The 57,671-nt window shown below is 67.5% G+C and carries 48 protein-coding genes (3 of these 48 only partly in view); 33 read left to right on the plus strand and 15 right to left on the minus strand.

The genetic code is table 11. The annotated features are described in order from the left end of the window. On the plus strand, nt 1-2,173 hold the 3' portion of the coding sequence (locus tag BMZ21_RS09990) for an efflux RND transporter permease subunit (RefSeq protein WP_091832795.1). Its footprint begins 902 nt before the window's first position; 2,173 of the gene's 3,075 nt are visible here — the last part of the coding sequence; the start codon falls outside the window, past its left edge; its stop codon occupies nt 2,171-2,173. A 146-nt stretch (nt 2,174-2,319) separates the two neighbouring features. After that, the gene (locus BMZ21_RS09995; RefSeq protein ID WP_091832798.1) at nt 2,320-3,303 is read left to right on the plus strand and encodes a tripartite tricarboxylate transporter substrate-binding protein; all 984 of its coding nucleotides are present in this window, start codon (nt 2,320-2,322) and stop codon (nt 3,301-3,303) included. Nucleotides 3,304-3,465: 162 nt separating this feature from the next. Here BMZ21_RS09995 and pbpC read toward each other — a convergent pair whose 3' ends face one another. Both pbpC and BMZ21_RS10005 read right to left on the minus strand, forming a co-directional pair. Next, nucleotides 3,466-5,655: a penicillin-binding protein 1C gene (pbpC, locus tag BMZ21_RS10000; RefSeq protein WP_091834270.1), complete on the minus strand. Its 2,190-nt coding sequence runs from the start codon at nt 5,653-5,655 to the stop codon at nt 3,466-3,468. A 76-nt stretch (nt 5,656-5,731) separates the two neighbouring features. Further along, nucleotides 5,732-10,978, minus strand: coding sequence for an alpha-2-macroglobulin family protein (locus BMZ21_RS10005; protein ID WP_091832801.1), 5,247 nt, complete (start codon nt 10,976-10,978; stop codon nt 5,732-5,734). A gap of 215 nt (nt 10,979-11,193) precedes the next feature. Between BMZ21_RS10005 and BMZ21_RS10010 the strand changes: the two genes are divergently transcribed. The 10 genes from BMZ21_RS10010 (at nt 11,194) to BMZ21_RS10055 (ending at nt 23,481) form a co-directional block, all read left to right on the plus strand. Beyond that, a complete protein-coding gene (locus BMZ21_RS10010) occupies nt 11,194-12,570 on the plus strand; it encodes a S1 family peptidase (RefSeq protein WP_091832804.1) in 1,377 nt (458 codons plus the stop codon). Between the two features lie 147 nt (nt 12,571-12,717). Beyond that, on the plus strand, nt 12,718-13,716 hold the full coding sequence (locus BMZ21_RS10015) for a tripartite tricarboxylate transporter substrate binding protein (RefSeq protein WP_091832807.1): 999 nt from the start codon (nt 12,718-12,720) through the stop codon (nt 13,714-13,716). Between the two features lie 111 nt (nt 13,717-13,827). Then, nucleotides 13,828-14,301 (plus strand): tripartite tricarboxylate transporter TctB family protein, encoded by a 474-nt coding sequence (locus BMZ21_RS10020; protein ID WP_091832810.1) that lies wholly within the window; start codon nt 13,828-13,830, stop codon nt 14,299-14,301. Between the two features lie 10 nt (nt 14,302-14,311). Further along, nucleotides 14,312-15,808: a tripartite tricarboxylate transporter permease gene (locus BMZ21_RS10025; RefSeq protein ID WP_091832813.1), complete on the plus strand. Its 1,497-nt coding sequence runs from the start codon at nt 14,312-14,314 to the stop codon at nt 15,806-15,808. 61 nt (nt 15,809-15,869) lie between these two features. Further along, the gene (locus BMZ21_RS10030; protein ID WP_091832816.1) at nt 15,870-18,059 is read left to right on the plus strand and encodes a primosomal protein N'; all 2,190 of its coding nucleotides are present in this window, start codon (nt 15,870-15,872) and stop codon (nt 18,057-18,059) included. A 257-nt stretch (nt 18,060-18,316) separates the two neighbouring features. Continuing rightward, nucleotides 18,317-18,889 (plus strand): F0F1 ATP synthase subunit delta, encoded by a 573-nt coding sequence (locus tag BMZ21_RS10035; RefSeq protein ID WP_091832821.1) that lies wholly within the window; start codon nt 18,317-18,319, stop codon nt 18,887-18,889. Beyond that, the gene (atpA, locus tag BMZ21_RS10040) at nt 18,889-20,421 is read left to right on the plus strand and encodes a F0F1 ATP synthase subunit alpha (protein WP_091832824.1); all 1,533 of its coding nucleotides are present in this window, start codon (nt 18,889-18,891) and stop codon (nt 20,419-20,421) included. Before BMZ21_RS10035 ends, atpA begins: the two co-directional genes overlap by 1 nt. A 98-nt stretch (nt 20,422-20,519) precedes the next feature. Continuing rightward, complete coding sequence (locus BMZ21_RS10045; protein ID WP_091832827.1) at nt 20,520-21,389, plus strand: F0F1 ATP synthase subunit gamma; 870 nt, start codon at nt 20,520-20,522, stop codon at nt 21,387-21,389. A gap of 65 nt (nt 21,390-21,454) precedes the next feature. Beyond that, nucleotides 21,455-22,915, plus strand: coding sequence for a F0F1 ATP synthase subunit beta (gene atpD / locus BMZ21_RS10050; RefSeq protein WP_091832830.1), 1,461 nt, complete (start codon nt 21,455-21,457; stop codon nt 22,913-22,915). A 152-nt stretch (nt 22,916-23,067) separates the two neighbouring features. Continuing rightward, on the plus strand, nt 23,068-23,481 hold the full coding sequence (locus BMZ21_RS10055; protein WP_091832833.1) for a F0F1 ATP synthase subunit epsilon: 414 nt from the start codon (nt 23,068-23,070) through the stop codon (nt 23,479-23,481). Between the two features lie 77 nt (nt 23,482-23,558). On the opposite strand, the gene BMZ21_RS10060 is transcribed toward BMZ21_RS10055, so the two are convergent. Beyond that, complete coding sequence (locus BMZ21_RS10060; protein WP_091832836.1) at nt 23,559-24,065, minus strand: RNA pyrophosphohydrolase; 507 nt, start codon at nt 24,063-24,065, stop codon at nt 23,559-23,561. Nucleotides 24,066-24,104: 39 nt separating this feature from the next. Further along, entirely contained in the window at nt 24,105-24,980 is an 876-nt protein-coding gene (locus BMZ21_RS10065) for an HpcH/HpaI aldolase/citrate lyase family protein (RefSeq protein ID WP_091832840.1), read from the minus strand. 101 nt (nt 24,981-25,081) lie between these two features. Between BMZ21_RS10065 and BMZ21_RS31060 the strand changes: the two genes are divergently transcribed. From BMZ21_RS31060 to creD, 8 genes are all read left to right on the plus strand, one after another. After that, entirely contained in the window at nt 25,082-26,794 is a 1,713-nt protein-coding gene (locus BMZ21_RS31060) for a serine/threonine dehydratase (RefSeq protein ID WP_342029028.1), read from the plus strand. Then, nucleotides 26,791-27,522 (plus strand): aspartate/glutamate racemase family protein, encoded by a 732-nt coding sequence (locus BMZ21_RS10075; protein WP_091832846.1) that lies wholly within the window; start codon nt 26,791-26,793, stop codon nt 27,520-27,522. Before BMZ21_RS31060 ends, BMZ21_RS10075 begins: the two co-directional genes overlap by 4 nt. A 74-nt stretch (nt 27,523-27,596) precedes the next feature. Further along, complete coding sequence (locus BMZ21_RS10080) at nt 27,597-28,658, plus strand: MaoC family dehydratase (RefSeq protein ID WP_091832850.1); 1,062 nt, start codon at nt 27,597-27,599, stop codon at nt 28,656-28,658. Between the two features lie 178 nt (nt 28,659-28,836). After that, complete coding sequence (sdhC, locus tag BMZ21_RS10085; RefSeq protein ID WP_091832853.1) at nt 28,837-29,229, plus strand: succinate dehydrogenase, cytochrome b556 subunit; 393 nt, start codon at nt 28,837-28,839, stop codon at nt 29,227-29,229. 12 nt (nt 29,230-29,241) lie between these two features. Next, nucleotides 29,242-29,634 (plus strand): succinate dehydrogenase, hydrophobic membrane anchor protein, encoded by a 393-nt coding sequence (sdhD, locus tag BMZ21_RS10090; RefSeq protein ID WP_244543789.1) that lies wholly within the window; start codon nt 29,242-29,244, stop codon nt 29,632-29,634. A 2-nt stretch (nt 29,635-29,636) separates the two neighbouring features. Then, on the plus strand, nt 29,637-31,469 hold the full coding sequence (gene sdhA, locus BMZ21_RS10095) for a succinate dehydrogenase flavoprotein subunit (RefSeq protein WP_091832857.1): 1,833 nt from the start codon (nt 29,637-29,639) through the stop codon (nt 31,467-31,469). A 14-nt stretch (nt 31,470-31,483) separates the two neighbouring features. Next, nucleotides 31,484-32,269: a succinate dehydrogenase iron-sulfur subunit gene (locus tag BMZ21_RS10100; protein ID WP_091832860.1), complete on the plus strand. Its 786-nt coding sequence runs from the start codon at nt 31,484-31,486 to the stop codon at nt 32,267-32,269. Nucleotides 32,270-32,542: 273 nt separating this feature from the next. Continuing rightward, nucleotides 32,543-33,961: a cell envelope integrity protein CreD gene (gene creD / locus BMZ21_RS10105; RefSeq protein WP_091832864.1), complete on the plus strand. Its 1,419-nt coding sequence runs from the start codon at nt 32,543-32,545 to the stop codon at nt 33,959-33,961. A 3-nt stretch (nt 33,962-33,964) separates the two neighbouring features. On the opposite strand, the gene BMZ21_RS10110 is transcribed toward creD, so the two are convergent. Both BMZ21_RS10110 and BMZ21_RS10115 read right to left on the minus strand, forming a co-directional pair. Beyond that, a complete protein-coding gene (locus tag BMZ21_RS10110) occupies nt 33,965-35,209 on the minus strand; it encodes an NAD(P)/FAD-dependent oxidoreductase (RefSeq protein ID WP_244543790.1) in 1,245 nt (414 codons plus the stop codon). After that, entirely contained in the window at nt 35,206-35,997 is a 792-nt protein-coding gene (locus BMZ21_RS10115; protein WP_091832870.1) for a glutamine amidotransferase, read from the minus strand. The genes BMZ21_RS10110 and BMZ21_RS10115 overlap by 4 nt, the downstream gene beginning before the upstream one ends. Nucleotides 35,998-36,248: 251 nt before the next feature. On the opposite strand from BMZ21_RS10115, the gene BMZ21_RS10120 reads away from it, so the two are divergent. The 4 genes from BMZ21_RS10120 (at nt 36,249) to BMZ21_RS10135 (ending at nt 43,084) form a co-directional block, all read left to right on the plus strand. Next, on the plus strand, nt 36,249-36,890 hold the full coding sequence (locus BMZ21_RS10120; protein ID WP_167561596.1) for a TetR/AcrR family transcriptional regulator: 642 nt from the start codon (nt 36,249-36,251) through the stop codon (nt 36,888-36,890). Between the two features lie 11 nt (nt 36,891-36,901). After that, nucleotides 36,902-38,086 carry an efflux RND transporter periplasmic adaptor subunit gene (locus BMZ21_RS10125; protein WP_091832875.1) on the plus strand — a complete coding sequence of 395 codons (1,185 nt, stop codon included), beginning with the start codon at nt 36,902-36,904 and terminating at the stop codon, nt 38,084-38,086. A 16-nt stretch (nt 38,087-38,102) separates the two neighbouring features. Next, on the plus strand, nt 38,103-41,327 hold the full coding sequence (locus BMZ21_RS10130; protein WP_091832878.1) for an efflux RND transporter permease subunit: 3,225 nt from the start codon (nt 38,103-38,105) through the stop codon (nt 41,325-41,327). A gap of 200 nt (nt 41,328-41,527) precedes the next feature. Next, a complete protein-coding gene (locus BMZ21_RS10135; RefSeq protein ID WP_143079684.1) occupies nt 41,528-43,084 on the plus strand; it encodes a hypothetical protein in 1,557 nt (518 codons plus the stop codon). 13 nt (nt 43,085-43,097) lie between these two features. Here BMZ21_RS10135 and BMZ21_RS10140 read toward each other — a convergent pair whose 3' ends face one another. After that, nucleotides 43,098-43,610, minus strand: coding sequence for a winged helix-turn-helix transcriptional regulator (locus BMZ21_RS10140; protein ID WP_091832884.1), 513 nt, complete (start codon nt 43,608-43,610; stop codon nt 43,098-43,100). 110 nt (nt 43,611-43,720) lie between these two features. Here BMZ21_RS10140 and BMZ21_RS10145 point away from each other — a divergent pair, with 110 nt between their 5' ends. Beyond that, nucleotides 43,721-44,281 (plus strand): dihydrofolate reductase family protein, encoded by a 561-nt coding sequence (locus tag BMZ21_RS10145; protein ID WP_091832887.1) that lies wholly within the window; start codon nt 43,721-43,723, stop codon nt 44,279-44,281. Between the two features lie 34 nt (nt 44,282-44,315). Here BMZ21_RS10145 and BMZ21_RS10150 read toward each other — a convergent pair whose 3' ends face one another. Beyond that, nucleotides 44,316-45,230, minus strand: a complete 915-nt coding sequence (locus BMZ21_RS10150) for a DMT family transporter (protein ID WP_167561597.1) — start codon at nt 45,228-45,230, stop codon at nt 44,316-44,318. Nucleotides 45,231-45,400: 170 nt separating this feature from the next. Between BMZ21_RS10150 and BMZ21_RS10155 the strand changes: the two genes are divergently transcribed. Then, the gene (locus BMZ21_RS10155; RefSeq protein ID WP_091832893.1) at nt 45,401-46,267 is read left to right on the plus strand and encodes a LysR family transcriptional regulator; all 867 of its coding nucleotides are present in this window, start codon (nt 45,401-45,403) and stop codon (nt 46,265-46,267) included. A 6-nt stretch (nt 46,268-46,273) separates the two neighbouring features. On the opposite strand, the gene hppD is transcribed toward BMZ21_RS10155, so the two are convergent. Next, complete coding sequence (hppD, locus tag BMZ21_RS10160) at nt 46,274-47,407, minus strand: 4-hydroxyphenylpyruvate dioxygenase (RefSeq protein WP_091832896.1); 1,134 nt, start codon at nt 47,405-47,407, stop codon at nt 46,274-46,276. A 126-nt stretch (nt 47,408-47,533) separates the two neighbouring features. Here hppD and BMZ21_RS10165 point away from each other — a divergent pair, with 126 nt between their 5' ends. The 7 genes from BMZ21_RS10165 (at nt 47,534) to BMZ21_RS10195 (ending at nt 53,053) form a co-directional block, all read left to right on the plus strand. After that, on the plus strand, nt 47,534-48,004 hold the full coding sequence (locus BMZ21_RS10165) for an Lrp/AsnC family transcriptional regulator (protein ID WP_091832899.1): 471 nt from the start codon (nt 47,534-47,536) through the stop codon (nt 48,002-48,004). A 43-nt stretch (nt 48,005-48,047) separates the two neighbouring features. Beyond that, on the plus strand, nt 48,048-48,629 hold the full coding sequence (locus BMZ21_RS10170) for a cob(I)yrinic acid a,c-diamide adenosyltransferase (protein ID WP_091832903.1): 582 nt from the start codon (nt 48,048-48,050) through the stop codon (nt 48,627-48,629). Nucleotides 48,630-48,747: 118 nt separating this feature from the next. Then, nucleotides 48,748-49,449, plus strand: a complete 702-nt coding sequence (locus tag BMZ21_RS10175) for a rhomboid family intramembrane serine protease (protein WP_091832906.1) — start codon at nt 48,748-48,750, stop codon at nt 49,447-49,449. A gap of 135 nt (nt 49,450-49,584) precedes the next feature. Further along, nucleotides 49,585-50,331, plus strand: coding sequence for an electron transfer flavoprotein subunit beta/FixA family protein (locus BMZ21_RS10180; RefSeq protein ID WP_091832909.1), 747 nt, complete (start codon nt 49,585-49,587; stop codon nt 50,329-50,331). Continuing rightward, the gene (locus BMZ21_RS10185) at nt 50,331-51,278 is read left to right on the plus strand and encodes an electron transfer flavoprotein subunit alpha/FixB family protein (protein ID WP_091832912.1); all 948 of its coding nucleotides are present in this window, start codon (nt 50,331-50,333) and stop codon (nt 51,276-51,278) included. Before BMZ21_RS10180 ends, BMZ21_RS10185 begins: the two co-directional genes overlap by 1 nt. Nucleotides 51,279-51,352: 74 nt before the next feature. Further along, complete coding sequence (locus BMZ21_RS10190; protein ID WP_091832915.1) at nt 51,353-52,234, plus strand: 3-hydroxybutyryl-CoA dehydrogenase; 882 nt, start codon at nt 51,353-51,355, stop codon at nt 52,232-52,234. Nucleotides 52,235-52,495: 261 nt separating this feature from the next. Next, nucleotides 52,496-53,053 carry an HNH endonuclease gene (locus BMZ21_RS10195; RefSeq protein ID WP_091834276.1) on the plus strand — a complete coding sequence of 186 codons (558 nt, stop codon included), beginning with the start codon at nt 52,496-52,498 and terminating at the stop codon, nt 53,051-53,053. A gap of 12 nt (nt 53,054-53,065) precedes the next feature. Here the strand turns inward: BMZ21_RS10195 and BMZ21_RS10200 are convergent, their stop codons facing one another. Beyond that, the gene (locus tag BMZ21_RS10200; protein WP_091832918.1) at nt 53,066-53,932 is read right to left on the minus strand and encodes an ABC transporter permease; all 867 of its coding nucleotides are present in this window, start codon (nt 53,930-53,932) and stop codon (nt 53,066-53,068) included. Continuing rightward, nucleotides 53,929-54,873 carry an ABC transporter permease gene (locus tag BMZ21_RS10205; RefSeq protein ID WP_091832922.1) on the minus strand — a complete coding sequence of 315 codons (945 nt, stop codon included), beginning with the start codon at nt 54,871-54,873 and terminating at the stop codon, nt 53,929-53,931. The genes BMZ21_RS10200 and BMZ21_RS10205 overlap by 4 nt, the downstream gene beginning before the upstream one ends. Next, entirely contained in the window at nt 54,870-56,000 is a 1,131-nt protein-coding gene (locus BMZ21_RS10210) for an NAD(P)/FAD-dependent oxidoreductase (protein ID WP_091832925.1), read from the minus strand. Before BMZ21_RS10210 ends, BMZ21_RS10205 begins: the two co-directional genes overlap by 4 nt. Beyond that, entirely contained in the window at nt 55,997-57,397 is a 1,401-nt protein-coding gene (locus BMZ21_RS10215) for an FAD/NAD(P)-dependent oxidoreductase (RefSeq protein ID WP_091832928.1), read from the minus strand. The genes BMZ21_RS10210 and BMZ21_RS10215 overlap by 4 nt, the downstream gene beginning before the upstream one ends. Further along, nucleotides 57,394-57,671, minus strand: partial view of a (2Fe-2S)-binding protein gene (locus tag BMZ21_RS10220; protein ID WP_091832930.1) — the 3' portion only. It continues 19 nt past the right edge of the window; only the last 278 of its 297 coding nucleotides appear in the window; the start codon falls outside the window, past its right edge; it ends in the stop codon at nt 57,394-57,396. The genes BMZ21_RS10215 and BMZ21_RS10220 overlap by 4 nt, the downstream gene beginning before the upstream one ends. Further along, nucleotide 57,671: a 1-nt sliver of an NAD(P)/FAD-dependent oxidoreductase gene (locus tag BMZ21_RS10225; protein WP_091832933.1), read on the minus strand. Its footprint extends 1,118 nt past the window's final position; a 1-nt sliver of its 1,119-nt coding sequence is all that appears in the window; its start codon lies beyond the right edge, outside the window; its stop codon straddles the right edge of the window (only 1 of its three bases is visible, at nt 57,671). Before BMZ21_RS10225 ends, BMZ21_RS10220 begins: the two co-directional genes overlap by 20 nt.

A 57,671-nucleotide genomic window follows, 5' to 3' on the forward strand; every position in this document is an offset into this window, starting at 1 on the left:
GGCGCTGCCGGGCATTCGCGAGGACCTGCCCGACGGCATGTCGATCGCGACCTCCTACGACACCTCGATCTTCATCGACCGCTCGATCAAGGCGGTCTATTCGACGATCGGCGAGGCGGTCGTCCTCGTCGTGCTGATCATCTTCCTGTTCCTGCGCTCGCTCAGGGCGACGCTGATCCCGCTCGTCACCATTCCCGTGTCGCTGATCGGCGCCTTCGCGCTGATGTATGCGATGGGCTTCACGGTCAACACGCTGACCCTGCTGTCGATGGTGCTCGCCATCGGCCTCGTCGTCGACGACGCGATCGTCGTGCTCGAGAACGTCCACCGTCATATCGAGGAGGGGGTTGAGCCGACCGAGGCCGCGATCAAGGGCATCAACGAGATCGCCTTCGCCGTCGTCGCGATGACGCTGACGCTGGTCGCGGTCTACGCGCCGATGGCGTTCTCGACCGGCCGCACCGGCAAGCTTTTCGTCGAGTTCGCGCTGACGCTCGCCGGCGCCGTGCTCGTCTCCGGCTTCGTCGCGCTGACGCTGACCCCGATGATGTGCGCCAAGTTGCTCCGCCACGAGAACAAGCACAACTTCCTCTACAACGCCCTGGAACGCTTCTTCGAGGCGCTGTCGAGCGGCTATCGCCGTTCGCTGCGCTTTGCGCTGAGGATCCGGCCGCTGATCGTGCTGCTGGCGCTCGGCGTCGCCGGCGGCAGCTATTTCTTCTTCACCAACCTCCGCTCCGAGCTGGCGCCGGTCGAGGATCGCGGCACCATCACTGCGATCGGCGTCGCGCCCGAAGGCGCCACCATGGCCTTCACCGCCGATTATGCCCGGCGGGTCGAGGACTATTTCAGCAAGATCCAGGAGGTCGACAGCTACCTCGTCATCGTCGGCTTCCCCGACGTGACGCGGGCGATCGCCTTTGCGCGCCTGAAGCCCTGGGAAGAGCGCCAGCGCAAGCAGCAGAATCTCGTCGCCGAGATCAACAAGGGGCTGTCGCAGATCCCCGGCATCCGCCTGTTCGCGACCAATCCGCCCTCGCTCGGGCAGGGTGGCGCCAACAGCAAGCCGGTCGAGTTCGTGCTGCGCTCTTCCGACAGTTATGCCGAGATCAAGGCGAACGTCGATCGCCTGATTGCCGAGGTGCAGGGCAATCCGGCGCTAACCAACATCGAAAGCAACCTCATCCTCGACAAGCCGCAGATCAAGGTCTCGATCGACCGCCAGCGCGCCGCCGATCTCGGCGTCGGCGTCGATGTGATCGGGCGCACCATGGAGACGCTGCTCGGCGGGCGCCAGGTCACGCGCTTCAACATGAACAGCAAGCAGTACGACGTGATGCTGCAGGTCGCGGGCGAGGATCGCAACACGCCGCAGGCCCTGCAGTCGATCTACCTGATCGGCCGTGGCGGCCAGGTCGTGCAGCTCTCCAGCCTGGTCCAGGTCGAGGAGAACGTCGCCCCCAAGGAACTGATCCGCTTCAACCAGCTACGCTCGGCGACGATCACGGCGGTGCCGGGCGCGGGCTATTCGCTTGGCGATGCGCTGAGCGTGCTGGAGCAAGGCGCAGCGAAGGTCCTCCCGGCCTCGTTCCAGACCGACTATTCCGGGCAGAGCCGCGAGTTCAAGCAGTCGGGTTCCTCGATCCTGCTGGTCTTCCTGCTGGCGCTCGGCTTCATCTATCTGGTGCTGGCGGCCCAGTTCGAGAGCTTCGTCGATCCGGTCGTGATCATGGTCTCGGTGCCCCTCTCGCTCACCGGTGCGCTCGCGGCGCTCTATTTCTCTGGTGGCACGCTCAACGTCTACAGCCAGATCGGCCTGATCACGCTGGTCGGGCTGATCACCAAGCACGGTATCCTGATCCTCGAATTCACTAACCAGCTGCGCGAGGAGGGCCGCGAGCTCGTCGACGCCCTGGTCGAGGCGGCGGAGCTGCGTCTGCGCCCGATCCTGATGACGACCGGCGCGATGGTGCTCGGCGCCGTGCCGCTGGCCTTGGCGGAAGGCGCCGGCGCCGAGAGCCGCTCGCAGATCGGCTGGGTCATCGTCGGCGGCATGACCTTCGGCACGCTGCTCACACTCTATGTCGTGCCGGTCGCCTACAGCTACATGGCGCGCGGCAAGCACGGCTCGCGCCATGCGGCTGCCGAGGCGCATCCACAGCCGGCGGAATGATCGGCGATCCGGGTAGAGGATATCCGGATAGCCCTTAGCGGAAACGTCTATTCGCTTTCACCGCCGCCCGACGCTAACCGTCGCGGCGGCGGTGCCCAATGAGCGAGAACTCAGGCGACCGCCCGTGACATCAACGGGAGGAACGCATGAGGATCGGTTTCTGGCTCAAGGCGGTGCTCGCCGCCTGCATGGCGACTTCTATTCCCACCGCGCAGGCGCAGACCTTCCCGAGCAAGCCGGTCACCATGCTGATCCCGTTCGCGGCCGGCGGGCCGACCGACGTGGTCGGGCGCCTGGTCGGCGAGCATATGAGCCGCACGCTCGGCCAGCCGGTGATCATCGAGAACGCGGTCGGCGCCGCCGGCACGCTCGCCGGGCAGCGCCTGATGGCCTCGCCCGCCGACGGCCATGTCATCCTGATTGGTCATACCGGCACGCATGCCGCCGCCGTCTCGCTCAACCCGAACCTGAAATACCGGCCGGTCGAAGACTTCGCCCCGGTCGGGCTGGTCAACACCAACCCGATCTTCCTGACCGTCCGCAAGACCCATCCGAGCGGCACACTCGCCGAGTTCGTCGCCTGGGTGAAGGCGAACGAGAAGGCGGCGAGCAACGCCCATGCCGGCGTGGGCTCGGTCAGCCACACCACCTGCCTGCTCTTCAACACGGTCGTCGGGGTGAAACCCAATGGCGTGCCCTATCGCGGCACCGGCCCGGCGATGAACGATCTCGTCGCCGGCCAGGTCGACTATCTCTGCGACCAGGCGGTGAACGTCGCCCCGCAGCATCGCGCCGGCACGATCAAGACGCTGGCCGTCGCCTCGGCTGCCCGTGCGACGGCGCTGCCGGATGTGCCGACCAGCACGGAAGCCGGCGTGCCCGGCTTCAAGGTCGAGGTCTGGAACGCGATGTTCGCGCCCAAGGACACGCCTGCGCCGGTCGTCGCCAAGCTGAACGGAGCGCTGAAGGCGGCGCTTGCCGATGCGACGGTCAAGGCCAAGCTCAACGAACTCGGCGCCGAGATCCCCTCGGCTGAATTGCAGGAGCCGGCTGGGCTACGTTCCTTCGTCGGCGCCGAGATCGAGCGTTGGGCGCCGATCATCAAGGCGAGCGGCGTCAAGATCGAGTGACGCTGAGCTTCGTTCCAAGGATCGAAAAACCTTGTCATCCCGGACGGAGCGCAGCGGAGATCCGGGATCCATTCCTGAGCCTATCCGAAAGGGGTTCCGGAATGGGTCCCGGGTCTCCCTCCGGTCGCCCGGGACGACTCGTTTCTCCTGAGCAACCTCAGTTTATTGCAGCCTGACCGATACGCTCTCGCTGGCGCCGGCGGCATCGATCACCGAGATGCGCACGAAGCCCTTGCCGGGCGGCTGCCAGGCGGCCTCGCGGCGCTTCACCGCCGCCATCACCGGCGCGCCGTCGACCAGCCAGGTGAACGGCGCGACGCCGCCGGAGACCTTGAGGTTGAGCTGCGGCGCACCGTCGACCGCCGAGGCGGAAAGATCGATCTTCGCACCCTCGGGCGGGAAGGCGAGCTTGAGGCCCGGCGTCGCCAGCGCGGCTACCGTCTTCGGCACGTCCTGGCGCAAATGCCGCAGCGGAGGCGGCAGGGTCGCGCTGCTGGCCGAGATTGTCCCCGGCGGCTGTTCGAAGGGCCGCGGATCGAGGCCGATGCGGGCGAAGGCGTCGAACAGGATCGGAGCCGCGACGACGCGCCCGACGAGGCCGGGCACCGCGCCATTGTCGGGCCGGCCGACCCAGACGCCGATGGTGTGCTTGCGGTCGAAGCCGACCGCCCAGGCGTCGCGATAGCCGTAGGAGGTGCCGGTCTTGTAGGCGATCCGGCCGGGCGGGGCGTTGAGCGGCGGCGGCGCACCGAGCAGCGTATCGGCGACATACCAGGCGGCGACCGGTTCGACGAGACGCAAGGGCGGCTCGATCACGCCGCTCGCCGACTTTACATGCAGCGGCACGACTTCGCCGCCGCGGGCGAGGCCGACATAGAGCCGGGTCAGGTCGGAGAGGGTGATGCCGAGGCCGCCGAGGCCGATGGCGAGGCCGGGTGCGCCGCCATCCCTGGGCATGGCGATGGCGGCGCCGGTATCCTTCAGGCGCGACAGGAAGCGCTGCGGACCGACTGCCGATAGCAGTTCCACCGCCGGCAGGTTGAGCGAGAGCTGCAGCGCCTTGCGGGCGCTGACCATGCCCTGGAAGCCGAGGTCGAAATTCTCGGGAACATAGAGGCCGTAGCGGGTCGGCCGGTCCTCCAGCATGGTCTCAGGATGGGCGAGGCCGTTGTCGAAGGCGAGCGCATAGATAAAGGGCTTCAGCGCAGAGCCGGGGGAGCGCAGCGCCTGCGTCAGGTCGAGCGAGCCGGCGCGCCCGGCGTCGAAATAATCGACGCCGCCGACCGAGGCGCGGATATCGCCGGTCTCGTTATCGGCGACCAGGATGGCGATCGAGAGCTGCGGGCCCTGGCCGATCGCGCGCTCGCGGGCGAGCTGCTCCAGGCTCGCCTGCCAGCGGGCATCGATGGTGAGGCGCTGGCTGCGCTGCTCCGGGGCCTCGGCGACGACCTGTTCGGCCGTGTGCGGTGCGAGGTTCGGGAAGGGCTTTCGCGCGGTCGGCACCGGCTCTTCGCGTGCGGCGGCAACCTCGTCAGAGGTCGCGAGCCCGGCCGCCTCGACGCGGGCTAACACACGCTCGCGGGCCTTGCGCGCGGCTTCCGGGAAACGGTCGGGCCGGCGCGTCTCCGGCGATTGCGGCAGGGCGACCAGCAATGCGGCTTCCGCGGTCGAGAGCCGCTTTGGCTCCTTGCCGAAATAGGCGAAGCTCGCGGCGCGCACGCCCTCGAGATTGCCGCCGAAGGGAGCGAGCGTCAGGTAGAGGTCGAGAATCTGCGTCTTGCTGAAGCGCTGCTCCAGCTCGATCGCGCGCACCGCCTGCCTGAGTTTGGCTGCGAGCGAGCGCTCTTGGCGCGGTTCGAGCAGGCGGGCGACCTGCATGGTCAGAGTCGAGCCGCCGGAGACGATGCGGCCATTCGCCAGCATCTGCCCCGCGGCGCGCAAGGCGCCGAGCGGATCGATGCCGGCATGCTGATCGAAGCGCTTGTCCTCGAAGGCCTTGAGCATGGAAAGGTAGCGCGGATCGACGTCATCGGCGCCGACCGGCAGCTTCCAGCGCCCGTCCGCGGTGACGAAGGGGCGCAGCAGCTTGCCCTCGCGGTCGAGCACCACGGTCGAGCGGTCGCGGGCGGCGGTAAAATCGATCGGGGGCAGGGTGGAGGCGTACCAGAAGAGGGAGGCGGCGGTGGCCGCGGCCAGCGCACCGACGCCGAGGCCGGCATAGGCAAGCCGGCGCGGCCAGACGCTCTTCCCTTCTCCCCTCGGGGGAGAAGGTGTCTGCGGAGCAGACGGATGAGGGCCGCGCGACTGGGTGAGGCAGTTGTCAGCTTGCGCCTGACTTCCCTCATCCGTCAGCGCTCCGCGCTGCCACCTTCTCCCACGAGGGGAGAAGGAAGAGGCGTTTCGCTCGTCCGGCCCCGGCTTCACGAGATCACCTCGCCGACGAGATCTCGATCGTGCCGAAGCCTGTCCGGCCGAAGCGGTCTGGCCGGTACATGTCCTCGATCACTGCCGCCGGCGCGACATAGCGGCCGGGCGAGACGGCCCGGGCGATATAGGCGACCGTGTAGCCCAGCGGGTCGTTCTTGCCGCCGCTGCGTTCGAAAGCCGCGACGAAGCGGTCGTCACGCGCTTCGGTATGCACCGGCGAGACCTCCTGCTTCAGCCAGTTGAGACCCTCGACCGAGGCGCCTTCGGTCAGCTTGGCGTTCTCGATCTCGAGGCCGGCCGGAACCGGGTCGACCAGCAGCAGCCGGCCATAGCGCGCCGCCGGCTCGGTCACCTTGAGCGCAACGACATAGCGCTCGTTCTGGCGCAGGCGCGCAGGATCGACCCGCTCGCCCTTCATGGTGAAGAGCGTGCGCTCCAGTCCGAAGCCCTGGTTGAGCGCCGGCTCCGGTGTCGCCGGGATGCCCGAGACGGTGATCACGGCATTAGCGGAGGCGGTGCCGGGATTGCCGATCACCACGGGCTTGGCCTCCAGCGAGGCCTGCGGGATCGTGCGGTAGAAGGCGCCCTTGCGCTCGGTGCCGTCGACGGTCAGCGACAGACCCTCGGCGTCCTTGGCCATCGCCGCGGCCGCCATCGCCATCCACATGTTCTCCTGCGTCGAGGTGTAGCGCGCATTCTGGCGCGCGCTCTGCACGACGTCGGCAGCGCGGGAGAGATCGGCACGCTCGCCATTGCTCTCGGCGATCAAGGTCAGGATGCCGGCGCCGTCGCGCAGCCGCGAGCCGTAATCGGGGCGCGAGAGGCCGTCATCGCTCGCCTGCTGCAGCGTTCCCAGTGCGCTGGTGAAGGCGGCCCGGCCGCGGGTGCGATCGCCGAGCAGGGAGAGCGCGGCGCCGATCTGGGCGCGGGCGAGGGGGGAGCCGAAATCGCCGAGCTTGTTGTCGGCGAGATAGCGCAGATCGCCCATCACCGGGCGGCCGTTGCGGGCGAGCACGTAGAGGGCATAGGCGATGCCGGCCGCCTCCTCCTTGTTGATCTCGCTGGTGTTGACGACCTGGTTGCGCAGGCGGTCGAGCGCCATGTTGAAGGCGGTCTGCGGCACCGCGAACTGGCGCTCGCGGGCGCGGGTCAGGAAGTCGGTGACGAAGGCGTCGAGCCAGAGATCCTCGCCGCCAACACCCCAGAGGCCGAAGGAGCCGTTATTGCCCTGCCGGGCGAGCACGCGTTCGATTGCGGCGGTCACGCGCTCGTCGGCATTGCCGTCGAGCGCCAGCTGCTCCATCGAGGCGAGCCGGTTCACGACGAGCAGCGGCAGCGCCCGGCTGATCGTCTGCTCGGTGCAGCCATAGGGGTAGCGGTCCAGCGCCTTCAGCACCGCCGCGACGTCGAGCGCCGCGACCGGCGAGACCGAGACGGAGACCGCGCCGGAATCGGGCACTAGATCGGCCATCAAGTCGGAAGAGACGGTGAGTGAGCCGCCGCCCGGAATCGGGCGCACGATCCGGCGCGCGATCGTCTGAGTCGAGGGCTGCACGCGCACGGCGAGGTTCTGCACCGTGCCGATGCCGTTGGGACCGGTGACCTTGACGTCGAACGAGGCCCGCCCAAGCCCGGCGGCGGTCACGGGAATTGTCAGCGAGCTCTTGGCGCCGGCCGCCATGGTCATGCTGCGGCGGGTCGCATCGGCGGCGACGACGACCGGGCCCTTGACGTCGAGATCGACGAGATAGGAGCCGGCCGGCCCCTCGACATTGTCGATCTGCAGGTGGAAGCGCGACTGGTCGCCGAGCGCCAGGAAGCGCGGCAGCGTCGCCTGCGCCACGATCTGGTCGCGCACGAAGACGTCGGCGCTGGCCTGGCCGGTGCGGCCGGCACTCCAGGCCACGGCCATGACGCGGACTGAGCCGTTGAAGGCCGGCAGTTCGAAGTCGACCTTGGCGGTGCCGTCCGGGCCGAGCTTGACCACGCCGGAATAGCGCGCAAGCGGCTCTTGCGTCGGCGCCTCGCCATTGAGCTGCGGGGCGGCGTCGCCGCCGGAGCGGATCGCGCCACGCGCGCCCTGCATGCCATCGATCAGATAGCCGTAAAGATCGCGCAATTCATGGCCGAGCTGGCGCTGGCCGAAGAAGTACTTGCTCGGATCGGGGCTCTCGAAGCGGGTCAGGTTGAGGATGCCGATATCGACCGCAGCGACGGTGATGAAGGCGTCCTCGCCTGCTTTCGCGCCGGTGACCTTGACGGGGAGCGACAAGGTCGAGAGCGGGCGCACCAGGTTGGGCGCCCCGAGGTCGATCGCGAGGTTGCGTTCGTCCTTGCCGACGCTGAACCAGGCGAGGCCGATGGCGCGGCCGGGCATGCGCTGCGCAGCGGTATCCATCGGGCGATGGGCGAGCACGACGAGATAGGCGCTGGCACCCCAGTCCGACTTGGCGGGGATGGTCACGGTCGTGCCGTTGGCGGGCACGTCGACGGTGCGGATCTCGGCGACGCGGTCGCTCATCACTGCGAGCGTCGCCTTGCCGGCGAAGCGCGGAGTGAGACGCACCTGCATGCTCTCGCCATTGGCGTAGGACGGCTTGTCGAGGGCGACGTCGAGCACATCGGGCTGGTCGGCGGTCTTGTCGGTCTCGTAGCCGACAGTGAAGGAGACGCTCGTCTCGGTCGCCTCGGCGCCGTCGGCGCTGACGTCGAGCCGGTAATTGCCCCATTGCACCGGCGCGGCGATGCGCGCCGGCGTGGCCTCGGCGACGGCGATCTCGCCATCGGCAACGCGGCGGGTCGTCTTCACGCCCTCATAGTTCCAGCGGCCGTCCTGGTAGAACCACTGATAGTTGCGGCTGACCTTGGAGAGCGTCCATTTGACGCCCTGGCGGGCGATGCGGCGCCCGTCGCCCTGGGCCATGATCACGTCGAAGGTCGCGGTCTGGCCGTTGCCGAGCTCGCCCTCCTTGAAGGCCTTGCGCACGCCGATGGCGGCGCCCTTCGGCACGATCGGCAGCGTGAGCGAGCGGGCGATGGCGCGCCCGCCGGGCTCGCCGACACGCACCGTCAATTCGACCTCGAGCGGGCGGTTGGTCTCGGGCTGGGCGACGGGATTGGCGATCGTGACCTTGCCGTCGGCGCCGGTCTTGGCGGCGTCCTCGAACTCGCTCTGCTGCGGCTCGAAGGCCTCGTCGGTCAGGCCGACCTCGTAGCCGGAGAAGCCGGGGATCGCGGTCTGCGCTGCCGAGCGCACGGTCATCGAGCCGGTGACGTCGAGATCGGAGCCGGGCGCGCCGTACAGATAGCGGGCGTTGACGTCGATCTCGGCCGGCTCGCCGGCCTGCAGCACCTGCTTCTTCGGTGCGAGGGTCAATTCCAGCCGCTCGGGGACATAATCCTCGACCAGGAAGGAGACCTCGCCGATCGCGGCGCCCTTCGGGTCGGAATAGGCCTGGACGCGCCAGGTGCCGGTCTGGGCACCGGAGATCAGCGGGATCGAATGGGCTCGCCCGCCGGCGCCCTGGTCCTCGACCTGGCGGCGGCGGTACTCGACGCCGTCCGGCCGCCTGACGACGAGCGTCAGCGGCAGGCCGGAGACGGCGGCGCCTTTGGCGTCGCGCAGCAGCGTCGTCAGATAGACCGTCTCGCCGGAGCGATAGACGCCGCGCTCGGTATAGAGGAAGGCGTCGAGCCCCGTCGGAGCGACGCGGCCCTTCACGCCCCGATCGGAGAGGTCGAACGCGGTCTGCTTCAGGTCGAGGAAGCCGTAATCCTCGGCGACGCTGGCGGTGACGAGGCCGGGCGCATTGCCGCCCTGGCCCTTGCCGAGGGCCGCGTCGAAGCGGGCATAGCCGTTGGCGTCGGAGCGGACGGTCGCCAGCACCTCGTTGTTGCGGGCGATCAGGCGCAATTCCGCATTGGCGACGGGCGCGGCGTCGGCGAGCGAGCGCACCAGCACATGCACGCCATCCGGGCCGGAGAAGGAGGTCAGGCCGAGATCGGAGACGACGAACCATTGCGTCGCGCGGGTCGTGCCGTCGTCATAGTCGCCATCGCTGTCGGACGAGCTTGCAGTTCGCGTGCTGCCGGTCGGCTTGGCGAACATGACGTAGACGCCAGGCTGGAGCCGGCCGACCGCTTCCAGCACCGGGAAGGCGGTGGTGACGTCCTTGTTGAGCTCGGACTTCACCGCCATCGTGCCCTTCCAGACGCTCGCGCCCTTGTCCGAGGCGATCTGGCTGGCGTTGTAGCTGCCGAGCTGGCTCAGGAAGTCGTCGGAATGGACCGAGCCGATCAGGTTGCGGTCGCCGATGCGCATCACTTCGAGATCGAGGCTATCGGCATTGACCGAGACGACCGGCACGCCCTGCTGGCCGGTGCGCGGCAGGACGTAATTCTTGCCGGTGAAGCGCACGGAGGGGGCGCGATCGCGGACATAGACCTCGTAATCGGCCGATTTCAGCAGCTTCTCGTCGGGGATGGCCGAGGGCACGCCCTGGCGGATCACGAAGCCATAGCGCTCGCCATGGCGCAGGCCGTCGACGCAGAGCTGGCGCTCTTCGCCGCTGACGGCGAAATCACCCTTGCCGGTGATGGCGACGTAAGGCGCGAAGTCGACGCGGCCGCGCGAGAGCGGTTCGGAGAACTCGAAGCAGGCGCGTGGGCTCGCCGCGTCGGAATCGACCTTGTTTGAGAGAAGACGGAAACCGCGCTGGGCCCGCAGCGCCTCGTAATCGGTGCGCAGCGAGGCGTTGTCGGAAAGATCGAGGCTGAGCCGATAGGTCGTCAGCGCCGGGCGCCAGAGCTCGTGCTTCTCGAAGACGCGGGCGAGCACGCCGAGCGAGGAGGCCTCGTCCGGGCGCGAGGTCGAGCGCTGATAAGCGAGATAGGCGGCGCTGATCGCCCGCTCGCGCAATTCGTAGCGCTCGCGATAATCGCGCGGCTCGATGCCGCTCGCCGCCTGCGCCATCAGGCGCCAGCCGCCGGGATTGGTGGGATCGGCGACCGCTGCGGCATTGGCGAGCGGCAACGCTGCGCGGGCGTCGCCGCGATTGAGGGCCGCAGTGCCGTCGCGCAGCAAGGTGGCGAAGGGGCGTTGGCCGACCGAGACCTCGCGCTTCAGCCGCTCCTCCAGGCGCTGCCCGTCGCTGGCGAGATCGGGCCGCACATAGGCCTTCTGCGCGAAAGCGGGTCCGGCGGCGACAGTCAGGCCGAGCAGTAGGGCGAGACGGACGAGATGGCGCATGGCTCGGTCTCCGAAAAGGCGGGCGGCAGGATACTGGCGGCAGCAGGCGGCGACGCGATGACGGGTCATCACATTGCGCTGCGCGAAGCTAGCACCGGGCGCGTCGGGCGCAACTCGGCTTGCGATCAGTTGAGCCCTTCTCGCCTCTTGCCTCCGCAACGAGGCTGACGCTGAATGGCGCCGCGTCGCGGCGCGGTCTGGATGAGGAGAAGGTCGTGCTCAAGGTTTCCTCTTGGATCGGTATCGCCGGCATGCTCGCCTGCCTCGGTGCTGCGCAGGCACAGCAGCCGGCCGATCCGCGCCTGGCTGCGGCAACGCAGAGCTTTTCCGCGCTGCCCGAAGCGGAGCGCAAGGCGATCCAGGCCGATCTGATCTGGACCGGGCATCTCAACAGCGCCGCAACCGGCAATTTCGGGGCGCTGACCTTCCGTGCCGTCAACAGCTTCAAGGCCGGGCGCGGCGAGCCGAATGGGCAATTGACGCCGGCCGAGCGGCAGGAGCTGGCGCGCCTCGCCAGGACGGCGCGCGATGCGGCAGGCTTCGCCGTGATTACCGACCAGCCGACCGGCGTGCGCATCGGCATCCCGCAAAAGCTGCTGCCCAAGCGCGAGGCGACGGCCGCCGGCGGCAGCCGTTGGCAGAGCGCCGACGGCAAGATCACGCTCGACGTCAGCGCCGGCCCCGCAACCGAGCCGCTGCAGGCGATCTTCGAGCGCGCCATCGCCGTCAACCCGAACATCCAGCGCAAGGTCACCTACAAGCTGCTGCAGCCCACCTTCTTCGTCGTCGCCGGCGAGACGCCGACCGGAAAGTTCTTCAGGCGGCAAGCTTTGGGGCCTTCGGGCCTGCGCGGTTTCTCGGTCGGCTACGACAAGGGGGTCTCCGCGACCTTCGACAAGGTCGTGACCGCCATCGCCGACAGCTTCGAGCCGTTCCCGAGCGGTGCAGCGCCGGGGCCGGCGCCGACGCCGGCGGCTCCCGGCGCGCCTGCCGTGGCGACCACTCCGGCCCAGCCGGCGACCGAGCGCTTCGGCGTCGGCCTCGTCGTCGGCAGGGAGCTGGTGCTGACGGCGCGTGCCGCGGTCGATCCGTGCAAGGGCCTGAAGGTCGGCACGCGCCCGGCGAAATTGCGGGCGCAGGATCAGGCGAGCGGGCTTGCGCTGCTCGATGTGCCCGGACTGGCGACAGGTGCCGCGCCTGGGCTGCGCGATGCCGCGCCCGCCGCGAAAGAGGCGGTCGTCGTGCTGGCCTATGACGGAACCGCCGCCGCGCGCACCGCGGTTGCGCTGCCCGGAGAGGTGACGAGCGACGCGGTGCTCGCGCCCCTGCAGCCCGGTGGCGCCGGCAGCCCGATCTTCGACCGGCAGGGCCGGCTTGCGGGGGTGATCACTGCCAATCCCTCCGACAAGGCCCTGATCGCAGGGGTCGCACCGCAGCGCAACTACGCCATCGCGGGGGTCGCGCAGCTCAGGGCGATGCTGGAGAAGGCCGATGCCAGGCCGGCGGCAGCTGCAGCGACCAGCGAGCTCAGCACGGGCGCCATCGCCGAGGCTGCGGGCAAGAGCGTCGTGCCGGTTGCCTGCGGGCTCTGAACCTGTCGGTGTGATCGTGCATACAGCATACAAAGACTGTTGCCTCGCGAGCGGCAATCGGCTCTGATAGCGACTTCATCAAGAAGGCCGCGCCACCAGGCGAAGAAGCTTTCAAAATTTAAATCGATTGAACGGGAGGACATTGAGATGAGCAGAATCAGCAGACGTTCGGTCCTGGCTGGCGCGGCAGCGGCCGGCGCAACGGGATTGATCGCACGCCCGGCGATCGGCCAGGCGAAATGGCCGACGCGGCCGGTCCAGATGATTTGTCCCTGGGGCGCGGGCGGCGGCACCGACGCGGTCGTACGCATCGTCGGCGGCCTGCTCGAGAAGAGCCTCGGCCAGCCCTTCAACGTCGTCAACCGGACCGGCGGCTCCGGCGTCGTCGGTCACTCGGCGATCGCGACAGGGGCGCCGGACGGCTACACGCTGGGCATCATCACCTCCGAGATCGCGATGATGCACCATCAGGGTCTGACGCAGCTGACCTTCGCTGACTACACGCCCCTGGCTCAGATGAACTCGGACCCTGCGGGTGTGCAGGTCAAGGCCGACTCGCCTTACAAGGACATCAAGGCCCTCGCCGAAGCGATCAAGGCGGCTCCGGCCGGCAAGCTCAAGGCGTCGGGCACCGGCCAGGGCGGCATCTGGCATCTCGCGCTGATCCAGTGGATGCTCGGCATGAAGCTGAAGCCCGACCATGTCTCCTGGGCGCCTTCGAACGGTGCCGCCCCGGCCATGCAGGACCTCGCCGCCGGCGGCATCGACCTCGTGACCTGTTCGGTACCGGAGGCGCGCGCCATGCTGGACGCCGGCCGTGCCCGCTCGCTTGCGATCATGGCGCCCGAGCGTAACCCTCAGTTCAAGGACGTTCCCACCATGCAGGAGACGCTCGGCATCGATGCTGAAGTGGGTTCCTGGCGCGGAATCGGCGGACCGAAGGGCCTGCCCGAGAACGTCCAGAAGGTCATGCGCGAAGAGCTGAAGAAGATCTACGAGTCGAAGGAATACACCGACTTCATGAACTCTCGCGGCTTCGCGATGGTCTACAAGGACGGGCCGGATTTCGGCAAGTTCATGGCCGAGAGCGACAAGCAGATGGGCGTCGCGCTTGCCGCTGGCGGGCTCGCCAAGAAGGCCTCCTGACGTATCGCAGCACCGAAGGCGGCGGCGCGGTGCGTCGCCGCCTTTTCGTCTTCTCCGGTCCGTGACCAGAGCGCCCGGCCACGGCCCTGCCGCTCAGGAAGGTTGAATCCCATGCGCTTCAACGATGCCGCAGTCGGCTTCGTCTTCATCCTGATCGCCGCTGCAATGATCGCGATGACCTTTTCGTTTTCCGCGTTTCCCGGCCAGCAATACGGTCCGAGCCTGTTCCCGCGCATTCTCGGCGCAGGCATCATCGGCTGCTCGGCGCTCCTGATCGTCCGTGGCTTGCGCGAGCGCGCGGCCGGAGGGCGCTGGCTCGCCCTCGACGAGTGGACCGGCGAGCCACGCCGCGTTGCGTCCTTCGCGCTGATGCTCGGGGCGATGGCGTTCTATGTCCTGGCCTCGGAGCCGCTCGGCTTCATTCCCTGCGCTCTCCTGGTCCAGCTCGTGCTGTTCCTCTGGTTCGGCGTCAGGCCGATCACGGCGGTCGTGGTCGCCGTCGTCATGACCGGGCTGGTGTACTGGTTCTTCTCGTCGCTGATGCGCGTTCCGCTGCCGCGCGGCGTCCTCGACAGCGTCCTTTGAGGAGCCGGCAATGAACGCGATCGCAACCGCCTTCGGGCTGGTCTTCGACCCTTATGTGCTGGCCGTGATCATGGGCTCGGCCGTCTTCGGCATGTTCGTCGGGGCGATGCCGGGCCTGACCGCCACGATGGCGACGGCGCTCCTGGTGCCGGTTACCTTCTTCATGTCGCCGGTGCCGGCGCTAGGCGCCATCGTCACGGCCACCGCCATGGCGATCTTCGCCGGCGACATCCCGGCCGCGATGCTGCGCATGCCGGGCACGCCCGCCTCGGCGGCCTATGCCGACGAAAGCTACGAGATGACCAAGAAGGGTCAGCTCGACCTGTGCATGGGCGTCAATCTCGTGTTTTCCGTGCTTGGCGGCATCTTCGGCGTCATCATCCTGATCGTGCTCGCGCCGGTCCTGGCGGAGGTCGCGATCAACTTCTCCTCCTTCGAGTATTTCTGGCTCGCCTGCCTCGGCCTGACCTGCGCGGTCTTCATCGGCACTGGCGATCCACTCAAGGGCTTGCTCTCGCTGTTCATCGGTCTCGCCATCGGCTGCATCGGCATCGACCCGGCCGCCGGCCAGCCGCGCTTCACCTTCGGCAATGTCGACCTGCTTTCCGGCATCAACTTCATCCCGACCTTGATCGGTATGTTCGCGGTCTCGGAGCTGCTCCGCGGAGCCGTGACCATGGAAAAGGCCGGCATGATGGTGCAGCAGACCGTCGGCAACATGTTCACCGGCCTCGGTGCCGTGACGCGCAAGTACTGGAAGAACTTCATCCGCGGCTCGGTCATCGGCACGGTGATCGGCGCCTTGCCCGGCGCCGGCGCCGACATTGCGGCCTGGGTCTCCTATGCCGTTTCAAAGAAGCTCTCCAAGGAGCCGGAGAAGTTCGGCACCGGTCATATCGAGGGCATCGTCGATTCGACCTCGGCCAACAATTCTGCGCTCGGCGGCGCCTGGATTCCGGCGCTGGTCTTCGGCATCCCCGGCGACTCGATCACTGCGATCGTTATCGGCGTGCTCTATATGAAGGGCATGAATCCGGGGCCGACCGTCTTCCTGCAGACGCCGGAACTGATCTACGCCGTCTTCATCATCTTCATCCTCGCCAACCTGCTGATGTTCCCGCTCGGCTGGGCCGCGATCAAGTCGGCCAAGCAGATCCTGCGGGTGCCGCGCAATATCCTGCTGCCGATCATCCTGATCTTCTGCATGGTCGGCTCCTTCGCCATGACCAACTCGCTCTACGGCGTCGTGCTGATGGTGGTGATGGGCCTGTTCGGCTGGCTGCTCGAGGAACATGGCATCCCCGTCGCGCCGCTGATCCTCGGTCTCGTGCTCGGCGAGATGCTGGAGCAGAACTTCATGAGCTCGATGATCAAGGCAAACGGCTCCTTCATCGGCTTCCTCGATCGGCCTATCGCCGGCACGCTCGGCGTGCTGACCATGCTGCTCTGGGGTGCGATGCTCTGGAAGGCGCTGCCCTTCGGCCGGCGCCAGCCGGCGGCGGCGTGAAACGATAACCGGCGGCGACTGCTGCCGGTCAGCGCCGCGAATCAGTGCTAGAGACGGGCGCATGGACGATGCGCTCGACGAAGGGCAGGGCGGTGGCGGCACGGTCGAGGTGCTGATCCCGCTCGGCCTCGACCAGGCCTATAGCTATGCCGTGCCGCCGGGGCTCACGCTCGTGCCGGGCGATGTCGTGCAGGTGCCGCTCGGGCCGCGCGAGACGGTGGGCGTGGTTTGGGAGGCCGGTTCGGGCCGTGGCGGCAACCTGAAGAAGGTCGTCGGCAAGCTCGACATGCCGCCGCTCGATCCGGCCTTGCGCAAGCTGGTCGACTGGGTCGCCTGGTATACGCTCGCCGCCAAGGGCTCGGTGCTGGCGCTGGCGCTGCGCCGCCCGCCCGACGATACGCCGGAGCGGCCGAAGCTCGGTGTCAGGTTGGCCGGTGCTCCGCCGGCGCGGATGACACCAGCAAGAGCGCGCGCCATCGCCGCCGCTGAGGGCGGGCTCCTGATTGGCAAATCGGCGCTGGCCGAGGCCGCCTCGGTCAGCACGGCGGTGATCGATTCCCTCGTCGATGCCGGCACCTTCTCGGTCGAGCCGCTGCCGCAGGAGGCGATCGCGGCACGGCCCGATCCCGATCACGCCAGGCCGCAGCTCTCCGACGACCAGCAGGCTGTCGGCGATTCCCTCGCCGCGCTCGTGCGCAAGCAATCCTGGCAGGTCGCGCTGCTCGAGGGCGTCACCGGCTCCGGCAAGACCGAGGTCTATTTCGAGGCCGTCGCCGAGGCGATCCGGCTCGGGCGTCAGAGCGTCATCCTGATGCCGGAGATCGCGCTCACCGCGCAGTTCATCGACCGGTTCGAGGCGCGTTTCGGTGTCCGGCCGGGCCTGTGGCATTCGGGCGTGAGCGGCCGCCGGCGCGAGCGCCTGCAGGCGGCGATCGCCAGGGGCGAGGCGCTGGTGGTGGCAGGCGCGCGCTCGGCGCTGTTCCTGCCCTACCGGGACCTCGGCCTTATCGTCATCGACGAGGAGCACGAGGCCGCCTACAAGCAGGAGGACGGCGTCGCCTACCACGCCCGCGACATGGCGGTGGTGCGTGGGCGCATCGAGAATGCGCCGGTGGTGCTGGCCTCGGCGACGCCCTCGCTGGAGACACGGGTCAACGCCGAACGCGGCCGCTATCTCCATCTCAAATTGCCCGAGCGCTTTGGCGGGCGCGAGCTGCCGACCCTCGGTCTGGTCGACCTGCGCAAGGACAAGCCGGAGCGCGGGCGCTGGCTCTCGTCGCAACTGATCAAGGCGGTCGAGACCAATCTCGAGGCGAAGGAGCAGTCGCTGCTCTTCCTCAACCGGCGCGGCTATGCGCCGCTGACGCTGTGCCGCGATTGCGGTCACCGCTTCCAGTGTCCGAACTGCTCAGCCTGGCTGGTCGACCATCGCTTCCGGCGGGCGCTGGTCTGCCATCATTGCGGCCATGTCGAGCGCAGGCCGCATGAGTGCCCGGCCTGTCATCAGCCCGAAAGCCTCGTTGCCTGCGGGCCGGGCGTCGAGCGCCTCGCCGAGGAGGTCGCGACGCTGTTCCCGCAGGCGCGCTCGATCGTGCTGTCCAGCGATTTTCCGGGCGGAACCGAGCGCCTGAAACAGGAGCTGATGGCAGTGGCGGAGGGCGAGTTCGACATCGTCATCGGCACGCAGCTCGTCGCCAAGGGCCACAACTTCCCGGGGATGACGCTGGTCGGGGTGATCGATGCCGATCTCGGCCTGACCTCGGGCGATCCGCGCGCGGCCGAACGCACCTTCCAGGTGCTCAGGCAGGTCACCGGCCGGGCCGGGCGCGGCGAGAAGCCGGGGCGGGCGCTGCTGCAGACCCACGACCCCAACCATCCCGTGCTGAAAGCGCTGATCTCCGGCGATCCTGAGCGCTTTTATGCCGCCGAGACGGCGGCGCGCGAGGCTGCCGGCCTGCCGCCCTTCGGCCGGCTCGCCGGGCTGATCGTCTCGGCGAATTCGCAAGGCGAGGCCGAGACCCATGCGCGGGCGCTGGCCCGCTGCGCCGAGGCGCCGGCCGGCGTCGCCGTGCTGGGACCGGCGGAAGCGCCGCTCGCCATCCTGCGCGGGCGCCACCGGATGCGACTGATCGTCAGGACGGCGCGCGAGATCAACCTGCAGGACTATCTGCGTGCCTGGCTCAAACGGGCGCCGCGACCGAAGGGCTCGGTCAGGGTCGCGGTCGACGTCGATCCGCAGAGCTTTCTTTAGCCGGATTCCCGCTGCGTAGCCGCGCAGGTGGCCGCGCCCGGCGCCGGCTGCTTCTTTCGACCGCATCCAAAGCATGTGGGGCGGGTATTTCGTTGGTTGCGCACCCCGAAACCCCATGCTATCGCACCGCCGCAATCCAAGCGCCGCAAGCCCTGGAACAGGTTTGTCGCGCGCTTGATCATCGCAGTGTCGGGGCCGTGCACTCCACCTTCGTCGGAAGGTCGCCGGAGCGGTCCCCTGGAAGAGAGAGCGAGAGCGTGGCCGAGGGCGGATCGCAGGAACAGTCCCCAGTCTCGGGCGTGGCCGAGCGCTATGCGACGGCTCTGTTCGAACTGGCCAGCGAGGCCAAGACGGTCGACGCCGTCGCCAAGGACCTCGATGGCTTCGCCGCGATGATCGCCGAGAGCGATGATCTCAAGCGCCTGATCGAGAGCCCGGCTTTCTCGGCGCAGGATCAGGTCTCCGCCATCACCGCGCTCACCGCCAAGGCCGGCATCGCCGGGCTTGCCGCCAACTTCATCGGCTTCGTCGCCAGCAAGCGCCGCCTGTTCGCGCTGCCGGGCATGATCCGTGCCTTCCGTGCCAAGGTCGCCGAGGCCAAGGGCGTGGTCAGCGCCGAGGTCACGCTCGCCGAGCAGCCCTCGGCCGCCCAGCTCAAGGACATCACTGCCGCCCTCAGGGAGGTTGCGGGCAAGGATGTCGACGTTTCGCTCAAGGTTGACCCGGCAATCATCGGCGGTCTCATCGTCAAGATGGGTTCGCGCATGGTCGATGCGTCCCTGAAAACCAAGCTCAATTCTATTCGTCTTGCCATGAAAGAGGTCGGCTGATGGACATCCGCGCCGCTGAAATCTCCGCTATCCTGAAGTCGCAGATCTCGAACTTCGGCTCGGAAGCCTCGGTCACCGAGGTCGGTCAGGTTCTCTCCGTCGGTGACGGCATCGCCCGCGTCTACGGTCTCGACAAGGTCCAGGCCGGCGAGATGGTCGAGTTCGAGTCGGGCGTGCGCGGCATGGCCCTCAACCTCGAGAGCGACAATGTCGGCGTCGTCATTTTCGGTTCCGACCGCGAGATCAAGGAAGGCCAGACCGTCAAGCGCACCGGCGCCATCGTCGACGTGCCGGTCGGCAAGGAGCTGCTCGGCCGCGTCGTCGACGCGCTCGGCAACCCGATCGACGGCAAGGGCCCGATCAAGGCGGCCCAGCGCGCCCGCGTCGACGTCAAGGCCCCCGGCATCATCCCGCGCAAGTCGGTGCACGAGCCGATGGCGACCGGCCTCAAGGCGATCGACGCCCTGATCCCGATCGGCCGCGGCCAGCGCGAGCTGATCATCGGCGACCGCCAGACCGGCAAGACCGCCGTGGCGCTCGATACGATCCTCAACCAGAAGCCGCTGAACGTCGAAGGCGCGCCGGAGAGCCAGAAGCTCTACTGCGTCTACGTCGCCGTCGGCCAGAAGCGTTCGACCGTCGCCCAGCTCGTGAAGGTGCTCGAGGAGCGCGGCGCGATGGAGTATTCCATCGTCGTGGCGGCCACCGCCTCCGACCCGGCCCCGATGCAGTTCCTGGCGCCCTTCGCCGGCTGCTCGATGGGCGAGTATTTCCGCGACAACGGCATGCACGCCGTGATCATCTATGACGACCTGTCGAAGCAGGCCGTCGCCTACCGCCAGATGTCGCTGCTGCTGCGCCGCCCGCCGGGCCGCGAGGCTTATCCCGGCGACGTGTTCTACCTCCACTCCCGCCTGCTCGAGCGCGCCGCCAAGATGGGCGAGGCCGCCGGTCTCGGCTCGCTGACGGCGCTGCCGGTCATCGAGACGCAGGCCAACGACGTCTCGGCCTACATCCCGACCAACGTGATCTCGATCACCGACGGGCAGATCTTCCTCGAGACCGACCTGTTCTACCAGGGCATCCGCCCGGCGGTGAACGTCGGCCTCTCGGTGTCGCGCGTCGGCTCGGCCGCCCAGACCAAGGCGACCAAGAAGGTTGCCGGCAAGATCAAGGGCGAGCTCGCCCAGTATCGCGAGATGGCGGCCTTCGCCCAGTTCGGCTCCGACCTCGATGCCGTCACGCAGCGCCTGCTCAACCGCGGCGCCCGCCTGACCGAGCTGCTGAAGCAGGGCCAGTTCTCGCCGCTGAAGATGGAAGAGCAGACGGTCGTGATCTATGCCGGCGTCAACGGCTATCTCGACCCGCTGCCGGTCAACAAGGTGCGCGCCTTCGAAGACGGGCTGCTCTCGCTGGTGCGCGGCAAGCACGCCGACCTGCTGAACGAGATCGGCTCCTCGAAGGACCTTTCGGACGCGAATGCCGCGAAGCTGAAGGGGATCGTCGAGGGCTACGCCAAGTCCTTCGCCTGATCTTTGCGAGCGCAGCGAGGCAATCCAGCCCCGCTGCGCCAGTTCTGGATTGCTTCGTCGCTGCGCCCTCGCAATGACGGATAGGGGATCAAGACCGGATGCCGTCCCTTAAGGACCTACGCAACCGCATCGCCTCGGTGAAGGCGACGCAGAAGATCACCAAGGCCATGCAGATGGTCGCGGCAGCCAAGCTGCGCCGCGCCCAGAGCGCGGCCGAGGCGGCGCGTCCCTATGCCGAGCGCATGGAGACGGTGCTGGCGAACCTTGCCTCGGGCATCTCAGGGCCGGGCGCGCCGAAGCTGATCGGCGGGACGGGCTCGGACAAGGTGCACCTGCTCGTGGTCTGCACGGCCGAGCGCGGCCTTTGCGGCGCCTTCAACTCCTCGATCGCCCGCCTCGCCCGCGACAAGGCGCTCGCGCTGAAGGCCGAGGGCAAGACGGTCAAGTTCATCTGCGTCGGCAAGAAGGGCTTCGACATCCTGCGTCGGCAGTTCGCCGCCGACATCGTTGAAGTGATCGACCTGCGCGCCTTCAAGCAGCTCGGTTTCGCCAATGCCGAGACGATCGCGCAGAACATCCTGGCGCGCTTTGCTGCTGGCGAGTTCGACGTCGCGACGCTGTTCTTCTCGAAGTTCAAGTCGGTGATCTCGCAGATCCCGACGGCGCAGCGCATCATCCCGGCCGAAATCCCGGCTGGCACCAAGACGATGAGCGCCGTCTATGATTACGAGCCGGAGGAAAGCGAAATCCTCGAGACGCTGCTGCCGCGCAACCTCACGGTGCAGGTGCTGCGTGCGATCCTGGAGAACGCCGCTTCCGAGCAGGGCGCGCGCATGTCGGCGATGGACTCCGCCACGCGCAATGCCGGCGAGATGATCAAGAAGCAGACGCAGCTGTACAACCGCTCGCGCCAGGCGATGATCACCAAGGAACTGATCGAGATCATCTCCGGCGCGGAAGCGCTCTAACCGCCTAACTTCAGGCCGGCGTGCCGGCCATCCGACACGCTGAACGCGAATCCGAGGTTCGAACCATGGCCAAAGCCGCTACCAAGACCAAGACCGACAAGCCCGCCAACACCGGCACCGGCCGCGTCGCGCAGGTCATCGGCGCCGTCGTCGACGTGCAGTTCGACGGCGTCCTGCCCGAGATCCTGAATGCGCTTGAGACCGACAATCTCGGCAACCGCCTCGTCCTCGAGGTCGCCCAGCATCTCGGTGAGAACACGGTTCGCACCATCGCCATGGACTCGACCGAAGGTCTGGTCCGCGGCCAGGTGGTCACCGACACCGGCGCCCCGATCGCGGTTCCGGTCGGTGACGAGTGCCTCGGCCGCATCATGAACGTCATCGGCGAGCCGGTGGACGAGGCCGGTCCGATCAAGACGTCGGGCACCCGCGCCATCCACCAGCCGGCTCCGAGCTATGCCGACCAGGCGACGGAAGCGCAGATCCTGGTCACCGGCATCAAGGTCGTCGACCTGCTGGCGCCTTACGCCAAGGGCGGCAAGATCGGCCTGTTCGGCGGCGCCGGCGTCGGCAAGACCGTTCTGATCATGGAGCTGATCAACAACGTCGCGAAGGCGCACGGTGGTTATTCCGTGTTCGCCGGCGTCGGCGAGCGCACCCGCGAAGGCAACGACCTTTATCACGAGATGATCGAGTCGGGCGTGAACAAGAAGGGCGGCGGCGAAGGCTCCAAGTGCGCTCTCGTCTACGGTCAGATGAACGAGCCCCCGGGTGCCCGCATGCGCGTCGCCCTGTCCGGCCTGACCGTGGCGGAAGACTTCCGCGACCGCGGCCAGGACGTGCTGTTCTTCGTCGACAACATCTTCCGCTTCACCCAGGCGGGCTCCGAGGTGTCGGCGCTGCTCGGCCGTATCCCGTCGGCGGTGGGCTATCAGCCGACCCTTGCCACCGACATGGGCAACCTGCAGGAGCGCATCACCACCACCAACAAGGGCTCGATCACCTCGGTGCAGGCGATCTACGTGCCGGCGGACGACCTGACCGACCCGGCGCCGGCGACCTCGTTCGCGCACCTTGACGCCACGACCGTGCTCTCGCGCTCGATCGCGGAAAAGGGCATCTACCCGGCGGTCGACCCGCTCGACTCGACCTCGCGCATGCTCTCTGCCGCCATCGTCGGTGACGAGCACTACGGCGTCGCCCGCCAGGTCCAGCAGATCCTCCAGCGCTACAAGGCCCTGCAGGACATCATCGCGATCCTGGGCATGGACGAGCTCTCGGAAGAGGACAAGCTGGCCGTCGCCCGCGCCCGCAAGATCGAGCGCTTCCTGTCGCAGCCCTTCTTCGTCGCCGAAGTCTTCACCGGCTCGCCGGGCAAGCTCGTCGCGCTCGAAGACACCATCAAGGGCTTCAAGGGCCTGGTCGAGGGCAAGTACGATCACCTGCCGGAAGCCGCCTTCTACATGGTCGGCTCGATCGAGGAAGCGGTCGAGAAGGCCCAGCGCCTGGCTGCCGAGGCGGCGTAAGTTTCACGGGCCATCCCGGCCGGCATCGGTCGGTCGGGGGGCGTGACACGCGTCTTTCCCGGGCTTGTCCCGGGAATCTCTGGACGAGAAGACACTGGTTTCAGAGATGGTCGGGTCAGGCCCGACCATGACGAGCCTGGAGAGATTTTACGATGGCCACCTTCACATTCGAACTCGTCTCGCCGGAGCGCATCCTGTTCTCGGGCGACGCCGTCAGCGTCATCGTGCCGTCGGTCGAGGGTGAGATGACCGTGCTCGCCGGTCATGCGCCGGTCGTCGCCGTGCTGAAGCCCGGCATCGTCCTGGTCCAGACCGACTCGAGCAACGGCAAGGAATTCTTCGTCTCCGGCGGCCTCGCCGAGATCAACGCCACGAGCCTCACCATCCTGGCTGAGCAGGCCCGCTTCCTCGAGGACGTCGACACCGCCGTCCTCGATGCGGAGATTCTGACCGCCGAGACCCGCCATGCCGGTTCGCATGACGAAGCTGAGAAGAAGCGCCTGCACGACCAGCTCGTGCAACTGCGCGAGTTCAAGGGCGTGTTCGAGCAGCGTAAGGCTGCCTGACGGACCGCGTCGCGGCCTGGGACGAGAGACAGCGGGCCGCGCAAGCGGCCCTTTTTCGTTGGGTCTGAAGGCGAGGATCAGCTCGTCGGCTTGGCGAACTCGGCAAAGGCCGCGACCACTTTCTCGTAGACCATTCGCTTGAACGGCACGACGCGCTCCGGCATCTCCGCGAGCGGCAGCCAGGCCCACTCCGAGAACTCGGCGGGCTCGTCACCATTCGGCTGGCTGATGTCGAACTCGGTCTCGCTGCCGGTGAAGCGGAAGGCGACCCAGCGCTGGCGCTGGCCGCGAAAGACGCTCAGCCTGTGCGGCGGGCCGGCATAGGCGGGGAAGTCGTAGGCCCACCACTCCTGCGTGGCGGCGAGGAATGCGGCGCTGCTCACCCCGGTTTCCTCGGCGAGCTCGCGGCGGGCGGCCGCAACGATATCCTCGTTCTCGTCGATGCCGCCCTGCGGCATCTGCCAGTCGAAGCCCGGCAGGACGATCTCAGGCCCGGCGCTGCGCGAGCGGCCGGCGAAGACGCGGCCCTGCGCGTTGAACAGGGCGATGCCGACATTGGGACGATAGGGGAGGGAGGAGATCATGACCCCTCCCGCTACCACGTCATGGCCAGCAAGGTGAACTCAGGCCGCGATCGCCTCGGCCAGTGCGACGACACGCTTGGCCATCTCGGCATGCAAACGCTCGACCATGCGCCCGTCGAGCTGGATCGCGCCCTTGTCGGCGTTACCCGGCTCGTCGAAAGCCGAGATGATGGCGCGGGCCCGCGCGAGCTCGGTCTCCTCGGGCGCGAAGATGCCGTTCGCGACTGCGACCTGGTTGGGATGGATCAGGGTCTTGCCGTCGAAGCCCAGGTCGCGGGCTTGCTCGCATTCGGCGCGGAAGCCGGCCTCGTCCTTGAGGTCATTGTAGACGCCGTCGATGACGTCGATGCCATGGGCGCGCGCGGCGAGGATCGCCGTGGTCAGCCAGGGCAGCATCGGCGCACGGCCTGGCACGAATCGGGCGCGGGTTTCCTTGGCAAGGTCGTTGGTGCCGAGGATGAAGCAGGCGAGACGGGTCGAGGGATCACGGGCGGCCCGAGCGATCTTCTCGCAATCGAGGATGGCAAGCGGTGTCTCGATCATCGCCCAGATCTGCGTTTCCGGCTTGGCCCAGAGCCCTGTCAGGCGATGGCCGATCTCGATCAACGCTTCCGGCGAAGACACCTTGGGGATCAGGATCGCGTTGGGCGCGGCCTCCGTCGCGGCGGCGAGGTCGGCGTCGAACCAGGGCGTGTCGATGCCGTTGGTGCGGATGACCAGCTCGCGCCGGCCATAGCCGCCCGCCTTCACCGCGGCGCAGACCTGTTCGCGCGCCAGTCCCTTGGCGTCCGGAGCGACCGCGTCCTCGAGATCGAGGATCAGCGCGTCGGCGGCAATTTCGCGGGCCTTCTCCAACGCGCGGGCATTGGAGCCCGGCATATAGAGAACGCTGCGGCGCGGACGGATGTCGGTCATAGTGTCTCTCCGGATTGAGGGTCGCCGGGTTCGCTGCAGTGCACACTAAGCTGCGCCGCAATGCAATGTCAGTTCTGCGAAAGACGAATGACGGGGCTGTGATGGGCTGGATTGCCGGTGTCGATGGCTGCAAGGCCGGCTGGATCGCGGCTTTCGCCGATGCTACCGGGCATCTAGCACCATTTTTCCGGGTCATTCCGCGCTGGAGCGATCTGCTCGCCGGCCAGACTGTGCCGGAGCTGATCGCGGTCGACATGCCGATCGGCTTGCCGGACCGGATCTCCGGATCGGGACGTGGACCGGAGCAGGCGGTGCGGGCGCTCCTCGGCGAGCGGCAATCCTCGGTATTCTCTATTCCCTCGCGCAGCGCGGTACACGCAACCGACTATGCTGAGGCCTGCCAATTGGCGCTTGCGACCTCGGAGCCGCCGCGTAGGGTCTCGAAGCAGGGCTTCCATCTCTTTCCGCGCATCCGCGAGATCGACGCCCTGCTGCGGGCCGAGCCTGATTGGCGCGAGCGCATCTTCGAGACACATCCGGAGCTTGCTTTCGCGACCATGCGCGGTGCGCCGCTGGTGCACCCGAAGAAGATCAAGGGCGTGGTCAACCCGGCCGGGATGGCCGAGCGCCGCGCTCTGCTGCTGGCGGCGGGACTGCCGGAGGCCATTGTCCATGCGAAACCGCCGCGCGGTGCCGCGGCTGACGATGCCCTCGACGCCCTCGCAGCGCTGGTCGTCGCCCGGCACATTGCCGCCGGGCGCGGGAGGCCCTTTCCCGATCCGCCGGGACGCGATAGCCACGCTCTACCTATCGCGATCTGGACCTATGTCGCGGATCGCTCCCTCGCCCAGGATCCGCCCATGACAGACAAGCCTGTGCCGCGCTCGATGATCGAGGCCGCGGCTGACCGCATTGCCGGCCATGCCCGCACCACTCCGGTGATGCGGCTCGGCACCGGCGCTTTCGGCTCGCGCGCCGATGTCTCGCTCAAGCTCGAATGCCTGCAGCATGCCGGCTCGTTCAAGACGCGCGGCGCTTTCAACAACCTGCTCTCGCTCGATGTGCCGGCCGCCGGCGTCGCCGCGGCCTCGGGCGGCAATCACGGTGCAGCGGTCGCCTATGCCGCCGGCCAGCGCGGCGTGAAGGCGACGATCTTCGTGCCGGAAATCTCGCCGGCCGCCAAGATCGAGGCGATCCGCCGCTTCGGCGCCGAGGTCCGGATCGGTGGTGCGCAATATGACGACGCCCAGGCGGCCTGCGACAAGTTCGTGGCCGAGACCGGCGCGCTGAAGATCCACCCCTTCTCGGCCAGGGAGACCATCGCCGGCCAGGGCACGCTCGGCCGCGAATGGCAAGGCCAGGAGCCTGATCTCGACACCGTCCTCGTCGCGGTCGGCGGCGGCGGGTTGATCTCTGGCATCGCCGCCTGGTTCGCCGGCACCAGCGTCAAGGTCGTCGGCGTCGAGCCGGAGGGCTCGCGGGCGCTGCACGCCGCACTCGAGGCGAAGGCGCCGGTGACGGTGACCGTCGCCTCGGTCGCGGCCGATTCGCTGGGGGCCCGCAATGTCGGCCAGCTGGTCTATGACGTCTGCAAGGATGCGGTCGACCATGTCGTGCTGGTCCCGGATGCGGCGATCACCGAGGCTCAAGCGCTGCTCTGGCGCGATTTCCGCCTCGCGGTCGAGCCCGGCGGTGCGGCGGCGCTGGGCGCGCTGATCGCCGGCTCCTACAAGCCGCAGCCTGGCGAGCGTCTCGGCGTCCTCGTCTGCGGCGCCAATGTCGATCTCGCCAAGCTGATCGAGATCATCGCGTGAGCCGGCGGGGCATCGCGAAGGGCGGCAAGGCGCTCTATGGCGCGCCGCTCGGCGTGCTGATGCTGGATGCACGTTTTCCGCGCATTTTCGGCGACATGGGTAACGCCACGACCTGGCCTTTCCCGGTTCTCTACCGCGTCGTCTCCGGGGCCAGCCCGGAGAAGGTGGTGCTGAAGGGAGCGGCCGGACTGCTCCCGGATTTCGTCGCGGCGGCGCAGGAGCTGATCCGGCACGGCGCCGAGGCGATCACCACCAATTGCGGCTTCCTCTCGCTGTTTCAGCAGGAGCTGGCGGCTGCGGTCGGTGTTCCCGTCGCGACGTCATCGCTGATGCAGGTGCCCTGGGTGCAGGCGACCCTGCCGCCGGGCAAGCGCGTCGGCCTCGTCACCGTCTCGGCGGCGACGCTGACGCCGCAGCACCTTGCGGCCGTCGGCGTCCCCGCCGACACACCGGTCACCGGCACCGAGAACGGCCGCGAATTCTTCCGCGTGCTGATCAAGGCGGAGAAGGACGAGATGGATATCGACCTCGCCGAGCAGGACGTGGTCGAGGCGGCGCTGCGACTGGTCGCAGGCCATCCCGAAGTCGGTGCCATCGTACTCGAATGCACCAACATGCCGCCCTATGCGGCTGCGGTGCAGGCGGCGACGGGCCTGCCGGTCTACGACATCTATTCGATGATCACCTGGTTCCATGCCGGTCTGCGGCCGCGCGACTTCCGGCTCTGACTTCGGCTTCGGGCGAGCTTTACGGCGGGCCGCGCCGCAGCGCACAATGAGGTCCCGCCGCGAGAGCCGAGCCGATGTCCGAGATCACCAGCAAGACCAATACCGGCCGCTTCTTCGAGGACTTCCGGCTCGGCGAGACCATCGTCCACGCGACGCCGCGCACGGTCACGGTCGGCGACGTCTCGCTCTACACCGCGCTCTACGGGACGCGCTTTGCCGTGCAATCCTCGGATGCCTTCGCCAAAGCGATCGGCTATCCGGTCGCGCCGGTCGACGATCTCCTCGTCTTCCACATCGTCTTCGGCAAGACGGTGCCGGACATCTCGCTCAATGCCGTCGCCAATCTCGGCTATGCCGATGGCCGCTTCCTCAAGCCGGTCTTTCCGGGCGACACGCTCTCGACGACGTCGGAGGTGATCGGTCTGAAGCAGACCTCGGGCGGCGATGCCGGCATTGTCTATGTCCGCTCGATCGGCCGCAACCAGCATAATGAGATCGTGCTGAGCTATGCTCGCTGGGTGCTGGTGCGCAAGCGCCGGCCCGGCACGCCGGCGGAGTTCGAGCTGGTGCCCGAGCTGCCGAAGAGCGTCGCCCCGGAGGCGTTGGGCGAGGGCTGCCCGCCGCTGCATCCGGCCGCCTATGACGATGCGCTTTCGGGCTCGCCCTTCCGCTGGGGCGACTACCGGGCAGGCGAGCGCATCGACCACGTCGACGGCATGACCGTCGAGGAGGCCGAGCACCAGATTGCGACGCGGCTCTACCAGAATACCGCCAAGGTCCATTTCGACGCCTATGGCGCCCGCGAGACCCGCTTCGGCAAGCGCCTGATCTATGGCGGGCATGTCATCAGCCTGGCGCGCGCCCTGTCCTTCAACGGGCTCGGCAACGCCTTCCACATCGCGGCGATCAACGCGGGTCGCCATGTCTCGCCGCTGTTTGCCGGCGACACCGTCTTCGCCTGGAGCGAGGTGCTGGAGGCGGCCGAGGTGCCTGGACGCGAGGATGTCGGCGCGCTCAGGCTTCGCCTCGTCGCGACCAAGAACCTGCCCTGCAACGAGCACCCGCTGAAGCACGCCGACCAGTACGCCGACGGGGTGATCCTCGATTTCGACTACTGGGCGCTGCTGCCGCGGTGACGATCCGGAAGCGGTCGAGGGCCGTCGTGAACTGAAAAGTTACAGATTTTGATTTCTGTAATCGCCCGAATGCATACCGCATTGCGACAAGGACATGGTTTCGTTAGAGAGCCATACACTCTAGAACGATACCAAGCGATCTTCGCTTCGTGAGCTTGAAGGGTCGGGAGTTCAAGACTTGGCCGAGTCCAGACCGGCGGCACGCCCGCTTTCACCGCATCTGCAGATTTATCGCTGGTCCTGGACCATGGCGATGTCGATCGCCCATCGCGCCACCGGTTCGGCGCTCTATGCCGGTACCCTGCTGATCGCGCTCTGGCTCATCGCCGCCGCCTCGGGCCCGGCCGCTTACGAAACGGCGCAGTGGATCGCCGGCTCCATCCTCGGCCGGCTCGTGCTGTTCGGTTACACCTTCATGCTGCTGCACCATATGGTCGGTGGTCTTCGCCATTTCGTCTGGGATCTCGGCCACGGCTTCGACCCGCAGACCCGCACGAATCTGGCGAAGTACAGTGTCGTCGTCTCCGGCGGGCTCACCGTGCTCGTCTGGATCATCGCCCTGACGCGCTGAGGACCAAAGCCGATGCTCTCCAACTCCTCGATGCGCACTCCGCTCGGCCGCGTCCGCGGCCTCGGCTCCGCCAAGTCCGGCACCGGCCATTTCTGGCTGCAACGCCTCACCGCCGTCGCCAACCTCGTCCTGACGATCGGCTTCCTCTGCGTCGTGCTCTCGCTGATCGGCAAGCCCTATGGCGCCGCGATTGCGACGCTGGCCAAGCCGCAGGTCGCGATCCTGATGTTGCTCTTCGTGGTCTCCGGCGTCGTCCACATGCGCCTGGGCATGCAGGTCGTCATCGAGGACTATGTCCATCATGAGGGGCTGAAGATCCTCGCCGTGATGGCCAACACCTTCTTTGCGATCGCGGTCGGCGCTGCCTGCGCCTTCGCGCTCCTGAAGATCTCGTTCGGAGGCTGATCATGGCGATCACCCGCGCCCGTGCCGTCCCGGCCTATACCGGCCAGGCCTACCCCATTACCGACCATACCTTCGACGTCGTCGTCGTCGGCGCCGGCGGCGCCGGGCTTCGCGCCACGGTCGGCTGCTCGCAGGCAGGCCTGCGCACCGCCTGCATCAGCAAGGTCTTCCCGACCCGCTCGCACACCGTTGCCGCCCAGGGCGGCGTCGCCGCCTCGCTCGGCAATATGGGCAAGGACACCTGGCAGTGGCACATGTACGACACCGTCAAGGGGTCGGACTGGCTCGGCGACCAGGACGCCATCGAATATCTCGTGCGCAACGCACCGGCCGCCGTCTACGAACTCGAGCACTGGGGCGTGCCCTTTTCGCGCACGGAGTCGGGGAAAATCTATCAGCGCCCCTTCGGCGGCATGACCACCGATTTCGGCAACGGCCCGCCAGCCCAGCGCACCTGCGCTGCCGCCGACCGCACCGGCCACGCCATGCTGCACACGCTCTATGGCCAGGCGCTGCGCTACAACACCGAATTCTTCATCGAGTACTTCGCCATCGACCTGATCATGGACGAGGACGGGCATTGCCGTGGCGTGATCGCGCTCAAGCTCGATGACGGCACGCTGCACCGCTTCCGCTCGCAGCAGACGATCCTGGCGACCGGTGGCTATGGCCGCGCCTATTTCTCGGCGACCTCGGCCCATACCTGCACCGGCGATGGCGGCGGCATGGTGCTGCGCGCCGGCCTGCCGATGCAGGACATGGAGTTCGTCCAGTTCCATCCGACCGGCATCTACGGCTCGGGCTGCCTGATCACCGAGGGCGCCCGCGGCGAGGGCGGCTACCTCACCAATTCCGAGGGCGAGCGCTTCATGGAGCGCTATGCCCCCTCCGCCAAGGACCTTGCCTCGCGCGACGTCGTCTCACGCTCGATGACGATGGAGATCCGGGCCGGCCGCGGCGTCGGCAAGGACAAGGACCACATCTACCTGCATCTCGACCATCTCGACCCGAAGATCCTGCACGAGCGCCTGCCCGGCATCTCGGAGAGCGCCAAGATCTTCGCCGGCGTCGACGTCACCCGCGAGCCGATCCCGGTGATCCCGACCGTGCACTACAACATGGGCGGCATCCCCACGAACTTCCACGGCGAGGTGCTGACCAAGGTCGACGGCGATCCGGACCGGGTCGTGCCCGGCCTGATGGCGATCGGCGAGGCGGCTTGCGTCTCCGTCCACGGCGCCAACCGCCTCGGCTCGAACTCGCTGATCGACCTCGTCGTCTTCGGCCGCGCCGCGGGGCTGCGCTGCGCCGAGACCGTCAAGGCCGGCGAGACGCAGCCGGAGCTGCCGGCAAACTCGGCCGATCTCTCGCTGACCCGTCTCGACAAGTATCGCAACGCCAAGGGCGGCACGCCGACCGCGGTGCTGCGCGACAAGATGCAGCGGACGATGCAGTCCGATTGTGCCGTCTATCGTACCGGCGAGACGCTGGAGGCCGGACACAAGGCGATCCACGAGGTCTGGGCCGGCATCACCGACATCGGCACGACGGATCGCTCGCTGATCTGGAACTCGGACCTGATCGAGACGCTCGAGTTCGAGAATCTGATCACCCAGGCGGTGGTCACCATGGACTCGGCGCTGCAGCGTCCGGAGAGCCGCGGCGCCCATGCCCGCGAGGACTATCCGGACCGCAACGACAAGGACTGGATGAAGCACACGCTCGCGTGGATCGACGACGAGAAGCGCACCGTCACGCTCGATGACCGTCCGGTGCACACCTACACGCTCTCGAACGACATCGAATACATCAAGCCTAAGGCGCGGGTGTACTGAGGACGATCTGACCGATGGCCGAATTCAATCTCCCGCAGAACTCCCGCCTGACCGAAGGCAAGGCCTGGCCGAAGCCGGCCGGCGCCAAGAAGGTCACCGAGTTCAAGATCTATCGCTGGAACCCGGACGACACCGCCAATCCGCGCACCGACACCTATTATGTCGACCGCGACGATTGCGGGCCGATGGTGCTCGACGCGCTGATCTGGATCAAGAACAAGGTCGACCCGACGCTGACCTTCCGGCGCTCCTGCCGCGAGGGCATCTGCGGCTCCTGCGCCATGAACATGGACGGCAAGAACGGCCTCGCCTGCACCACCGGCATCGACGAATGCGGCGGCAAGGGCAAGGTCGCGATCTACCCGCTGCCGCACATGCCGGTGGTCAAGGACCTGGTTCCGGACCTGACTCGCTTCTACGCCCAGCACGCCTCGATCGAGCCCTGGCTCAAGACGACGACGCCGGCGCCCGAAAAGGAATGGAAGCAGGCCAAGGACGACCGCGAGAAGCTCGACGGCCTCTATGAGTGCATCCTCTGCGCCTGCTGCTCGACCTCCTGCCCGAGCTATTGGTGGAATGGCGACCGCTATCTCGGTCCCGCCGCGCTGCTGCAGGCCTATCGCTGGCTGATCGACTCGCGCGACGAGGCTACCGGCGAGCGCCTCGACGATCTCGAGGACCCGTTCCGGCTCTATCGCTGCCACACCATCATGAACTGCGCCAACGCCTGCCCGAAGGGGCTCAACCCCGCCAAGGCGATCGCGGAAGTGAAGAAGATGATGGTGGCCCGCCAGGTCTGAGCCGGCCGGAATTCTACTGGCGCGGCCGTCTGACGCGGCGGCCTGCGCTTCCGGTGCTCACGTACTGATGTACGTCCGTTCCGGTTCTCGGCCGCCACGCCAGCCGACTCACGCCAGCGAATTCCGGCTCGCCTGAGCGAGGTTCGGTTTCGGGCCGCACGGATTTCCGCAATTCCGCCGCCGATTTCGCCGGATTCGGCCCTCAATCGATCACGTCCGCGACAAGACGCCGCGTTCTCATGGTGACGCCAAGTCACCGCATGAGGGCGCATCATGTCGCAAGAGCACGGGCAACCGACCGAGAGCAGGCCCGAAACTCCGGTCTTGCCCCTCGGCATTACGCCAAGGCGGTTCGGGCGCAGCCCCGGCCTGAAATTCTTCGTCATCGGTTTTCTGGCACTGCTGCTGCTGATTCCGCTGATGTTCGTCTCCAGCCTGCGCGGCGAGCGCTCGGCCACCGCCAACCTCGCGGCGCGCGAGATCGGCGATGCCTGGGGCCGCGAGCAGATCGTCGGCGGCCCGGCCTTGCTGGTGCCCTATCTGGTGCCACCCAAGACCGCCAATGCTGCGCCGACGCGCGAGGTTGCGATCTTCCTGCCCGACGATCTCCAGGCCTCTTCGGAGGCGCAGACCGAAATCCGGCGGCGCTCGATCTTCGACGTCCCGGTCTATCGCAGCAAGGTCGCGTTGACCGCTCGCTTCCTGCCGCCCGACTTCAAGGCGATCACCTCGGAGGAGGTGCAGCCGCTCTGGAGCGAGGCCGTGCTCGCCGTCGGCGTCGCCGATGTCCGTGGACTGAAGAACCGGGCCACGGCGCAGATCCGCGACGGAGCCGCGATCGAGTTCGAGCCGACGCTCGGCGCCGGCATCCGCGACGGCAACGGCATCCATGCGACCTTGCGCGGCATCGACCTGACCAGGCCGCTTATCGTCGAGGCCGGGCTCGATCTCAACGGCTCGCGCAGCCTGTCGATCGTGCCGCTGGCCAAGAACAGCGCGCTCCGGATGAGCTCGAACTGGCAGCATCCGAGCTTCTCCGGCGCACATCTGCCGGATGATCGGGTCGTCGACGCCAATGGCTTCTCCGCCTCCTGGCGCGTCTCGCATCTGGCGCGCAACCTGCCGCTCGCCTTCACCCACGACAAGCGTGCCGACGTGACCTTCCTCGCAGGGGGTGTCGGCGCTCGGTTCTACCAGCCGGTCGATCTCTACCAGCTGGTCGACCGCGCCATCAAATACGGCATCCTCTTCGTCGGCGCGGTCTTCCTTGCCGTATTCGGGCTGGAACTGGTGGCCCGCGACAATCTCCACGCCGTCCAGTACACGCTCGTCGGCTTCGCGCTGGTGCTGTTCTACGTGCTGCTGCTGTCGCTGGCCGAGCATCTCGGCTTCCTGACGGCCTATCTCACGGCAGCCGCGGCGACGACGGCGCTGATCGCGCTCTATATCGGCCTCGTCCTTCGCAGCTTTGCGCGCGGCGCCGTCCTGGGGCTGATCCTCGCCACCGGCTACGGGCTGGTCTATGCGCTCTTGAAATCCGAGGATTTCGCCCTGCTCGCCGGAGCGATCGGCGCGTTCGTCGCGCTGACGGCGCTGATGCTCGGCACGGCCAGGGTCAACTGGTCCGGCCTTGGTGACGGTGTGGCGAAGAGCGTCACCAGCGATGCGGGGGCGCCGAAGAGCCCGGCGTGACGCTCAGGAGAGATAGCGGCCCGGCGCGAAAGGCGCCGGGTCGGCCGGAGCCTGTTCGCCGCAGACCTGGGCGGCCAGGATCTCGCCCGTCACAGGGCCAGTCGAGAAGCCGATATGCTGGTTGCCGAAGGCGAGCCAGAGACCGGGATTGCGCGGCGCCTCGCCGATCATCGGCAAGGAGTCCGGCAAGGTCGGGCGCGAGCCGCGCCAGGTCGTATCCTCGGCCGGCTCGGTGAGCGGAAAGGCCTCGCGGGCCCGCGGCAGGACCTGCTCGATCTGGGCGTGATCGTCGGGCGCGTCGCGATGCGCGAGCTCGACGCCGCTGGTCAGGCGCAGGCCGAGCTCCATCGGCGCCAGCATGTAGGAGGCCTCGACATCGTAGATCGGCCGGTTGAGGAAGCGCCCCTGTGCCGGCTTGTAATGGCGGTGATAGCCGCGCTCGACATTGAGCGGCACTTTCAGGCCGAGAGGTCGCAGCAGATCGGCGCTCCAGGGTCCGAGCGCGACGACCGCGAGCGCGGCGTCGTGCTGGGCGCCCTTGGCCGTGACACGCCAGCTATCGCCCTGCCTCGACAGGGCGGTGACCTCGTCGCGCAGGATCGTGCCGCCCCGCGCGGCGAACAAGGCCGCATAGGCCTCGACAACCGCGCCCGGCCAATCGACCGAGGCGCTGTCCTTGTGGTGGAGGGCAGCAGAGAATATCGGATTGAGGCTCGGCTCCAGCGCCGAGAGCGCCTGCCGGTCGAGCGCCTCGACGCGGACATCGTGGTCTTCGAGGAAGGCCCGGCGCGCCTCGGCGGCGGACCGGCCGGCCTCGCTGCGCCAGAGCTCGAGGAAGCCGGTATCGCGCAGGCGCCAGGCGATGCCGGCTTCCGTCATCAGCCGCTTGTGCAGCGGCAGGGAGGGCGCGATCAGGCTTTCCAGCGCCGCGACGCGGTGGCTGAGTCGCTCCGGCCTGGCCTCGTTGAGAAAGCCGAGAATCCAGCCGGGATTGGCCAGGAGGTGGCCGAGCCGGTAGCGCACCGCCGCATGCCGGTTGCCGAGGTATTTCGGCAGGTTCTTCCACAGGCCGGGATTGTTCAGCGGCATGATCGAGGAGCGGCTGATCACCCCGGCATTGCCGTAGGAGGTCTCGCGGCCGGGCTCGCGCCGGTCGATCAGCGTGACCTTGAGGCCGCGCTTCTGCAAGGCAAGCGCGCAGGAGACGCCGACCATGCCGGCGCCGATCACCATGACAGTGCGGCTCACGCGATGGAATCCTGCTCGGCCGGCGCTTTCAGCAAATGGTCGAGGAAGCTGTCGAGCCAGGCGCGGACCGGCGGATCGTACTGGTACCAGCCGTCGAGATGCTGGTGGCGCAATTGCGCGCCCGGCATCAGCGTACGTTCATGGCCGCGTACCGACCAGCGGCACATCATCGCCAGCGTCACTTCAGGGTGGAATTGCAGGCCGTAGGCCTTGCGGCCGGCGCGGATCGCCTGGACCGGGAAATCGCCGCCGGTCGCCAGGCATTCGGCCCCGGTCGGGCAGTCGAAGCCCTCGCGGTGCCATTGATAGACGATGCCTGGCCAAATGCAGCCGGAAGCGGTGGCATGGGCGCGCCCGGCCTCGGTCAGGCTGAGCGGGTAATAGCCTACCTCGGCCCGGCCCTCGGCATGGCTGTAGACGGTCGCGCCGAGATGACGGGCGAGCATCTGCGCACCCAGGCAGAGCCCCAGGAACGGCGCATCTTCCTTAAGGCAGGTGCCGATCCAGTCGGTCTCGGCCTTGACGAAATCGTCGGGGTCGTTGGCGCTCATCGGCCCGCCGAAGATCACTGCGCCGGCATGGTCCCGCATGGTCTGCGGCAGCGGGTCGCCGAAACGGGGCCTGCGGATATCGAGGGCATGGCCGCGCTCGGCGATCAGACGGCCGACACGGCCGGGCGTCGAATGCTCCTGATGGAGTACGATCAACACCGGTTTGCGAGGTGGCAGGGCGTCGAGGCGGGTGCGGAGCCGGCGACGGGCCTCGAAGCGATAGGACAGATCGTTCATCGCGATGGTCGATTGCGCTCCCGAAACCGGATTCTCCGCGCCGGATCATACTTAAAATGCGGTTTGCCGGCTGTCGCTGCAAGCAAATTGTAAGCCAGCGCCAGCATGACGGAGCCCAGCGCCGTGCATGCTCCGTGCAATCTTTCATCAACACACCTCTGGCAATGCAACCATCAGTGCTGACGACGATTGACTTTCGCGCCAGGCTCAGGCATGAGAATGAACATTCATTCTCACTGTTCCAAACAAGCATGTCACAAGTCGTGTCCTCCTTCTCGGCCGAACGCGGTCTCTCGGAGCGCCATATCCGCATCCTCGATGCGGCCGAGCGCGTTTTCGCGCGCGCCGGCTTTCATGCCGCGACGATGAACGACATCGCTGTGGAAGCCGCGATGAGTCCGGGCAATCTCTACCGCTACTTCTCGTCGAAGGACGCGCTGATCGCCGGCATCAGCGAGCGCGACCGGACCGAGGTCGCGGCCGATTTCGCCCAGCTCGACCCGGCCAAGGGCGGCTTGCTCGACCAGCTCGAGGAGCTCGGCCGCCAGCACATGGTGCGCAAGCCCCGCGAGAAGGCGATCATCGCGCTGCAGATCTGGGCCGAGGCGTCGCGCGCACCCGAGATGGCGCAGATCTGTGCCGGGTTCGACGAGGTGGTCGAGCAGGGCCTAGGAGCCGCCGTCGCGGCTGCCAAGGCGAGCGGCGAACTGCCGAGCAATCTCGATCAAGCGCGTTTTCTGACGGCGCTGTTCATGATGGCGGACGGCTTCTTCTGCCGGCGTGCCGTCGATCCGAATTTCGACGCCGCCGCCGGCGCCGAAGCCCTGTTCGCCGCGATGCGGGGACTGGCGCAGACCATGCTGCTGCCGCTCGCCGACGGCCAAACTTCGTAAGAAGGCCGACCATGCCCATCTCGACCAAAAAACTGATCTTGCTGCCGCTCGCCGCGCTTGCCTATGCGCCCGGAGCGGCCTTCGCCCAGGTGCCGGCCTCCGCTGCTACCGCCCAGAAGCCCTCCGCTGGACCTGCGATTACGGTGACATCGGCCAGGCGCGATGAGATCGTGCAGAGCGTCGTCGTCTCCGGCTCGATGATCGCGCGCGACGAGATCATGGTTGCGCCCGAGATCGACGGCGTCGTCATCACCGAGCTGCTCGCCGAGGAGGGCGATCGCGTCGTCGCCGGCCAGGTGCTGGCGCGTCTGTCGCGCACCACGCTCGAAGTGCAGCGTTCCCAGAACGAGGCGCAGATCAAGCGCGCAGAGGCGGCGGTCGACCAGGCCAAGGCGCAGATCGTCGAGGCCGAGGCCAATCTCGTCCAGGCCAACAACGCCTTCGACCGGACCAAGGCGCTGCGGGACAGCGGCAATGCCAGCCTCGAGACTTTCGACCAGCGCGCTGCCGCGGCGCGAGGCGGGCAGGCGCGATTGAACTCGATGAAGCAGGCGCTCGCGATCGCCACCGCCGATCTGGCGCTGGCCCAGGCTCAGGGCCGCGATATCGACGTCAGGCTCGCTCGTACCGAGATCAAGGCGCCGAAGGCCGGTATCGTCAGCCGCCGCAACGCCAGGCTCGGTGCAATGGCGACGATGGCGGCGGCCGAGCCGCTGTTCAAGATCATCGCCGACGGCGCGATCGAGCTCGAAGCCGATGTCGCCGAGGTCGAGCTGCCCAATCTCAAGATCGGGCAGGCGGTCGCGGTCACGCCGGCCGGCTCCGACAAGCCGCTCGCCGGTCAGATCCGGCTGATCTCGCCCGAGGTCGAAAAGGCCTCGCGGCTCGGTCGCTTGCGTATCACGCTGACGGGCAACCCGCCGGTCGCCGTCGGTTCCTTCGCGCGCGGCGTGATCGAGACCGGCCGCAAGACCAGCATCGTGCTGCCGCTCTCGGCGATCACCTATGCCCGCGGCGGCGCGATGGTCCAGTCTGTCAAGGACGGCAAGGTAACGACGAAGAAGGTCACGCTCGGACTGATCGGCGGCGGGCGCGCCGAGATCGCTTCCGGCCTCGCCGAGGGCGAGAGCGTGGTCGCGCGGGCCGGCACCTTCGTGCGCGATGGCGACGCCATCACGCCGATCGCGTCGAACTGAACCGACGGAGCTATTCGTGAGCGTCAATTTCTCCGCCTGGTCGATCCGAAAGCCTGTTCCGGCGATCCTGCTCTTCGTCGTGCTCTGCGTGCTCGGGCTGCTCTCGTTCTCGAAACTGCCGGTAACGCGCTTCCCGAATATCGACGTGCCCTTCGTCTCGGTGACGGTGACCCAGTCGGGCGCTGCCCCGGCCGAGCTGGAAAGCCAGGTCTCCAAGCGCGTCGAGGACGCGGTCGCCAACATCACCGGCGTCAAGCATGTGATGTCGACGCTGACCGACGGCTCTTCGGTGACGCTGGTCGAGTTCAGGCTCGAAACCAACACCGACCGCGCCGTCAATGACGTCAAGGACGCGATCGCCAAGATCAGGGCCGAGCTGCCGCGCACCATCGACGAGCCGGTGATCCAGCGCATCGACGTCGAGGGCCAGTCGATCCTGACCTATGGCGCCTCCTCGCCCGGGCTGACGCTGGAGCAGCTCTCCTGGCATGTCGACGATGTCGTCGCGCGCGAATTGCAGGGGCTGAAGGGCGTCGGCCGGGTCGAACGCTATGGCGGCGTTGATCGCGAAATCCGGATCTCGCTCGATCCCGACCGTTTGCTCGCGCTCGGCACCACTGCCGGCGAGGTCAACCGCCAGATTCGCGCCACCAATGTCGACTTGGCTGGTGGGCGCGGCGAGGTCGGTGGCCAGGAGCAAGCGATCCGCACGCTTGCCAGCGCCAAGACCGTGGCGGAGCTCGCCGACAGCAAGATCCAGCTCACCGGTGGGCGCGAGGTCCGCCTGAAGGAGCTCGGCCGGGTCGAGGATGCCAGCTCGGAGCCACGTGCCTTCGGCCGACTGAACAAGCAGCCTGTGGTGTCCTTCGCAGTGTTCCGTTCGAAGGGTTCGAGCGAGCTCTCGGTCAAGGACGTGGTCGCGGCCAAGATCGACGACCTCAACAAGCGCTATCCGACGATCAAGCTGGCGCCGATCGACGACGCCGTCGCCTACACCCACGGCAACTACAAGGCGGCGATGGAGACGCTGCTGGAGGGCGCGGCGCTGGCCGTGCTCGTCGTCTTCGTCTTCCTGCGCAACTGGCGGGCGACACTGATCACCGCGATCGCGCTGCCGCTCTCGGCCATTCCGACCTTCTGGGCGATGGAACTGCTCGGCTTCTCGCTCAATCTCGTCAGCCTGCTCGGTATCACCCTGGTGACCGGCATCCTGGTCGACGACGCGATCGTCGAGATCGAGAACATCGTCCGGCACATGAAGATGGGCAAATCGCCCTATCGCGCCGCGATGGAGGCCGCCGACGAGATCGGCCTCGCGGTCATCGCGATCACGCTGACCATCGTCGCCATCTTCGCGCCGGTCTCGTTCATGGGCGGCATCGCCGGCCAGTATTTCCGCCAGTTCGGCCTCACCGTCGCGATCGCGGTGTTGTTCTCGCTCCTGGTCGCGCGCCTGATCACGCCGATGATGGCAGCCTATCTGTTCAGGCCGGTGAAGCACCACGACGCCAAGGACGGCTTCGTGATGCGCGGCTATTCCTGGCTGCTCGAGGCCTCGCTCAGGAAGCGCCGCATCCCGGTGCTGCCGCGCTTCGACGGTTCCAGGACATGGCGGAAGCTGCCGTTCAACACGGCCTATCTCACGCTGATCGCCGGCTTCGGCTTCCTGTTCGTCTCGATCCAGGCGACGGCGCTGCTGCCGACCGGCTTCTTCCCGGAGGAGGATACCGCCCGCATCGTCGCATCGGTGGAATTGCCGCCCGGCGCGACGCTTGAGGACACCACCGTCGCGACCGACAAGATCGTCGACAAGCTGCGCGAGATCCCGCAGGTGACGAACGTCTTCGTGCTTGGCGGGGCATCGCCGACCGGCCAGCGCGAGGTCCGCCGCGCCGCGGTCTTCATCCTGCTGACGCCGAAGGCCGAGCGTGACGTTCCGCAGAAGGAACTCAAGGTCGTCATCGCCGAGAAGCTGGCCGGCGTGCCCGATGTCCGCGCCTGGTACGTCAACGAGCGCGGCGAGCGCGAGATGGCGTTCTCGATCCTGTCCAAGGACGGCGATGCGCTCGACGAGACGGTGGCGAAGATCGAGGCGCGCATGCGCCAGGTCGACGGCTACTTGAACGTCGCCACCGCCGGCTCGTTGAGCCGGCCGGAGATGCGCGTCACGCCGAAGCTGGAACAGGCCGCCAATCTCGGCGTCACGCCCGAGGCGATCTCGGAGGCGCTGCGGGTCGCCACCATCGGCGACATCGGTCCCAACCTCGCAAAGTTCAATGCCGGCGACCGGCTGGTGCCGATCCGCGTCCAGCTCGACGAGCAGGCCCGCACCGACATCCGCAACATCGCAGCGCTGCGCGTCATCAGCGCGTCCGGCGTCTCGGTTCCGCTCACCGCCGTGGCCGAGATCGGCTTCGGCGAAGGCCCGTCCTCGATCGACCGCTATGACCGCGTCCGCCGCGCCGCCATCGGCGCCGACCTGAAGCGCGGTTTCGAGCTCGGCACCGCACAGGAGAAGTTCCAGGAGATCGTCAAGGAGGTCGGCCTTCCCGAGGGCGTGCGCATCGCTGCGACCGGCGATGCCGAGATCCAGGGCGAGGTGGTCGAAGGTTTCATCCACGCGATGACCACCGGCCTGATGCTGGTGCTCGCCGTGCTGATCCTGCTGTTCGGCTCGGTCTTCCAGCCGATCACCATCCTGCTCTCGCTGCCGCTCTCCTTCGGCGGCGTGGTGATCGCGCTGCTCGCCACCCACAACCCTGTCTCGATGCCCGTCTATATCGGCCTGCTGATGCTGATGGGCATCGTCACCAAGAATGCGATCATGCTGGTCGATTTCGCGGTCGAAGAAGTCGCGCGCGGCAAGGACCGGCTGACGGCACTGCTGGAAGCCGGCCACAAGCGGGCGCGGCCGATCGTGATGACCACCATCGCCATGGCCGCCGGCATGCTGCCCTCCGCCTATGGCGTCGGCGATGGCGGCGAGTTCCGCGCGCCGATGGCGATCGCGGTGATCGGCGGCCTGCTCGTCTCGACCGTGCTCTCCCTCGTCTTCGTGCCGTCCTTCTACGTGGTGATGGACGATCTCGGCCGGCTCACCGGCTGGGTCTTCGGCCGCTTCCTCGGCAAGGCCGAGGACGAGAGCCAGTGGGAGGCGATCCGCGAGGAGGAGACGCCTGGTGAAGCCAGCGCCAAGGCGATGGCCGGCAAGCTGCCGCCGCCGCGGCTGGCGGCGGAGTGAGGGCAAGGGCGCTTTAGCCGGACAGGTAGCGCATCGGGGCAGCCGCGCCGCGCCCCGATGAGCTACCTATTTTGCACGGCTGCTGCCTGCGGAATGCAGCGTCTTACACTCCTGCCATGGAAGACCAGGTCCTCGCAGGAACAGCGCCGAGCAGCCAGGGCCAGGACGGTCGCGGCGCCGTTGCCGTGCCCGCAAGGGGCGTGCCTCTGGGGCCCATCGCGCTCGTCATGCTGGCGGCGAGCTTGCCCATCCTGGCGTCGGGCGGCGCCTTCTTCGTCGATGGGCCGAACCATCTTTTCCGCGTGACTCTGTGGGAGATGCTGCTGGCCGACGACGCGGCGGCGCAATTCTTTCAGGCCGGCGAGAGGCTTTATCCGAATCTCGCCATCGACGTGTTCACCAGCGCTCTCGGCAAGATCGTGTCGCCGTCCGTCGCGCTGACAGTATTCATCTGCACGGCGGTGTGCGTCTATATCGCGGCCGCCGTCTGGTGCCGGCAGGAGCGGGGAGAGCGAACGGACCTTCCCATTCTCCTCCTCATCCTTCTCGCCGTCTATTCCGAGCCGCTGTATTGGGGGCTGTTCAACTACATCCTCGGGCTCGGCGTCATGTTCGTCGCGCTGCACAGGGCCGTCGAGCAGCACAAGGCCCCCTCGGCCGGCTTCGTCGTCAGCCAGGCCCTGATCCTGGGCGCGATGTGCCTGATCAGCATCTTCCCGGTGATGCTCTATGTGTGCTTCTGCGGCGGCATCCTCATGGTCGCGGCATTCGACGACTGGCGGGCACGGCGCTTCGCCGAGAGCGCCAGGCTGCTCAGGTTGCACTGGCTGTCTGCGCTCGTGGTGGGCGTGCTTCTGCTGGTCATGGAGCCGGGGCAGTCGGGCCCGACGGAATGGCACCTGATCACCAAGGTCACAGGCATCTTCTCGGTCGGCAAGACGACGAACCTGTCGCTCGAATATGGCTTGTCGGCTCTTGTCCTCGGGGTCGTCGGCCTGCTGGCCTGGCGGCGTGGCCTGACTGCCGGCCGCCATGAACTGGCCGGGCTGCTCGCAGGCTGCCTGCTGTTCATCGTCATGCCGAAAGACCTGATGAGCGTCGGGGCTGCCGATCGCCGCCTCGTCCCGGCTCTCGTGACGCTGGCAGTGATTTACCTGCGCGGCCCCTCGCCGCAGCCGGTCAGGCTGGATCGGGCGGTGTCTGCGCTGCTCATCGCGATCGCGGCCCTGAAGGCCGGGCTGCTGATCTATCTCTGGTCTCCGCTCCGGCAGATCGATGCGACCTACGAAGCGATCGCAAAGCAGATCCCTGCGAATGCGATCGTGCTGCTTGTTCCGGAGGTCGGAGAGGTGCGTCCCGGCGCGGTCGAGCGTGCCTGGCGTTTTGCGAGACTGGTCAGGGCGTTTCAGCAGGTGCCGGCAACCGAAGCGCATGTCTTCGTCGAGCACCCGCATCTGCTGCTGAGGCATCTGGCCGGCCGGAACGTGCTGCCGACGCAGGTCTTCCTGAATTTCTGGGCAAAGCGGGCACACGACCTCCCGCAACTGCCCGACCCCGCGACCTCCGAGACATTGGCGGAGGTGGCGGCGGAGCTCGCATGGCTGCCCCGGGACGTCACTGTCTTCGTGGTTTCGCATGTCGAGCTCGACAATGTGCTCGTGCCCGATCTGGCGGTGCGGAAGATCACCGAAGTCGCTGATGTGAGACTCTACTCGGCGACTCGGATCGGCGATCTCCTGAAATGGCCTGACAGCTAGGTAGCCGGAGGCATCAGGCTGTCTCCGCCTCAGCCACGCGTTTGCGCTCCACGGCCTCGCGATAGGCGGTGGTCAGGTCGTCAAGGATGGATTGCGTCGGCCGGGGCGCGTCGAGATGAAGGAAGCGAAGCTCGTCCATGAATTTCCGCCACAGGACTGGTCCGCCCTCGGCCAGGATCTCGGCGCGGATTGACATCTCGGGCGTCACCGGCAGGAAGCGCCGGCCCCAATCGGCCATGGCGGCGAAGACCGGCACCAGCGAAATCCCCATCTCCGTCAGGCTGTAGATGCCCTTCTGCTTGTGGCTGGCGTCGTCGCGACGCGAAATCAGCCCGTTCTCGAGCAGCCGCTTCAGCCGGTCGGCGAGGATGTTCGAGGCGATGCCTTCGTCCGACTTCGACAGCAGCTCGCGGAAATGCCGACGATTGCCGAACATCATGTCGCGGAGCACGATCAAGCTCCAGCGATCGCCCAGAATTTCGAGCGTCAGGTTGATCGGGCAGCCGGAGCGGCCGGTCTCTTTCATGCTTCTCTCCAAAACCGCTTGCATTCTACAATCGGTTTTGCTAGAAGCCAACCGCTTGCAAAATGCAAGCGGTTCTGACGGCGCGACGCAGCGCCAGGAAGGAGGATGCGATGGCCAAGGTGATCGTCTGGAATCTCGTGACGCTGGACGGCTATTTCGAAGGCAAGGAGAAGTGGGATCTCTCGTTTCATAGCGACGCCTGGGGCGAGGAACTCGACGCGCTCAGCAAGGAGTTCGGCAAGCGGGCTCAAGTGCTGGTCTTTGGCCGCGTCACCCATGACGGGATGAAGGCCTATTGGACCTCGGCCCAGGCCAACGAAGACGGCGAGGTGACGCGCTATATGAACGCGTTGCCCAAGCTGGTGGCCTCGCGCAGCGCTCAGAGCTCCGATTGGAACAATACTCGCGTCACCGCCGACATCGTCGGCGAGATCGCCAGGCTGCGCGCTGCCCCGGGCAAGGACATCCTCGTCTTCGGCAGTGCCGAACTGGTCGACACATTGCTGAAGGAAGAGCAGGTCGACGAGTTGATGCTGGCGTTGGTGCCGGTGCGGCTCGGCCGGGGTACGCTGTTCTTCAAGCCGGGCAGCGAGCGCCAGAAGCTCGAGCTGCTGGAAAGCCGGCCGCTCAAGAACGGCACCGTGATTCTGCGCTACGCCACTGGGAACTGAACTGGTGACGCGCAAATCCGTGGAAGGGGTCGTTCTATCCCTTCCGCACCAGCAGCACGGCCGCCAGGATCGCCACGCCGCCGAAGGCCTGGGCCAGCGAGGGCTGCTCGGCGAAGATCGCCCAGGCGGCGAGCACCGAGACCAGCGCCGGCCACACCATCACCAGCGAGGCGGCGTTCGCCCCGTAATGGCCGAGCGCCAGCGTGATCAGGCCCTGGCCCATCGCATGCGAGACCAGGCCGAGCGCGGCGACTGCGAGCCAGCCGGTCAGGCTCTGCGGCAGGATGGTCTCGCCGAGGCCAAGCGCAGCGGCGATGCAGAACACGGCACAGATGGCGCTCGAGATCAGACCGATGCGACCCGAAGCTGCGCGGTTGCGGGCGCGGCGGACGGCAAGGATATAGGCGGCATAGGAGAAGGCGGCGCCGATGGCGAGGCCGTCGCCGAACAGGCCGGCACCTGAGAGCGGCGTTGCGCTGCCCGAGAGCTTCGGCAGCACCAGCAGGCCGGCGCCGCCGATGGCGAGCAGCAGGGCGCCGAGGATGCGCCGGGTCGGCTTTTCGCGGAACAGCAGCCAGCCACCCAGGATGACGCCGACCGGCGAGAGATTGCCGAGCAGCGAGGCGTTGGCGATCGAGGTGAAGCCGAGCGAGGCGTTGTAGAGCACGACGTCGACGCCGAAGGCGAGGCCGGCGAGCGCGATCGGCAGCATGGCGCCGGGCTTCACTCCGGCAGCGCTGTCGCGGCGGTTCTCCAGCGCCATCCAGGCGGCGAGCACCGGCAGTGCAAAGGCCATGCGCCAGAAGCCGGCGGCGGCTGGGCCGACATCGGCGAAGCGCACGAAGATGCCGGAGAAACCGATGCAGGTCGCGCCGAGCAGCAGCAGGAGGAACATGCCGAGCGCCGGGCTGGCAGGACGGTCGGCGAGGGACAGGCTCGGGGCAGACATGAGGCAGGCTTTCGAATCCTGGAATCGACTCAACCCCATCCTGAGGAGCCACGATCTGCGATCGCTCCCCGGCGTGAGGGCTGTTCTGTTCGTCACAACCTAGCCCGCTTCCCGCAATCGGAAAAACGGATTAACCTGATTCATCTATTGCTGTTTCCGATGGATTGGTGATGTCGACCCATCTCGATCTCGATGCCCTCGCCATGCTCGTCGCGGTCGCCGACACCGGCGGTTTCACGGCGGCCGGGGCGAGGCTTGGGCGCACGCAATCGGCGGTTTCCGGCCGTATCCAGGATCTCGAGGCTGTGCTCGGCAGGCAATTGCTGGAGCGCTCGCGGCGCGGCGTCACGCCGACCGAGGCAGGCGAGCGCCTGCTTGCCCAGGCGCGCCGCCTGCTCGCGATCGAACGCGAGGCGCGGGCCGAGCTCGACGGCGACAAGGCGGTTGGCCGGCTGCGGATCGGCCTGCCGGACGATTATGTCGACGCCTATTTGAGACCGCTGATCGTGCGCTTCGCCGAAGAGCATCCACGCGTCGAGATCGAGGTTCACTGCGAATTGTCGAAGCGGATCGAGCCGGCAGTGGCGGCGGGCGAGCTCGACCTTGCGGTGATCACCCAGGATCCCGGCCGGCCGAAGGGCGAGCGCCTGAGGCGCGAGCCGCTGGTCTGGGTCGCGGCGCGCGGTCATCGGCCGGAGCTCAGCGAGGTCCTGCCGCTCGGCCTGTTCAACGAGGGCTGCCGGGCGCGTCCGCGCATCCTGAACGCGCTGCAGGCGGCCGAGCGGCCGCATCGGCTGGTGTTCTCGTCGTCGCATATGGCCGGGCTGCTTTCAGCGGTCGAGGCGGGCCTCTGCGTCACCGCGATAACCGAGAGCGCGGCGCCTGCTTCCCTGCGTCGGCTGGAGCCGTCCGAGAATCTGCCGGCGCTGTTCGAGCTCTCGGTCGCACTGGTGATCGCACCGCAGGCCAGCATGGCCGCGCGTCATTTCGCGCAGGCGCTGCGTGAGGCGATGGCGGGGCCGCGGCTGGCGGCGTGAGACGCCTTACTCCGCCGCCTGCGGCTTCAGCACGCCGCGGCGGATCTGATCCTCCTCGATCGACTCGAACAGAGCGCGGAAATTGCCCTCGCCGAAGCCGTCATCGCCCTTGCGCTGGATGAACTCGAAGAAAATCGGGCCGACCACGGTGGCCGAAAAGATCTGCAGCAGCACCTTGCTCATCCGGCCTTCCTTGGAGCCGAGCGCGACCGCGCCCTCGCCGTCGATCAGGATGCCGTTGGCCTTGAGCCGGGCGACCGGTTCGCCATGGTTCGGCACGCGGCCGTCGACCTTCTCGTAATAGGTCTCGGGCGGCGACGGCATGAAGGGCAAGCCGTTCTGGCGGAGCTGCTCGACGCTTGAGTAGATGTCGCGCGAGCCGAGCGCGACATGCTGGATGCCCTCACCCTTGTACTGGCGCAGGTACTCCTCGATCTGGCTCTTGTCGTCGAGGGATTCGTTGATCGGGATGCGGATCTTGCCGCAGGGCGAGGTCAGCGCCCGCGAGATCAGGCCGGTGAGCTTGCCCTCGATATTGAAGAAGCGGATCTCGCGGAAATTGAAGAGCTCGCCATACCAGTCGGCCCAATGGTCCATGCGGCCGCGCATGACGTTGTGGGTGAGGTGGTCGAGATAATACATCCCGGCCTGCTCGGGATGCGGGTCGCTCTCGCCGAGCCATTCGAAGTCGACATCGTAGATCGAGCCCTTCTGGCCATAACGATCGACGAAATAGAGCAGCGAGCCGCCGATGCCCTTCACCGCCGGGATCTGCAGCTCGCCCGGGCCGACCTTGCTCTCATAGGGCTCGGCGCCGAGCGACACCGCGCGCTCGAAGGCATGCTTGGCGTCGACGACGCGGAAGGCCATGGCGCAGGCGCAGGGACCGTGCTCGGCGGCGAAGCCCTGAGCGAAGGACTCCGGCTCGGCATTGACGATGAAGTTGACGTCGCCCTGGCGATAGAGCGTGACGTCCTTGGAACGGTGCTTCGCGACCTTGGTGAAGCCCATGGTTTCAAACAGCGCGCCGAGTTTCTCCGGCTCGGGATGGGCGTATTCGACGAATTCGAAGCCGTCAGTGCCCATCGGATTGGCGGCGGAAATGGCCGGCGGCTCGGCGTCGTGCGGGAACGGTCCCATATGCGTCCTCCTCGAATCTGCGTTGGCCGATCCTCGCGCATCCGGACGGCGAAAGGTTTGCAAAATTCGACGCTCCAGGATTGAGTTTGCACGGATCGTGTACGGAAGCGCAGGAAGGCTCACGAAATGCCGCAGCTCGATGCTTTCGACTGGCGCCTGCTCGAAGCGCTCCAGCAGGACGCCTCGCTGACCAATGGTGCGCTCGCCGAGCGGGTCGGCCTCTCCGCCAGCCAGGTCTCGCGGCGGCGCCAGGCGCTGGAGGGCGCGGGCGTGATTCGCGGCTATCGCGCCTTGATCGATCCCGAGGCGATCGGGCTTTCCGTGACCGTATTCATCCATGTCGCGCTCAACACCCATTCGCGCGACAATGCCCGGCGCTTCCGCGACCTTGTGAAGCTGACGCCCGCGGTGCTGGAGGCGCATGCGCTGACCGGCGAGGCCGACTACATGCTGAAGGTGGCGGTCGGCGATCTCAAGGAACTCGCGCGCCTCGTCAACGAGGTACTTTTGCCGCATGAGAGCGTCGCGCGCGTGCGTTCCGAGATCGCCCTGGAGACATTGAAGGAGCCGGGACTTTTGCCGCTGGCGATGGCGTGAGATTGCCTCTTCCGCCGATGCTGCAGCGCGCTATAACTCGGATATGGTCGTTCTCAACCGCATCTACACCCGCACCGGCGACGACGGCACCACGGCGCTCGCCACCGGCGCGCGCCGGCCGAAGTTCGACCTGCGCGTCTCCGCCTATGGCACGGTCGACGAGACCAATTCCTGCATCGGCATGGCGCGGCTGCACTGCGCCGGGGAGGATCCCGAGCTCGACGCGATGCTCGGCCGCATCCAGAACGATCTCTTCGACCTCGGGGCCGAGCTTGCCTCGCCCGACACCGGCGAGAAGCTGGCATGGGAGCCGCTGCGGATCGTGCAGGCGCAGGTCGACCGCTTGGAAGCGGAGATCGACCAACTCAACCGACCGCTCGGGACGTTGCGTTCCTTCGTGCTGCCGGGCGGCACGCCGGGCGCCGCCCACCTGCATCTTGCCCGCACTGTCAGCCGCAGGGCCGAGCGGCTGATGGTCGAATTGTCGCAGGAGGAGGGCGAGAGCGTCGCCCCGCCGGCGCTGAAGTTCATCAACCGGCTGTCGGACTTCCTCTTCGTCGCCTCGCGCCACCTCAATGCCAGGGCGGGGGGCGACGTGCTCTGGACGCCCGGCCAGAACCGCTAGAGCAGGATGCGAAAAAGTGGGAACCGGTTTTTCGCAGAGATCCTGCTCTAAACTCTCGGAATCGATCACTTCTTACGATCTTGGATCGACACGATCCAAGATCATCGTGATCTAGCCGATGTTCGTGCCGCTGCATGACGGCATGCCGATGCGCTTCATCCGCGTCGCCTATGTCACCTATTTTCTGATCGCGCTCTGCATCGTGCTGCGGCTCATGCTGATGCACTGGACCAGCGAGGCGAGCGAGGTCGCGGTGCTGGCCGGCTTCGGCACGATCCCGGCAGTGCTGTTCGGCGAGGCGCAATTGCCGCCGGAACTGCTCAAGGCGCCACCCTGGCTGACGCTGATGACCGGCATCATGCTGCATGCCAGCTTCGCCCATCTGATCGGGAACATGCTGTTCCTCTGGGTCTTCGGCGACAATGTCGAGGATGCGATGGGGCATCTGCGCTTCCTCGTCTTCTTCCTGCTCTGCGGCATCGCCGGGGCTCTGCTGCATGCGCTGATGAACCCCGAATCGGAGCAGCCGCTGATCGGCGCCTCCGGCGCGATCTCGGGCGTGATCGCCTCCTATCTGATGCTCTACCCGCGCGTGCGCGTCTGGGGCCTCGCCTTCAAATGGATTCCCCTGCACATCCCGGCGATGTACGCGCTCGGTGCCTGGATCCTGTTCCAGCTGCTCTCGGCGCTGTTCGACGAGCAGGGCGCCGTCGGCTGGTGGGCGCATCTCGGCGGGCTCGGCGCCGGCGCAGCGCTGACGCCGCTGCTGATCCGGCGCGAGCTGCCCTTGTTCGGCCGCGGCATGCGGGGGCTGCCGTGACTTTCATGGCGTTGACAAGCGCAAATTCCCGTCGCTACGGTCCGTCCGCATTTCAGCCGGGTGCCGCGATGCTGGCCGTCGCTTGGCCGGCGGATCGGCATCAGATCGCATCTCTCCACAACCGGTGACGCCCTTATGAAGATACTTGTGCCCGTGAAGCGAGTGGTCGACTACAACGTGAAAATCCGCGTGAAGGGCGACGGTTCCGGGGTCGAACTGGCCAATGTGAAGATGTCGATGAATCCCTTCGACGAGATTGCGGTCGAAGAGGCGCTGCGGCTCAAGGAAGCCGGCAAGGCCACGGAAGTGATCGTCGTCTCGGTCGGGCCGGCGCAGGCCGCCGAGACGATCCGCACTGGCCTCGCCATGGGTGCCGATCGCGGCATCCTTGTGAAGACCGACGCCGCCACCGAGCCGCTGGCGGTAGCCAAGCTGCTGAAGAAGGTCGTCGAGCAGGAGACGCCCGAACTCGTCATCCTCGGCAAGCAGGCGATCGATGACGATTGCAACCAGACCGGCCAGATGCTGGCGGCGCTGCTCGGCTGGCCGCAAGGCACGTTTGCTTCCAAGGTCGTTCTGGATGGCGGTTCTGCCGACGTCACCCGCGAGGTCGATGGCGGCCTGCAGACCGTGCAGCTCAAGCTGCCGGCGATCGTCACCACCGATCTTCGCCTCAATGAGCCGCGCTATGCCTCGCTGCCCAACATCATGAAGGCGAAGAAGAAGCCGCTCGACGAGACCACGCCCGAGACCCTCGGCGTCGATGTCGCCCCGCGCCTCCAGGTGCTGAAGACGGCCGAGCCGGCCGGGCGCTCCGCCGGCGTCAAGGTGGCCAACGCCGCCGAACTCGTCTCCAAGCTCAAGACCGCCGGGGTGATCTGATGACCACGCTGCTGCTCGCCAAGCACGACAACAAGAGCCTCAACGAGGCCACGCGCAAGGCCCTGAGCGCCGCCAAGGATCTTGGCGCGCCCGTGCATGTCCTGGTTGCCGGCCTTGACGCCAAGGCTGTCGCCGAAGCCGCCGCCAGGCTCGACGGCGTCGAGAAGGTGCTGCTCGCCGACGACGCATCCTACGAGCATCGCCTCGCCGAGCCGCTGGCGGCGCTGATCGTCTCGCTCGCGCCTGCTTACGACGCGCTGGTCGCGCCCGGCACCACCACCGGCAAGAACGTCATGCCGCGCGTTGCCGCGCTGCTCGACGTGATGCAGATCTCGGAAGTGACGAAGGTCGTCTCGGCCGACACCTTCGAGCGGCCGATCTATGCCGGCAACGCCATCCAGACGGTGCAGTCATCGGACGCCAAGAAGGTGATCACCGTCCGCGGCGCCTCCTTTGCCGCGACCGGCGATGGCTCCGCCAGCGCGCCGATCGAGAGCGTCTCGGCTGCCGAGAATCCCGGCACCTCGTCGTTCAAGGGCGAGGAGGTCGCCAAGTCCGACCGGCCGGAGCTGGCCTCGGCCAAGATCATCGTCTCGGGCGGGCGAGCGCTCGCCTCGGCCGAGAACTTCGCCAAGGTGATCGAGCCGGTGGCGGATCGCCTGGGCGCGGCGATGGGCGCTTCGCGCGCGGCGGTCGATGCCGGCTACGCGCCGAACGACTGGCAGGTCGGCCAGACCGGCAAGGTCGTCGCCCCCGAGCTCTATGTAGCGGTCGGCATCTCCGGTGCGATCCAGCATCTCGCCGGCATGAAGGACTCGAAGGTCATCGTCGCCATCAACAAGGACGAGGAGGCGCCGATCTTCCAGATCGCCGATTACGGCCTCGTCGGCGACCTCTTCACCATACTGCCCGAGCTCGACAAAGAGCTCGAAAAAGCCGGCAAGTAATCGGTAGACTAAGTCGCGTCGCGGGCGGCGATCAGGCCGTCCGCGCCAGCTCCCTCGGGGAACAGAAGCGTCACATGGACCACCAGATCAAGACCGTCGGCATCATCGGGGCCGGGCAGATGGGCAACGGCATCGCCCATGTCGCTTCGGTCGCGGGCTTCGACATCAGGCTGCACGACGTTGCCGAAGACCGCATCAACGCAGCGCTGGCGACGATCGATGGCAACATGGCCCGGCAGGTCGCCAAGGGTGCCATCGCCGACGAGGATCGCCGCACCGCGATGCGCCGGATCGTCGCGGCGCCGAAGCTGGAGGATCTGGGCCCGTGCGACCTCGTGATCGAGGCCGCGACCGAGAGCGAGGAGGTGAAGCGCAAGATATTCACCGCCGTCTGCGCCCATCTGCGCCCTGACGCGATCCTGGCCTCGAACACCTCGTCGATCTCGATCACGCGGCTGGCCGCGGCGACCGATCGCCCCGAGCATTTCATCGGCATCCATTTCATGAACCCGGTGCCGCTGATGCAGCTCGTCGAGCTGATCCGCGGCATCGCCACGGACGACGGCACCTTCGAACGCGCCAAGGGCTTCGTCGCGGCGCTGCACAAGACGGCGTCGGTCTCCGAGGATTTCCCGGCCTTCATCGTCAACCGCATCCTGCTGCCGATGATCAACGAGGCCGTCTACACACTCTATGAGGGCGTCGGCTCGGTCGAAGCGATCGACACGGCGATGAAGCTCGGCGCGAATCACCCGATGGGGCCGCTCCAGCTTGCCGACTTCATCGGCCTCGACACCTGCCTGTCGGTGATGCAGGTGCTGCATGACGGCCTCGCCGATTCGAAGTACCGGCCATGCCCGCTGCTGGTGAAGTACGTCGAGGCCGGCTGGCTCGGTCGCAAGACCAAGCGCGGCTTCTACGACTATCGCGGCGAAAAGCCGATTCCGACGCGCTGAAAACGATGCCGTCTTGCTCGGCCTTGAGCCGAGCATCTCGAAAACCAGATTCCGCATGCGATTCCCGGGTCTGCGCTGAGTTTCTCCTCGGGTCGACCGAAGGTCGGACCCGAGGGCTCCGCCTGGGAATGACGCGTGCGTCTGCGCATTCGCGCCGCAACATCGTCGCTTCACATTCCTGTCGCATCGCGCTTACATTGATGCGGCAGGATTCGTGCGAGCCCTAGAAGCGGAGGCGCGATACGGGTGACGGCGCATGTGATGCATCCGATGGCCTCGCCGGACGGTTGTCCGGCGCTGGTGCTCAACGCCGATTTCCGGCCGTTGAGCTACTATCCGCTCTCGTTGTGGAGCTGGCAGGACGCGATCAAGGCGGTCTTCATGGACCGGGTCAACATCGTCTCCGAATACGACACGGTGGTGCACAGCCCGAGCTTCAATATGAAGCTGCCCTCGGTCGTCTCGCTTAAAACCTATATCAAGCCCTCGCGCACCCCGGCCTTCACCCGCTTCAACGTCTTCCTGCGCGACCGCTTCGCCTGCCAGTATTGCGGCACGCGCGACGAGCTGACCTTCGACCATGTCGTGCCGCGCTCGAAGGGCGGGCTCACCACCTGGGAGAACGTCGTCGCAGCCTGCTCGCCCTGCAATCTGATGAAGGGCGACAAGATGCCGACCGCGGTCGGCATGATCCCGATGCAGAAGCCGTTCGCGCCGTCGATCAACGACCTGCACCGCAACGGCAAGCTGTTCCCGCCGAACTATCTGCACGACAGCTGGCTGGATTATCTCTACTGGGATTCCGAGCTGGAGCCGTGAGCTCCGGCACCATTATCGCGAGCGCGAGCGCGGATCCGAGGCATCGCGCAGGGCATCGCCGAGCAGGTTGAGCGCCAGCACCGTGACGAGGATGGCAAGGCTCGGGAAGACCGCCAGCCACCAGGCGTCGAGGATGTTCTCGAAGCCCTCGCGAATCATCGCGCCCCAGGTCGGCGCCGGCGGCGGCACGCCGAGCCCGATGAAGCTGAGCGAGGCCTCGGTGCGGATCGCCGAGGCCAGCCAGAGCGAGCTCATCACCACCACGTCCGAGATCATGTTCGGCAGGATGTGCCGCGTCATGATCCGGAACGGGCCGCAGCCATAGGAGCGGCTGGCCTCGACGAAATCGCGCTGGCGCAAGGTGATCGTCGGCGCCCGGGCGACGCGGGCGAAGGGGGCGACCTCGGTCACCGCGATGGCGATGATCAGGTTCTCCAGGCTGGCACCGAGCATGGCCGCGATCATCAGGCCGAGCAGCAGCGTCGGGAAGGCGAGCAGTACGTCGAGCACGCCCATGACGAGCTGGTCGAAGACGCCGCCGATATAGCCGGCGATCACGCCGATCGCGGTGCCGACCAGCATGGCGATCAGGATCGCGACGAAGCCGACGAAGAGCGAGATGCGCGCGCCATAGATCAGGCGCGAGAGCACGTCGCGACCATAGGAATCGGTGCCGAGCCAGAACTCGGCCGAAGGCGGCTCCAGCCGCGCCACGATGTTCTGCTCGAGCGGATCGTGCGGGGCGAGCCAGGGTGCGAACAGCGCGATGCAGACGATCAGCGCCAGCAGCACGAGCCCGATCCAGGCGAGCCGGTTCTGCGTGAAGGCGAGCCAGAGCCCGCCGGGCTGGATCGCGACGGGGGTGTCGGCGGCGCTCATGAGTACTTCACCCTGGGATCGACGAGGCCGTAGGCGAGATCGGTCAGCGTGTTCACGACGATCACGCAGATTGCGAAGATGATCATCAGCCCCTGCAGCAGGGTGTAGTCGCGGGCATTGAGCGCGCCGATGATCAGCTTGCCGAGGCCGGGGCGGTTGAAGATGATCTCGGTCAGCACCGAGTTGCCGATCAGCGTGCCGAAATAGAGCCCGACCACGGTGATGATCGGGATCAGCCCGTTGCGCAGGGCATGGGTGACGACGAGCTGGGCCGGGCCGACGCCCTTGGCGCGAGCGGTGCGGATATAGTCCTCGGTCAGCACGCCGAGCATGGCGGCGCGGGTCACGCGCATCACATAGGCGGTCATGATGATGCCGAGATTGAGCGCCGGCAGGGCCAGCGCCCGCATCCGCTCGGTGAGGCTGCCGGAGCCGCTGGTGTTCCCGAGCACCGGGAACCAGTTCAGCTGGATCGCGAAGACGATCAGCATCAGGATGCCGGAGACGAAGGCCGGGAAGGACAGGCCGACCAGAGAGACGACGCGCGAGATATAGTCGACCCAGCCATTGCGGCTCAGCGCGGCGGCGACGCCGAGCGGCAGGCCGAAAAGAAGTCCGATCGTGATGGCGGCGACGGTGAGCTCGATCGTCGAGGGCAGGACGAGCAGCACCTCGCGGATGACGCTGCGCCCGCTCGACAGCGACTGCCCGAAATCGCCGGTGAGGATCTTGCCGAGGAAGGCGAGGTACTGGACGTGGACCGGCTGGTCGAGGCCGAGCTTCTCGCGCAGTGCGGCGAGCGAGGCGGCGCTGGCCTGGTCGCCGAGGATGACGGAGGCGGCATCGCCCGGCACCAGCCGGACCAGCACGAAGATCGCGGTCAGCATCACGAACAAAGTGGGGATGGCGAGCAGGATGCGCCTCACCAGATAGCCGATCATGCCACCGCCCTTTCCTGCATCAGTCGCCCCGGCGCGAAGGCGGCGATCTCGCGGCGCGTGCGGCCTTCGCAGACGAGCTCGGCCAGGATCGAGCCGACGACCGGGACGAGCTGGAAGCCATGTCCGGAGAAGCCGAAGGCATGGACGAGGCCTGGCGCATTCGGCGAGAGGCCGATGACCGGTATGTGGTCTGATGTCTCTGCCTCGATGCCGGTCCAGCAGCGGGCGATCCGAACGCCCCGCACGGCCGGGAAGAGATCCCCGGCGGCGCGGGCGCCCCGGGCGAGCTGGCGGAAGTCGACGCTGCTGCGTTCGCGCTCGAGATCGGCCGAACCCTGCAGGCCGCCGCCGATCACCAGCGTGCCCTGGCCGGCTTGCTTGAAGGAAAGCGCCCGGCCGACGACGCTGACGACGGGATCGAGCAGAGGCGCGAGCCGCTCGGTGACGATCATCATCGAGGCGCGCACGCCGAGCGGGATCACATCGCCGAACAGAGCCGCGAGCCGGCCGGCCCAGGCGCCGGCGGCGTTGACGATCTGCGGGGCGCGAAAGCGCCTGCTGCCGCAGACGATGAGCCAGTCGCCGCCCAACCGGTCGACGGCCTCGACGCCGCAGCCCTCGGCGATGACGACGCCTTCGGCCTCGCAGGATCGGCGGAAGGCGGCGATGGCCCGGTGCGGGTCGGCGGCGCCGTCGCGCCGCGCCACCAGCGCCCCGACGCAATGCGGGCTCAGCGCTGGCACGAGCCGGCGCAGTTCGGCGGCGTCGATCAGCTCTTCATGGCCGTAGCCGAGAGCGCTGGTGCGCGCCTGCCGCTCGATCAGGGCCGGCATGTGCTGGGCCTTCTCCGCAACGCGCAGCTGGCCACGGGCGTGGAAGCCGCAGGTATCGCCCACGATCGTCTCGATGCGATGCCACATCGCCATCGCTTCGAGCGAGATCGGGATCTCGGCGATGTCGCGGCCGAGGGTGCGAACGCCCGCCGCGGTGGCGCCGGAGGCGTGGCGGCCGGTCCAGCGCCGCTCGACCAGCGCGACCTTGCGGCCGGCGCGAGCGAGGTGCAGTGCGGCGGAGAGGCCATGCAGGCCGCCGCCGACCACGATGACGTCGTATGCGGCGTCGGTCATGCCGCCGGTTCCTGTTCGTCGAGGCTGGCAAGCTCGCCGAGCGTCACCGGCTTCAGCGGCGGCCGGATCCGGTAGAAGCCGACCTCCTCGACAGGGCGGTTCTGCGCGGCGGCGACGATATGGGCCATGGAATAGCCGCATTGCCGGCCCTGGCAGGGGCCCATGCCGGCGCGGGTGAAGGCCTTGAGCTGGTTGGGGCCGGGCCGGCCCTCGACCGCGCGGGCTCGGAGCTCGCCGGCGGTGACCTCCTCGCAGCGGCAGATCAATGTCTCGTCGGGAGGCGCATAGAGCTGCGGGCGCGGCGCGTAGAGCGCGTCGAGCAAGGGCCGCAGCGCGAGCGCGCTGGAGAGGGCGCTTCGCTCGGGCGTGGCAGCGGTTTCTGCGGTGGCGTCATCTATCCGGCCGAGTCTGGCCGCAACCCGCACCGCCGCGAGCCGTCCGCGTGGCTCCGCCGCTTCAGCCCCGCCGATGCCGGCACCGTCTCCGGCGACGAAGATATTGGCCTGCGAACTCTCGCCCCAGGCGTCGAGGACCGGGACATAGCACTGCTGGCCGGCATGCCAGCGCGCGGCGCAGCCGAGCGCCAGCGGCGCATGGATGTTCGGCACCACGCCCTCATGGACCAACAGCACCTCGGCTGGGACCTCGGTCTCGCGGCCGTCTTCCGTGCGATAGCGCAGGCGCTGGAGACGGCCCTCACCCTCGGCGCGCAGCTCGGTGACATGGCGGATGATCGTGACGCCGGCCCAGCGCAGCGCCAACGACCAGGACAGGCCTTTCAGGAGATCGCCGAGGCGGGCGAGCCCCTGCGGCAGGTGGCGCAGCGCTGCACCGACACGTCCACGCGGGGTGGTGTCGAGGAAGCCGGCGATACGGCCGCCCGCGGCCAGCAACTGGGTCATGTAGAGTAGAGGCAGCGGTCCGCAGCCGGCGATCCAGACCGGATTTTCAGGCACGGAATCGGCGGTCTTCAGCAGGATCTGCGCGGCGCCGACGGTGAGCACGCCCGGCAGGGTCCAGCCCGGAAAGGGCACAGGCCGCTCCTGCGCGCCGGTGGCGAGGATGATCGCCTGCGCCGTCATGATGCGCGCCTTGCCACCACGCGTGACGAAGGCGCGGAAGCCGGGCTCGATCTGCCAGAGCTGGCTCTCGGGTTCGTAGAAGGCGCCGCAGGAGCGGAAGGCCGCGGCGCGCTCGGCGCCGGCAAGATAGCTCTCGCCGAGCCGCTTGGCGCGCGACGTCGCGGCGACGGTCTCGATTCCCCGCCAGATCTGGCCGCCGGGCGCCGGCTGATCGTCAACGACACGGACGGAGAGCCCGTGGCGGCGGGCGGTGACGGCGGCGGCCATGCCGGCCGGGCCGGCGCCGACGATCAGGAGATCGGTGTGCTCGCTCATGCCGACAGGCTCCGGCGGCCCTGCTGGCGGGCGATGCGCATGCCGCCCGCGACCGGCGTCAGGCAGCTCTGGACCGAGCCCTGGCCGTCGATCTCGACCAGGCATTCGAAACAGACGCCCATCATGCAATAGGGCGCGCGCGGGCTCTGCGAGACCGGCGTGGTCCGACTCCAGCCTTCCTGCTGGCGCAGCAGCACCGCGGCGACGCTTTCGCCGAGCTCGGCCGCGACCGGGCGTCCGTCGATGAAGATGGTGACCGCCTGCGGCCCCGGAT

This window comes from Allobosea lupini, assembly GCF_900109525.1.
In the GTDB taxonomy this organism is placed as follows: Bacteria; Pseudomonadota; Alphaproteobacteria; order Rhizobiales; family Beijerinckiaceae; genus Allobosea; species Allobosea lupini.

Bases quoted from the DNA above. Each gene is read 5' to 3' on its own strand.
- BMZ21_RS10065 (WP_091832840.1), bottom strand. From the start codon at position 24,980: ATGACCGACATCCGTCCGCGCCGCAGCGTTCTCTATATGCCGGGCTCC.
- atpD (WP_091832830.1), top strand. From the start codon at position 21,455: ATGGCCAAAGCCGCTACCAAGACCAAGACCGACAAGCCCGCCAACACC.
- BMZ21_RS10005 (WP_091832801.1), bottom strand. From the start codon at position 10,978: ATGCGCCATCTCGTCCGTCTCGCCCTACTGCTCGGCCTGACTGTCGCC.
- BMZ21_RS10155 (WP_091832893.1), top strand. From the start codon at position 45,401: ATGTCGACCCATCTCGATCTCGATGCCCTCGCCATGCTCGTCGCGGTC.
- hppD (WP_091832896.1), bottom strand. From the start codon at position 47,407: ATGGGACCGTTCCCGCACGACGCCGAGCCGCCGGCCATTTCCGCCGCC.
- BMZ21_RS10200 (WP_091832918.1), bottom strand. From the start codon at position 53,932: ATGAGCGCCGCCGACACCCCCGTCGCGATCCAGCCCGGCGGGCTCTGG.
- BMZ21_RS10140 (WP_091832884.1), bottom strand. From the start codon at position 43,610: ATGAAAGAGACCGGCCGCTCCGGCTGCCCGATCAACCTGACGCTCGAA.
- atpA (WP_091832824.1), top strand. From the start codon at position 18,889: ATGGACATCCGCGCCGCTGAAATCTCCGCTATCCTGAAGTCGCAGATC.
- BMZ21_RS10055 (WP_091832833.1), top strand. From the start codon at position 23,068: ATGGCCACCTTCACATTCGAACTCGTCTCGCCGGAGCGCATCCTGTTC.
- BMZ21_RS10190 (WP_091832915.1), top strand. From the start codon at position 51,353: ATGGACCACCAGATCAAGACCGTCGGCATCATCGGGGCCGGGCAGATG.
- BMZ21_RS10060 (WP_091832836.1), bottom strand. From the start codon at position 24,065: ATGATCTCCTCCCTCCCCTATCGTCCCAATGTCGGCATCGCCCTGTTC.
- sdhA (WP_091832857.1), top strand. From the start codon at position 29,637: ATGGCGATCACCCGCGCCCGTGCCGTCCCGGCCTATACCGGCCAGGCC.
- BMZ21_RS10195 (WP_091834276.1), top strand. From the start codon at position 52,496: ATGCATCCGATGGCCTCGCCGGACGGTTGTCCGGCGCTGGTGCTCAAC.
- BMZ21_RS10045 (WP_091832827.1), top strand. From the start codon at position 20,520: ATGCCGTCCCTTAAGGACCTACGCAACCGCATCGCCTCGGTGAAGGCG.
- BMZ21_RS10115 (WP_091832870.1), bottom strand. From the start codon at position 35,997: ATGAACGATCTGTCCTATCGCTTCGAGGCCCGTCGCCGGCTCCGCACC.
- BMZ21_RS10205 (WP_091832922.1), bottom strand. From the start codon at position 54,873: ATGATCGGCTATCTGGTGAGGCGCATCCTGCTCGCCATCCCCACTTTG.
- BMZ21_RS10180 (WP_091832909.1), top strand. From the start codon at position 49,585: ATGAAGATACTTGTGCCCGTGAAGCGAGTGGTCGACTACAACGTGAAA.
- BMZ21_RS10030 (WP_091832816.1), top strand. From the start codon at position 15,870: ATGGACGATGCGCTCGACGAAGGGCAGGGCGGTGGCGGCACGGTCGAG.
- BMZ21_RS10165 (WP_091832899.1), top strand. From the start codon at position 47,534: ATGCCGCAGCTCGATGCTTTCGACTGGCGCCTGCTCGAAGCGCTCCAG.
- BMZ21_RS10100 (WP_091832860.1), top strand. From the start codon at position 31,484: ATGGCCGAATTCAATCTCCCGCAGAACTCCCGCCTGACCGAAGGCAAG.
- BMZ21_RS09995 (WP_091832798.1), top strand. From the start codon at position 2,320: ATGAGGATCGGTTTCTGGCTCAAGGCGGTGCTCGCCGCCTGCATGGCG.
- BMZ21_RS10145 (WP_091832887.1), top strand. From the start codon at position 43,721: ATGGCCAAGGTGATCGTCTGGAATCTCGTGACGCTGGACGGCTATTTC.
- BMZ21_RS10020 (WP_091832810.1), top strand. From the start codon at position 13,828: ATGCGCTTCAACGATGCCGCAGTCGGCTTCGTCTTCATCCTGATCGCC.
- BMZ21_RS10150 (WP_167561597.1), bottom strand. From the start codon at position 45,230: ATGTCTGCCCCGAGCCTGTCCCTCGCCGACCGTCCTGCCAGCCCGGCG.
- BMZ21_RS31060 (WP_342029028.1), top strand. From the start codon at position 25,082: ATGGGCTGGATTGCCGGTGTCGATGGCTGCAAGGCCGGCTGGATCGCG.
- BMZ21_RS10120 (WP_167561596.1), top strand. From the start codon at position 36,249: ATGTCACAAGTCGTGTCCTCCTTCTCGGCCGAACGCGGTCTCTCGGAG.
- BMZ21_RS10025 (WP_091832813.1), top strand. From the start codon at position 14,312: ATGAACGCGATCGCAACCGCCTTCGGGCTGGTCTTCGACCCTTATGTG.
- BMZ21_RS10215 (WP_091832928.1), bottom strand. From the start codon at position 57,397: ATGAGCGAGCACACCGATCTCCTGATCGTCGGCGCCGGCCCGGCCGGC.
- BMZ21_RS10175 (WP_091832906.1), top strand. From the start codon at position 48,748: ATGTTCGTGCCGCTGCATGACGGCATGCCGATGCGCTTCATCCGCGTC.
- BMZ21_RS10015 (WP_091832807.1), top strand. From the start codon at position 12,718: ATGAGCAGAATCAGCAGACGTTCGGTCCTGGCTGGCGCGGCAGCGGCC.
- BMZ21_RS10170 (WP_091832903.1), top strand. From the start codon at position 48,048: ATGGTCGTTCTCAACCGCATCTACACCCGCACCGGCGACGACGGCACC.
- BMZ21_RS10080 (WP_091832850.1), top strand. From the start codon at position 27,597: ATGTCCGAGATCACCAGCAAGACCAATACCGGCCGCTTCTTCGAGGAC.
- BMZ21_RS10185 (WP_091832912.1), top strand. From the start codon at position 50,331: ATGACCACGCTGCTGCTCGCCAAGCACGACAACAAGAGCCTCAACGAG.
- BMZ21_RS10210 (WP_091832925.1), bottom strand. From the start codon at position 56,000: ATGACCGACGCCGCATACGACGTCATCGTGGTCGGCGGCGGCCTGCAT.
- BMZ21_RS10125 (WP_091832875.1), top strand. From the start codon at position 36,902: ATGCCCATCTCGACCAAAAAACTGATCTTGCTGCCGCTCGCCGCGCTT.
- sdhD (WP_244543789.1), top strand. From the start codon at position 29,242: ATGCTCTCCAACTCCTCGATGCGCACTCCGCTCGGCCGCGTCCGCGGC.
- creD (WP_091832864.1), top strand. From the start codon at position 32,543: ATGTCGCAAGAGCACGGGCAACCGACCGAGAGCAGGCCCGAAACTCCG.